This is a genomic window from Pararhodobacter oceanensis (assembly GCF_003076755.1).
GTDB classification, from domain to species: domain Bacteria; phylum Pseudomonadota; class Alphaproteobacteria; order Rhodobacterales; family Rhodobacteraceae; genus Pararhodobacter; species Pararhodobacter oceanensis.
Genome location: NZ_QDKM01000001.1, coordinates 633,370 through 689,023, shown reverse-complemented (window position 1 = coordinate 689,023; position 55,654 = coordinate 633,370). Strand labels below are relative to the sequence as shown.

The 55,654-nt window shown below is 64.0% G+C and carries 55 protein-coding genes (2 of these 55 running past the window's edge); 31 read left to right on the top strand and 24 right to left on the bottom strand.

Going from position 1 to position 55,654, the window contains the following annotated elements; genetic code table 11:
* Positions 1-519: the 5' end (the start) of a tRNA guanosine(34) transglycosylase Tgt gene (gene tgt / locus DDE20_RS03050; protein ID WP_116556946.1), read on the bottom strand. The gene continues 612 nt to the left of window position 1, outside the view; only the first 519 of its 1,131 coding nucleotides appear in the window; it begins with the start codon at positions 517-519; the stop codon falls past the left edge of the window.
* A 228-nt stretch (positions 520-747) separates the two neighbouring features.
* Here tgt and DDE20_RS03045 point away from each other — a divergent pair, with 228 nt between their 5' ends.
* Both DDE20_RS03045 and DDE20_RS03040 read left to right on the top strand, forming a co-directional pair.
* A complete protein-coding gene (locus tag DDE20_RS03045; protein ID WP_116556945.1) occupies positions 748-1,116 on the top strand; it encodes an SUF system Fe-S cluster assembly protein in 369 nt (122 codons plus the stop codon).
* A gap of 5 nt (positions 1,117-1,121) precedes the next feature.
* Positions 1,122-1,514, top strand: a complete 393-nt coding sequence (locus DDE20_RS03040; RefSeq protein ID WP_116556944.1) for a HesB/IscA family protein — start codon at positions 1,122-1,124, stop codon at positions 1,512-1,514.
* Between the two features lie 491 nt (positions 1,515-2,005).
* Here the strand turns inward: DDE20_RS03040 and DDE20_RS03035 are convergent, their stop codons facing one another.
* Positions 2,006-3,301 (bottom strand): HlyC/CorC family transporter, encoded by a 1,296-nt coding sequence (locus DDE20_RS03035; RefSeq protein ID WP_116556943.1) that lies wholly within the window; start codon positions 3,299-3,301, stop codon positions 2,006-2,008.
* A gap of 155 nt (positions 3,302-3,456) precedes the next feature.
* Entirely contained in the window at positions 3,457-4,026 is a 570-nt protein-coding gene (gene mepK / locus DDE20_RS03030) for a peptidoglycan L,D-endopeptidase MepK (protein ID WP_116556942.1), read from the bottom strand.
* A gap of 606 nt (positions 4,027-4,632) precedes the next feature.
* Here mepK and DDE20_RS03025 point away from each other — a divergent pair.
* Genes DDE20_RS03025 through DDE20_RS03010 form a run of 4 tightly spaced genes read left to right on the top strand, consistent with a single transcriptional unit; the run spans position 4,633 to position 8,944 of the window.
* The gene (locus tag DDE20_RS03025) at positions 4,633-6,264 is read left to right on the top strand and encodes a L,D-transpeptidase family protein (protein WP_116556941.1); all 1,632 of its coding nucleotides are present in this window, start codon (positions 4,633-4,635) and stop codon (positions 6,262-6,264) included.
* A gap of 49 nt (positions 6,265-6,313) precedes the next feature.
* On the top strand, positions 6,314-7,426 hold the full coding sequence (locus DDE20_RS03020; RefSeq protein WP_116556940.1) for a UDP-3-O-(3-hydroxymyristoyl)glucosamine N-acyltransferase: 1,113 nt from the start codon (positions 6,314-6,316) through the stop codon (positions 7,424-7,426).
* 39 nt (positions 7,427-7,465) lie between these two features.
* Positions 7,466-7,738: an acyl carrier protein gene (locus DDE20_RS03015; RefSeq protein ID WP_116556939.1), complete on the top strand. Its 273-nt coding sequence runs from the start codon at positions 7,466-7,468 to the stop codon at positions 7,736-7,738.
* A 3-nt stretch (positions 7,739-7,741) separates the two neighbouring features.
* Complete coding sequence (locus tag DDE20_RS03010) at positions 7,742-8,944, top strand: beta-ketoacyl-[acyl-carrier-protein] synthase family protein (RefSeq protein ID WP_116556938.1); 1,203 nt, start codon at positions 7,742-7,744, stop codon at positions 8,942-8,944.
* Positions 8,945-8,967: 23 nt separating this feature from the next.
* Here the strand turns inward: DDE20_RS03010 and DDE20_RS03005 are convergent, their stop codons facing one another.
* The 3 genes from DDE20_RS03005 to fabD all read right to left on the bottom strand — a co-directional run bounded on the left by DDE20_RS03005 (position 8,968) and on the right by fabD (position 12,256).
* On the bottom strand, positions 8,968-9,561 hold the full coding sequence (locus DDE20_RS03005; RefSeq protein ID WP_165814403.1) for an invasion associated locus B family protein: 594 nt from the start codon (positions 9,559-9,561) through the stop codon (positions 8,968-8,970).
* A 352-nt stretch (positions 9,562-9,913) separates the two neighbouring features.
* Positions 9,914-11,134 (bottom strand): MFS transporter, encoded by a 1,221-nt coding sequence (locus DDE20_RS03000; protein ID WP_116556936.1) that lies wholly within the window; start codon positions 11,132-11,134, stop codon positions 9,914-9,916.
* Between the two features lie 186 nt (positions 11,135-11,320).
* The gene (gene fabD / locus DDE20_RS02995) at positions 11,321-12,256 is read right to left on the bottom strand and encodes an ACP S-malonyltransferase (protein ID WP_116556935.1); all 936 of its coding nucleotides are present in this window, start codon (positions 12,254-12,256) and stop codon (positions 11,321-11,323) included.
* Between the two features lie 330 nt (positions 12,257-12,586).
* Here fabD and rpsF point away from each other — a divergent pair, with 330 nt between their 5' ends.
* From rpsF to DDE20_RS02940, 12 genes are all read left to right on the top strand, one after another.
* The gene (gene rpsF, locus DDE20_RS02990; RefSeq protein WP_116557239.1) at positions 12,587-12,943 is read left to right on the top strand and encodes a 30S ribosomal protein S6; all 357 of its coding nucleotides are present in this window, start codon (positions 12,587-12,589) and stop codon (positions 12,941-12,943) included.
* A gap of 36 nt (positions 12,944-12,979) precedes the next feature.
* Positions 12,980-13,207, top strand: a complete 228-nt coding sequence (gene rpsR / locus DDE20_RS02985; protein ID WP_116556934.1) for a 30S ribosomal protein S18 — start codon at positions 12,980-12,982, stop codon at positions 13,205-13,207.
* A 10-nt stretch (positions 13,208-13,217) separates the two neighbouring features.
* Entirely contained in the window at positions 13,218-13,799 is a 582-nt protein-coding gene (rplI, locus tag DDE20_RS02980) for a 50S ribosomal protein L9 (protein WP_116556933.1), read from the top strand.
* Between the two features lie 153 nt (positions 13,800-13,952).
* On the top strand, positions 13,953-14,402 hold the full coding sequence (locus tag DDE20_RS02975) for an ArsR/SmtB family transcription factor (RefSeq protein ID WP_420812350.1): 450 nt from the start codon (positions 13,953-13,955) through the stop codon (positions 14,400-14,402).
* 175 nt (positions 14,403-14,577) lie between these two features.
* Positions 14,578-15,423, top strand: a complete 846-nt coding sequence (locus DDE20_RS02970; protein ID WP_116556932.1) for an ABC transporter substrate-binding protein — start codon at positions 14,578-14,580, stop codon at positions 15,421-15,423.
* Positions 15,424-15,488: 65 nt separating this feature from the next.
* A complete protein-coding gene (locus tag DDE20_RS19110) occupies positions 15,489-16,274 on the top strand; it encodes an amino acid ABC transporter permease (protein WP_240607818.1) in 786 nt (261 codons plus the stop codon).
* A complete protein-coding gene (locus DDE20_RS19105; RefSeq protein WP_205961606.1) occupies positions 16,275-17,012 on the top strand; it encodes an amino acid ABC transporter ATP-binding protein in 738 nt (245 codons plus the stop codon).
* A gap of 56 nt (positions 17,013-17,068) precedes the next feature.
* Complete coding sequence (locus DDE20_RS02960) at positions 17,069-18,376, top strand: flavin-containing monooxygenase (protein WP_116556931.1); 1,308 nt, start codon at positions 17,069-17,071, stop codon at positions 18,374-18,376.
* On the top strand, positions 18,363-19,259 hold the full coding sequence (locus DDE20_RS02955; RefSeq protein ID WP_116557237.1) for a bile acid:sodium symporter family protein: 897 nt from the start codon (positions 18,363-18,365) through the stop codon (positions 19,257-19,259). Before DDE20_RS02960 ends, DDE20_RS02955 begins: the two co-directional genes overlap by 14 nt.
* Positions 19,256-20,176, top strand: coding sequence for an SDR family oxidoreductase (locus DDE20_RS02950; RefSeq protein ID WP_116556930.1), 921 nt, complete (start codon positions 19,256-19,258; stop codon positions 20,174-20,176). The genes DDE20_RS02955 and DDE20_RS02950 overlap by 4 nt, the downstream gene beginning before the upstream one ends.
* Positions 20,173-20,964, top strand: a complete 792-nt coding sequence (locus DDE20_RS02945; RefSeq protein WP_116556929.1) for an SDR family NAD(P)-dependent oxidoreductase — start codon at positions 20,173-20,175, stop codon at positions 20,962-20,964. Before DDE20_RS02950 ends, DDE20_RS02945 begins: the two co-directional genes overlap by 4 nt.
* A 31-nt stretch (positions 20,965-20,995) precedes the next feature.
* Complete coding sequence (locus DDE20_RS02940; protein WP_116556928.1) at positions 20,996-21,670, top strand: hypothetical protein; 675 nt, start codon at positions 20,996-20,998, stop codon at positions 21,668-21,670.
* A 46-nt stretch (positions 21,671-21,716) separates the two neighbouring features.
* On the opposite strand, the gene plsY is transcribed toward DDE20_RS02940, so the two are convergent.
* The 6 genes from plsY to gorA form a co-directional block, all read right to left on the bottom strand.
* The gene (gene plsY / locus DDE20_RS02935; protein ID WP_116556927.1) at positions 21,717-22,328 is read right to left on the bottom strand and encodes a glycerol-3-phosphate 1-O-acyltransferase PlsY; all 612 of its coding nucleotides are present in this window, start codon (positions 22,326-22,328) and stop codon (positions 21,717-21,719) included.
* Positions 22,325-23,605, bottom strand: coding sequence for a dihydroorotase (pyrC, locus tag DDE20_RS02930; protein WP_116556926.1), 1,281 nt, complete (start codon positions 23,603-23,605; stop codon positions 22,325-22,327). The genes plsY and pyrC overlap by 4 nt, the downstream gene beginning before the upstream one ends.
* 101 nt (positions 23,606-23,706) lie before the next feature.
* Positions 23,707-24,162: a hypothetical protein gene (locus DDE20_RS02925; RefSeq protein WP_116556925.1), complete on the bottom strand. Its 456-nt coding sequence runs from the start codon at positions 24,160-24,162 to the stop codon at positions 23,707-23,709.
* Between the two features lie 96 nt (positions 24,163-24,258).
* Positions 24,259-25,293, bottom strand: a complete 1,035-nt coding sequence (hflC, locus tag DDE20_RS02920) for a protease modulator HflC (RefSeq protein WP_116556924.1) — start codon at positions 25,291-25,293, stop codon at positions 24,259-24,261.
* On the bottom strand, positions 25,293-26,456 hold the full coding sequence (hflK, locus tag DDE20_RS02915; RefSeq protein WP_116556923.1) for an FtsH protease activity modulator HflK: 1,164 nt from the start codon (positions 26,454-26,456) through the stop codon (positions 25,293-25,295). The genes hflC and hflK overlap by 1 nt, the downstream gene beginning before the upstream one ends.
* Positions 26,457-26,574: 118 nt before the next feature.
* Complete coding sequence (gene gorA / locus DDE20_RS02910; RefSeq protein WP_116556922.1) at positions 26,575-27,951, bottom strand: glutathione-disulfide reductase; 1,377 nt, start codon at positions 27,949-27,951, stop codon at positions 26,575-26,577.
* 194 nt (positions 27,952-28,145) lie between these two features.
* Here gorA and DDE20_RS02905 point away from each other — a divergent pair, with 194 nt between their 5' ends.
* Positions 28,146-28,535, top strand: coding sequence for a VOC family protein (locus DDE20_RS02905; RefSeq protein WP_240607817.1), 390 nt, complete (start codon positions 28,146-28,148; stop codon positions 28,533-28,535).
* A 133-nt stretch (positions 28,536-28,668) separates the two neighbouring features.
* On the opposite strand, the gene rpiA is transcribed toward DDE20_RS02905, so the two are convergent.
* On the bottom strand, positions 28,669-29,451 hold the full coding sequence (gene rpiA, locus DDE20_RS02900) for a ribose-5-phosphate isomerase RpiA (RefSeq protein WP_116556920.1): 783 nt from the start codon (positions 29,449-29,451) through the stop codon (positions 28,669-28,671).
* An 871-nt stretch (positions 29,452-30,322) separates the two neighbouring features.
* Here rpiA and DDE20_RS02895 point away from each other — a divergent pair.
* Both DDE20_RS02895 and DDE20_RS02890 read left to right on the top strand, forming a co-directional pair.
* On the top strand, positions 30,323-31,696 hold the full coding sequence (locus DDE20_RS02895; RefSeq protein WP_116556919.1) for an L-serine ammonia-lyase: 1,374 nt from the start codon (positions 30,323-30,325) through the stop codon (positions 31,694-31,696).
* Positions 31,697-31,841: 145 nt separating this feature from the next.
* Entirely contained in the window at positions 31,842-32,759 is a 918-nt protein-coding gene (locus DDE20_RS02890; RefSeq protein ID WP_116557236.1) for a DMT family transporter, read from the top strand.
* On the opposite strand, the gene DDE20_RS02885 is transcribed toward DDE20_RS02890, so the two are convergent.
* A complete protein-coding gene (locus DDE20_RS02885) occupies positions 32,707-33,399 on the bottom strand; it encodes a thiamine diphosphokinase (protein WP_116556918.1) in 693 nt (230 codons plus the stop codon). The genes DDE20_RS02890 and DDE20_RS02885 overlap by 53 nt on opposite strands.
* Positions 33,400-33,537: 138 nt before the next feature.
* Between DDE20_RS02885 and DDE20_RS19100 the strand changes: the two genes are divergently transcribed.
* Positions 33,538-36,639 carry a hypothetical protein gene (locus DDE20_RS19100; protein ID WP_205961605.1) on the top strand — a complete coding sequence of 1,034 codons (3,102 nt, stop codon included), beginning with the start codon at positions 33,538-33,540 and terminating at the stop codon, positions 36,637-36,639.
* A gap of 70 nt (positions 36,640-36,709) precedes the next feature.
* Here the strand turns inward: DDE20_RS19100 and DDE20_RS02875 are convergent, their stop codons facing one another.
* Entirely contained in the window at positions 36,710-37,066 is a 357-nt protein-coding gene (locus tag DDE20_RS02875) for an iron chaperone (protein ID WP_116556917.1), read from the bottom strand.
* A gap of 166 nt (positions 37,067-37,232) precedes the next feature.
* On the opposite strand from DDE20_RS02875, the gene DDE20_RS02870 reads away from it, so the two are divergent.
* Complete coding sequence (locus DDE20_RS02870; protein WP_116556916.1) at positions 37,233-37,535, top strand: DnaJ family domain-containing protein; 303 nt, start codon at positions 37,233-37,235, stop codon at positions 37,533-37,535.
* Positions 37,536-38,033: 498 nt separating this feature from the next.
* Here DDE20_RS02870 and DDE20_RS02865 read toward each other — a convergent pair whose 3' ends face one another.
* Entirely contained in the window at positions 38,034-38,261 is a 228-nt protein-coding gene (locus tag DDE20_RS02865) for a DUF2842 domain-containing protein (RefSeq protein ID WP_116556915.1), read from the bottom strand.
* Between the two features lie 6 nt (positions 38,262-38,267).
* Entirely contained in the window at positions 38,268-39,563 is a 1,296-nt protein-coding gene (locus tag DDE20_RS02860; protein ID WP_116556914.1) for an adenylosuccinate synthase, read from the bottom strand.
* A gap of 199 nt (positions 39,564-39,762) precedes the next feature.
* Here DDE20_RS02860 and DDE20_RS02855 point away from each other — a divergent pair, with 199 nt between their 5' ends.
* The 3 genes from DDE20_RS02855 (at position 39,763) to DDE20_RS02845 (ending at position 42,600) form a co-directional block, all read left to right on the top strand.
* The gene (locus tag DDE20_RS02855; protein ID WP_116556913.1) at positions 39,763-40,161 is read left to right on the top strand and encodes a DUF6524 family protein; all 399 of its coding nucleotides are present in this window, start codon (positions 39,763-39,765) and stop codon (positions 40,159-40,161) included.
* Between the two features lie 279 nt (positions 40,162-40,440).
* Positions 40,441-40,797: a preprotein translocase subunit SecG gene (gene secG, locus DDE20_RS02850; protein WP_116556912.1), complete on the top strand. Its 357-nt coding sequence runs from the start codon at positions 40,441-40,443 to the stop codon at positions 40,795-40,797.
* A gap of 156 nt (positions 40,798-40,953) precedes the next feature.
* Positions 40,954-42,600, top strand: coding sequence for a CTP synthase (locus DDE20_RS02845; protein WP_116556911.1), 1,647 nt, complete (start codon positions 40,954-40,956; stop codon positions 42,598-42,600).
* Between the two features lie 367 nt (positions 42,601-42,967).
* Here the strand turns inward: DDE20_RS02845 and DDE20_RS19315 are convergent, their stop codons facing one another.
* From DDE20_RS19315 to DDE20_RS02830, 4 genes are all read right to left on the bottom strand, one after another.
* A complete protein-coding gene (locus tag DDE20_RS19315) occupies positions 42,968-43,099 on the bottom strand; it encodes a hypothetical protein (RefSeq protein ID WP_276308517.1) in 132 nt (43 codons plus the stop codon).
* A gap of 534 nt (positions 43,100-43,633) precedes the next feature.
* Positions 43,634-45,232: a peptide chain release factor 3 gene (locus DDE20_RS02840; protein WP_205961604.1), complete on the bottom strand. Its 1,599-nt coding sequence runs from the start codon at positions 45,230-45,232 to the stop codon at positions 43,634-43,636.
* Between the two features lie 241 nt (positions 45,233-45,473).
* Entirely contained in the window at positions 45,474-45,689 is a 216-nt protein-coding gene (locus DDE20_RS02835) for a hypothetical protein (protein ID WP_116556910.1), read from the bottom strand.
* Positions 45,690-45,970: 281 nt separating this feature from the next.
* The gene (locus DDE20_RS02830; RefSeq protein WP_116556909.1) at positions 45,971-46,855 is read right to left on the bottom strand and encodes a sensor domain-containing diguanylate cyclase; all 885 of its coding nucleotides are present in this window, start codon (positions 46,853-46,855) and stop codon (positions 45,971-45,973) included.
* Between the two features lie 309 nt (positions 46,856-47,164).
* Here DDE20_RS02830 and DDE20_RS02825 point away from each other — a divergent pair, with 309 nt between their 5' ends.
* Positions 47,165-48,757 (top strand): DEAD/DEAH box helicase, encoded by a 1,593-nt coding sequence (locus DDE20_RS02825; RefSeq protein ID WP_116556908.1) that lies wholly within the window; start codon positions 47,165-47,167, stop codon positions 48,755-48,757.
* 243 nt (positions 48,758-49,000) lie between these two features.
* Here the strand turns inward: DDE20_RS02825 and DDE20_RS02820 are convergent, their stop codons facing one another.
* From DDE20_RS02820 to DDE20_RS02810, 3 genes are all read right to left on the bottom strand, one after another.
* Positions 49,001-50,371, bottom strand: coding sequence for a glutamate--cysteine ligase (locus DDE20_RS02820; protein WP_116556907.1), 1,371 nt, complete (start codon positions 50,369-50,371; stop codon positions 49,001-49,003).
* A 133-nt stretch (positions 50,372-50,504) separates the two neighbouring features.
* A complete protein-coding gene (locus DDE20_RS02815) occupies positions 50,505-51,020 on the bottom strand; it encodes a hypothetical protein (protein WP_116556906.1) in 516 nt (171 codons plus the stop codon).
* 28 nt (positions 51,021-51,048) lie between these two features.
* On the bottom strand, positions 51,049-51,792 hold the full coding sequence (locus DDE20_RS02810; RefSeq protein WP_116556905.1) for a 16S rRNA (uracil(1498)-N(3))-methyltransferase: 744 nt from the start codon (positions 51,790-51,792) through the stop codon (positions 51,049-51,051).
* 12 nt (positions 51,793-51,804) lie between these two features.
* On the opposite strand from DDE20_RS02810, the gene ubiA reads away from it, so the two are divergent.
* The 4 genes from ubiA to DDE20_RS19095 form a co-directional block, all read left to right on the top strand.
* Entirely contained in the window at positions 51,805-52,911 is a 1,107-nt protein-coding gene (gene ubiA / locus DDE20_RS02805) for a 4-hydroxybenzoate octaprenyltransferase (protein ID WP_240607816.1), read from the top strand.
* A 104-nt stretch (positions 52,912-53,015) separates the two neighbouring features.
* A complete protein-coding gene (locus tag DDE20_RS02800; RefSeq protein ID WP_116556903.1) occupies positions 53,016-55,031 on the top strand; it encodes an OmpA family protein in 2,016 nt (671 codons plus the stop codon).
* A gap of 67 nt (positions 55,032-55,098) precedes the next feature.
* A complete protein-coding gene (locus tag DDE20_RS02795; RefSeq protein ID WP_116556902.1) occupies positions 55,099-55,428 on the top strand; it encodes a hypothetical protein in 330 nt (109 codons plus the stop codon).
* Between the two features lie 150 nt (positions 55,429-55,578).
* A protein-coding gene (locus tag DDE20_RS19095; RefSeq protein WP_205961603.1) for a hypothetical protein crosses the window boundary here: on the top strand, positions 55,579-55,654 show its start. Its footprint extends 734 nt past the window's final position; 76 of the gene's 810 nt are visible here — the first part of the coding sequence; it begins with the start codon at positions 55,579-55,581; its stop codon lies off the right edge, out of view.

The window sequence follows — 55,654 nt, the reverse complement described above, 5'->3', positions numbered from 1 at the left end:
CGAACGGCGTGCCCAACGCATCGACAGCTGCATGCTCTTTGCCACCGTGGCGTCATCGGCGGGCAGGGCGGGGCATTCGTCAAAACACATCACGATATCCGAGCCCAACAGCCGCTGGATCTCCATCGAGCGCTCGGGCGTGACCATATGTTTCGAGCCGTCGATATGGCTGGAGAATTTCACGCCCTCTTCGGTGAGCTTTCGCAATGAGGCCAGCGACATCACCTGAAAGCCGCCGGAATCGGTGAGGATCGGGCGCTCCCAATTCATGAACTTATGGAGGCCACCCAGCGCATGGATACGCTCGGCAGTGGGGCGCAGCATCAGGTGATAGGTATTGCCCAGCAGGATATCGGCGCCGGTGGCGCGCACGCTTTCGGGCATCATCGCCTTGACCGTGGCGGCGGTGCCGACCGGCATGAAGGCTGGTGTCCGCACCTCGCCGCGCGGGGTCTGGATCACGCCGCTGCGCGCCGCACCATCGGTGGAATGGAGTTCAAAGGAAAATCGCTGGCTCATGCCGTCCCCGCTTGGTGTTCACGTCCCTTTAGCCCGCCGCCTCACCCCTTGCCAACCCATCGCAGCGACGCATGGAGGACGGTTTCGCCCAACACAGGCGCGGCTCTCCTGCCTGCGGGGCAGATTGACGCATCAGGCCGCGCAACTCCGATTTCCCGACCCCGCCCCTTTACGGCTTGCCCTCAAAATCCTATATCTTCACTCAGGTATAGAAACACCGAGGATAGAATGAACGCCTCTCAAGATCATAACCCCGCCGAGGGCACGCCCCTGATCGCCCCGTCGAGCACCGATCATCCGCTGTATGAAAGCCTCGTCGAGGCCTGCCGCTCTGTCTATGACCCCGAGATTCCGGTGAATATTTACGATCTCGGGCTGATCTATACGATTGCCATCACGCCGGAAAATTCGGTGCATGTGACGATGACATTGACCGCGCCGGGCTGTCCGGTGGCGGGCGAAATGCCGGGCTGGATCGCCGATGCGATGAACTCGGTGCCCGGCGTCAAAGAGGTCGATGTCGATATGACCTTCGACCCGCAATGGGGCATGGACATGATGTCCGACGAAGCCCGTCTAGAACTTGGATTCATGTAAAGACTATGTTCGGAATTCCCGGAAAATCTCCGATCACCCTGACCGATGCCGCCGAGCGCCATATCGCGCGGTTGATGGAGAAACAGGGTAAATTGGGACTGCGGATCGGCGTCAAGAAAGGCGGCTGCGCGGGCATGGAATATACCATGGATTTCGCCGATGAAATCGAGCCGCATGAAGAGGTGATCGAACAGGGCGACGCGCGGGTGATTGTTGCCCCGATGGCGCAGATGTTCCTGTTCGGCACCGAGATCGATCATCAGACCGGCCTGCTGGAATCCGGTTTCCAGTTCCGCAATCCGAATGTCTCGGATGCCTGCGGCTGCGGGGAATCGATCAAATTTGATGACGTGGATGAGTTGAAAGCCCGGTTCGAGGCGGCAAAAGCAGCGGAGTGATCCGCGGCGGACGCGACACTAATTCACGCATCGTTCATTGCAGACAATGAGGGGCTGCGCCCAACCCTGGGCGGGCGCGCGGACCTTCTCCACAAAGCTCTGCACTCCAAAGCATTCATGACGCCCAAGCAGCTCTCGACATCGCCAATGCGCCCTCCCATGGGGAGGGTCGGGCGCGGCCCGGCGTGACCGCCGTGCCAGACGGTTGATTTGCAGAGCCACGTGAAAGCGATTGCTCGGCACGCTCGTGATGAACCAAAACAAAAGGGACGCGCCTGACCCTGGGTGGGCGCCTTACCCATCTCCACAACGCGGCGCGCTTACAAGCATAAATGTCGGGTGAGCGATGAGTGGCATCGCCAATGCGCCCTCCCGGGGGGAGGGTCGGGCGCGGCCCGGGTTTCACCCGGGCCTGACAGTGGATTTGAGCGTTGTCTATTAAGGGCTGGCAAGGGTAGCGCACGAACGCTCGGCTCCTAGATCGGACGCCCCTACATCGGACGGATACGCAGCCGGGTCAGGCGGTTTTCCGAGCGTTCCACCACGGTGAACCGGCAGGCGTGGAACTGGAACACCTGCCCGATCTCGGGGATCATCTGCGCCTCATGGATCACCAGACCGGCGACGGTATTGGCCTCGTCATCGGGCAGCGACCAATCCATTGCGCGGTTCAAGTCGCGGATGGTCATCGCCCCGTCCAGCTCAATCGCGCCGCCGTCCAGCATGGTGATCGGGTTTTCCGTCGGCAGGTCATGCTCATCAACAATCTCGCCGACGATTTCCTCAAGGATATCCTCCAGCGTGATCAGCCCCAAGAGCGCGCCATATTCGTCAATCACCAGTGCGAAATGGCGGCGTTGCTGCAGGAACTGCCGCATCTGCTCGTCCATCGGGGTGGTCTCGGGGACGAAATAGGCGTCGCGCGCCACTTTCGAGATATCGATGGTCTCGACCGCCGAGAAATCGCCACCGGCTTCGGTGACCACACGGTGAACCTCGCGCATCAGGTCGCGCGAATGGATCACCCCGACGATATTCTCGGGCTCGTCCTTCCACGCCGGCAGCCGCGAAAACGGCGCATTGACGCTTTGCGCGATGATCTCGGCGGGCGGGGCGTCGATATTCACCGTCTCAATTTGGGAGCGGTGCAACATCACCTCTTCGACCATCCGGTGCCCCAGATCGAGCGCGCCCAGCAAACGGTCGCGGTCTTCCTTATCGACCGTGCCTTCGGAGTGGCCGAGCGCCAGCGCGCCGGCGATTTCCTCGTGATAGGACAGGATGGCGCTGTCGGGATCGGTGCGCACCCCGACCAGCAACAGCAAGCCGCGCACCAGCATCCGCACCGCCGCCACCACCGGCGCGAACATCAGCACCACCAGTTTGATCGGCGTCGCCACCCGCGAAGCGGCGGTTTCGGGGTTGGTGATGGCGTAGGTTTTCGGCAGCACCTCGGCAAAGATCAGCACCAAAAGCGTCATGATCAATGTCGCCAGCGCGACGCCGGAATCGCCGAAAATGCGGGTGAACAGCGCCGTCGCCAGCGAGGCGGCAAGGATATTGACCAGATTGTTGCCCAAGAGCACCGAGCCGATCAACCGCTCGCTGTCATTGGTCAGCGCCAGCGCCCGCTGCGCGCCCTTCGAGCCTTTGTCGGCCTGTGCCCGCAATTTGGCGCGTGACGAGGCGGTGAGCGCGGTTTCACTGCCGGAGAAAAAGGCGGAAAGCACCAGCAAGCCGATGATTCCCGCACAGGTGAGCCAAAAAGCGCTATCAAGCGACTGCATGTCGGTCCTTCCATGGGTTCTGCGCAAGATATGGCGTGGCGGGCCATCGGCGCAAGGGGGCGCGGGCGGGCGATCCGGTCTAAGGCATTGAAAAAAGACAAACCCCGCAGCCATCGGGCATGCGGGGTTTCATCAGACCGGCGGATAAGAGGGGCTTAGCCGCCCCAGCTGCGCACCGGACCGCAGTCCATATGGGTAAAGTTCGAGCGCGAATACCGGCCGACGCCACCGGCGTTACAGGCCTGTGCGGCGCGCGCAATCTGGTTCACCGAACGCGACCGCAACCGCAGATCGGCAGCCTGGCCGACCATATGGCGCGAGTTGCGCGCAACACCGGATGAGCGGCGGCGCAGCATCGCGTTGGTCTCCGGCGAGCGGTAGCCCGAGAGCAGCATATAGGGCTCATCAACCTCGAGAAGGTTATGCGAGGCGGCCATAATGTCGATGGTGCGGGTGTCGATACGGTGAACGCGGTCGTTGCGCCAGTCGCGGAAGAAGTGGTTCACGGCTTCCAGCGCTTCCGGGATATACTCGCCTTCGATCCAGTAAATCATATCCAGCGATTCGCCGGTGCGGCCCGAGTGCATGCGGATGCGGCGGATATCGCCGGCGCCACGGTTAAAGGCAAAGGCCTGTGACATTGTCGGTGCCGCAATCAAGGTGGTGGCGGCAAACACGCCCAATAGTCCGCGCCGAGTGAACCCGGTGTTTTCCGAAGAGGTCATTTCTGATCCTGTCCCATTCCCAAAGTCTAGTCGTGCCATTTTGGCGTTGCTTCATGAGGCGGCCACTCCGACAATTGACCCCAAAACGGGCCTAGGCCGAAGCGACACAGCGTCAAGAAGATTTTTATCTTCTGATGCCTTGATGCCACATTCAGCCGCCCAGCCCAAGTGGGGAGTCGGGCCGAGCGCCCCTCCGGCGCCAAGATAGGCGATAAATTGCTGAAAAATGCTTAATGTAAACCAAGATGCTTTGTTTTCAGGCATTTATCCCGACATACTCTGCAACTATGCGGCGAATCACCCTGCCACTGCTGCCGCTCTGTCACCTGTTTGGCGGTGTGATCGCGGTTCATACAGCCCTTGCGTGCATCAAGGCGTGCGATATTCGCCGCCCTCACGCAGAATCAATGGAACCAATTGAGTCGCGCGATTGTTACTCGACGTGAACGGCGCGAGACGGTCATGGTGTTGTTGTATTATAATGACCATTATTGAACCATCCCGCTCGCGTGCGCGACTCACCTGACAGCGCAGACCCTTGCAGCCTATTTGCCACCGGCACATGCGAACCGGAGGATGGACCAGATCTTTTACCGGAGGACGACAATGACCCTGACCAGCCCCACAGGCCCGAAACGCAGCAAGACGCAATTCAGAACACATGCGGCGATTGTGAGTTTGGCATTGGGGGTCTCGGTCACGCTGCCTGCGGTGGTCGCGATGATCGCGCCGACACCGGTGATCGCGCAAGAGTTTCCCGCCTTCCGGCAAGCGCTGGCCGAAGGCGTCGGCGAAAGCCGCGCGCTGTCCAGTTTTTACCGCGAGATCGGCTATACCGAGGTCTGGACCGGCGCCGAACATGCCGCGCGCCGCTCGGCTCTGGTCTCGGCCCTCAGCCGCGCCGAAGAACACGGGCTGCCCTCGGCACGCTATGACCTGCAGGGGCTTCTGGCCGCCTTTAACGCCGTGCAAACCGAGCGGGATCGCGGCTTTGTCGAGGCCCGCGCCTCGCTGACCTTCCTGCAATACGCCCGCGATATCTCCAGCGGCGTGCTTGAGCCCAGTGCAGTGATCTCGGATATCGTGCGCGATCTGCCGCGTCCCGATCCCGCGGTGTTGATGCGCGAGTTTACCGCCGCCGAACCGGTCAGCTTTATCCGCAACCTCGCCCCCTCGGCGCCCGAATACGCCCGCCTGTTCCACGCCAAGCGCGAACTTGAGGACACGATTGCCAATGGCGGCTGGGGGCCGACCGTGCAGGCCGGTAGCCTGCAGCCGGGCCAGCATGGCTCCGCCGTGGTCGCGCTGCGCAACCGGCTGATCGCGATGGGCTATATGCCCCGCGTCGCCACCGCCCGTTATGACGGGATGATGCAACGCGCGGTGCAGGAGTTTCAGGTCGCCCATGGCATCGACCCGGACGGTGTCGCCGGGTCCGCCACGATCCGCGAAATCAATGTCGCCCCCGAAGAGCGGGTGCGCAATATCGTCGTCGCGCTCGAGCGTGAGCGCTGGCTCAACATCCCCCGCGGCGACCGTCATGTCTGGGTCAATCTGACCGATTTCTCCGCCCGTGTGGTCGATTTTGATCAGGTGACCTTCCAGACCCGCTCGGTGGTCGGATCGCGCGCCAACCAGACGCCGGAATTCTCCGATGTGATGGAATATCTCGAGATTAACCCCGATTGGACCCTGCCGCGCTCGATTGTTGCCGAATATTGGGGCGCCCTGTCCAGTGGCGGCGCGCGGCATCTGAATATGATCGACGGGCAGGGCAATGTTGTGCCCCGCGAATATGTTGATTTCGCCCGCTATTCGCCGACCTCGCTGCCGTTCAACGTGCGCCAGCCTCCGGGGCCGGGCAATCCGCTGGGCGAGGTGAAATTCATGTTCCCCAACGCTCATGCGATCTATCTGCATGACACGCCGTCGCGGTCGCTGTTTGGCCATTCGGTGCGCGCCTATTCGCATGGCTGCATCCGCCTGCAAGACCCGCGCGACTTCGCCTATACGCTGCTCGGCATGCAAGAGGTCGATCCCGAGGCCTATTACCAGCGCGTCCTGCGCTCGCGCCAGCAAACCCGTGTCAGCCTGTTGACGCCGGTGCCGGTGCATCTGGTCTACCGCACCGCCTTTACCTCGGTGACCGGCCGGATGAACTACCGCGCCGATATCTACCGCCGCGACTCCCGGCTTTATGACGCGCTGCTACGTGCCGGGGTGGAAGTGGGCGCCTGAGCAGGCTACACCGAGCAGATGCACCCGCGTCTGTTCGGAGGACTACCAGATGGCCCATAGCGTGTCGGAAATTGCTGCAGCGCTCGGCGCCCGTTTCGAGGGGCGCGGTGATATCCGCGTCACCGCCAGTGCCGAGCCCGCGGTCGCCGGACCCGAGCATCTGGCGCTGGCGATGAGCCCGCAATATGGCGAGGGCGTGCCGCAGGGGCAGGCCCGCGCGGCGGTGCTCTGGGAGGGGGCGGATTGGCAGGCGCTCGGCCTTGAAGCGGCGATTTTTGCCACCCGTCCACGATTGACCCTCGCAGTGCTCTCGCGGCTGTTTGATCCCGGCCCCGGATTGACCGAGGGGCGCCATGCCAGTGCGGTTATCGACCCCAGCGCGCAGATCGGCGCCGATGCCGTGATCGGTGCCTTTTGTGTCATCGGCGCGGGCGCGGTGATCGGGGCTGGCGCGCGGCTGGCGGATCATGTCACCATCGGCGAGGATGCGGTGATCGGGGCGGATGCGCTGATCCTCTCGGGGGTGCGCATCGGCGCGCGGGTAAAGATCGGCGACCGGTTCATCGCCCAGCCCAATGCGGTGATCGGCGGCGACGGGTTCTCCTTTGTCACCGAATCCACCTCGCGCGTGGAACTGGCGCGCTCGGCGCTTGGGGATCCCGGCGAGACCGAGCCGCAACCCTGGCTGCGCATCCATTCACTGGGCGCGGTGAGTATCGGCGATGATGTCGAGGTCGGCGCCAATACCACCATCGACCGCGGCACCGTGCGCGACACCCGGATCGGCAATGGCACGAAACTGGATAATCTGGTGATGGTGGGCCATAATGTGGTGATCGGCGACGACTGCCTGCTCTGTGGTCAGGTCGGGATCGCCGGCTCGACGCGGATCGGCAACCGTGTGGTGATGGGCGGCCAGTCGGGGGCCAATGACAACACCAGCATCGGCGATGATGCGGTGATCGGCGGCAGCGCGCTGGTGATCTCGAATGTCGCCGCCGGTCGCGCGATGATGGGCTCGCCGGCGGTGCGGATGGAACAGCATGTCGAGATCTACAAAGCCCAACGCCGCCTGCCGCGGATGGCGAAGAAACTCGCCGAGCTGCAAAAACAAGTGCAGGAGTTGATCGAGAAGATCGACGCCAGCGACACAAAGCCCTAGCGTCATCCGCAGCCGTTGCAACCAAAGGACGCCCCAGACGTGACAGCCACACCCGAGACCCGCGCGCGGATTACCCAGATCCTTGCCGCACAAGCGCTGCGCGACCCGCAAGAGCTGACGCCGCAGACCACGCTGGACGCGCTCGGCATCGACAGTCTGGGCATGGCCGAGATCCTCTTTGCCATCGAGGAAGGCTTTGACATCACCGTGCCGTTCAACGCCAACACCCCCGAGGCCGCCGGTCTCGATCTGGAAAGCGTCGGCGGCATCTGCGACGGTGTGCAGCGTCTGATCGACGCCAAACAGGGCTGAGCGATGCGCCGCGTTGCGATCACCGGAGCGGGCAGTGTCAATGCGCTGGCCGCCGATGTGCCCGGCACCATGTCGGCGCTGGCCGCGGGGCAGGTGGGCATCGGCCCGCTCGACGTGCCCGAGGTCGAACGGCTGAGCATCCGCATCGGCGCGCAGATCCACGACTGGGACGCCGAAGCACGCTTTAGCCGCCAAGAAATCGCGCTTTACGACCGCGCCACGCAATTCGCCGTCGAGGCAGGGGCGCAGGCCTGCGCTGCCGCGGGGCTCGCGTTGACCGAGGCCGAGACCCTGCGCGCCGGGGTGATCCTCGGCACCGGCGGCGGCGGCTATACCACCATCGACGAGAGTTACCGCGCGGTCTATCCCGGTGGCCGCAACCGCGTGCATCCCTTCACCATTCCGCGGCTGATGCATAGCGCCGCCGCCGCGCATCTGGCCATGCGCCACGGGCTCAAAGGCCCGTCCTTCACCGTCTCCACCGCTTGCGCCAGTTCCAATCACGCGATGGGGCTGGCCTTCCAGATGGTGCGCAGCGGCGCGGCCGAGGTGATCCTGACCGGTGGCGCCGAGGCCACGCTCTGTTTTGGCGGGATCAAGGCATGGGAGGGGCTGCGCGTCATGTCCCCCGACGGCTGCCGCCCGTTCTGCGCCACGCGCAACGGGCTGGTGCAAGGCGAGGGCGCAGCGGTGTTTGTCTTCGAGGATTATGACCGCGCCCGCGCCCGCGGCGCCGAGATCATCGCCGAAGTGGCAGGGTTTTCAATGACTTCCGATGCCGGTGATATCGTCGCGCCGGATCTTGACGGCGCCCGCCGCGCGATTTCCGGCGCGCTCGACGACGCGCGGCTCAGCCCCGACGATATCCAGTATATCAACGCCCATGGCACCGCGACCGCCGCCAATGACCGCACCGAGGTCGAGGCCCTGCGGCAGGTCTTCGGCGATAGATTGCCGCCGGTCTCCTCGACGAAATCCATGCACGGCCATTTGATCGGCGCCACCGGCGCGGTCGAGGCCTTGGCCTGTATCATGGCCCTGCGCGACGGGATTATCGCCCCCACCATGGGCTATCGGCAGGCCGACGCCGCCTGCGCGATTGACTGTGTGCCCAATGAAGCGCGCCGCGCCCAAGTGGGTGCGGCGCTGTCGAATGCATTTGCTTTTGGCGGGATGAACGCCTGTCTGGCCTTCCGCCGCGCCTGATCCAAAGGGTTTCCCCTCTCGGATCAGTTCTCGCGCTGCCGCACCGCGGCTTCGGACATCCGCGTTTGCAGCGCCTCATAGCCAGCGGTGAACCCGCTCAGCGATACCGAAATCTCGATCGGCTGGTCGATCGCCACGAAGGGCGCGATGGTGACGGTCGCGGTGGCCCCGGCTTTCATCGCATCGACCTCCTCGGCGGTCATGCCCATGCGGACCACACAGCCGACCACGGTGCAGACGCGGAACGGTTCGATCCGCATCTCTTCGGCATTGCCGATGCGCCAGCCCATGCCGGTCGGCAAAAAAGTCTCCAATGGCGTGGTCGCGGTGATGCCTGCGGCGAATTCCGACCCGAAGGGCAGCGCCGAGACGCTGATCTCGGCAATCGGCGTCTCCGATTCGTCGAGCAGCAGTTGATAGAGCTCGCAGGCCTCGGTTCCGGCCTCGTCAACGATGCTGCAGACCACCTCCCAATCATTATGCGTCGAGACAGAATAGGGCTGTCCGGGCTGCGGCGCTTGCGTCGCGGCATCGGCTTCGGCCTCCTGCGCGAGGGCAGGCATGGCGCTCAACGCGAGGCAAAACACGGCGGAGGGCAGGGCGGAACGAAAGGTCATGACACGCATCCTTGGGTGAGTGAAGGTTGGCTATCAGCTAGCACGAAGCAGCCCGCAAGTCAGGCGGAAAAACGCCGCCAGCACAGGGTGCCTGCGTGGGGTGGGCAAAAACGCGCCCCGCTGCAAGCCGCTGATCCGATTGGCAAGAATTGGAAAAGGGCCCCGTAACAGGACCCTTTTCTACGTCTTTTCTCCCTGTCGGACTGGCCGACTTATTGATCGGGACGCTAGCACAACTGACCGACGGGTCAACCCAAATATTTGGGAAATTGATCCGCCGTGTTGCGCGGCTTGCAGCACTCTGGATTACGCCTCTCGCGTCATCCGCAGGGTTTGTTCAGGAAAAAACGAATTAAACCGCCTCCCGTGGCCGCAACCACAGCCAGATCAAGGCGCCACCAGCCAGCGCCAGAAACGGCAGCATCGCCAGATTGACCATCTGCCAGCCGGTTTGCACATCCGAGCCCGAGCAATTCATCAATTGCCCCGAGGCCAAAGAGGCCACGGTGACGCCGCCAAAGACAATCGCGTCATTGATCCCCTGAATGCGCCCGCGCTCGGCCGCCGAATGCGAACGCGCCAGCATCGTGGTGCCGCCGATAAAGCCGAAGTTCCAGCCGATCCCCAGCAAAATCAACGCGATAAAGAAATGTTCGATCTCGACGCCCGACATCGCCACCGCCCCCGCCGCGCCCAGAATCAACAGCCCCGCGGCGACGATCTTCTCGACGCCAAAGCGCGCGATCAGATGGCCGGTAAAGAACGAGGGCGCGAACATTGCCAGCACATGCGCCGAGACCACATCCGCGGCATTGCCGGTGCTGAACCCGCAGCCAACCACTGCCAGCGGCGTCGCGGTCATCATCAGGTTCATCAGCGCATAGGCCACCGTCGCGCAGATGATCGCCACGATGATCACCGGCTCGCGCAGCAATTGCCCGCGCGTGCGGCCGACCAGCGGCGCGTCTTTCGGGGTCACCGGCGGGCGCGGAATATCCAGCGCGAAAAACAGCGTCATCCCGACCAGATTGAGCGCGATCACCGCCAGATAGGTGCCGAGAAACGGGAAAATCATCGCCTCGGCGGTCACTTTCACCAATTGCGGCCCGATCACCGCCGAAACCAGCCCCCCCGCCATCACATAGCTGATCGCCTTGGGTTTGAAATCATCGCTGGCGGTATCGGTGGCGGCAAACCGGTAGAACCCCTGCGCCGACATATAGGTGCCGGTGAACAGCGAGCCGATCAGGAACAGCGCGAATGACCCTTGATAGAGCCCCAGCGCGCCAATCGTCGCCCCCAAGGCACCGGCAAAGGCGCCCAGAAAGAAACCGGCGCGGCGTCCGAAGCGCTGCATGAACGCCGCCATCGGCGTCGCCGACAGCATCGAACCCAGCACCGCCATCGAGATCGGCAGCGTCGCCCAGCAGATATTCGAGGCCAGCGATTGCCCCGCCAGACCCGCGGCGGTGAAGATCATCGGCATCTGCGCGCCCAACAGCGCTTGGGCGGCGACGAGAACCCACACATTGCGCTTGGCGCGCCGGTGGTCGGTGATGGATGCGCTAGTCATGCTTGCGACCTAGCCCGAGAGGGGCATGAAGAAAAGAAGAATCGTTCACCTGAGTAACAACTGCGACGCTCCGCCCCAGCCAGTCTTAGAACGACACAGGCGGCAGAGCCTCCCCCGCCGCCCACTTTATGCCTTAAATATCCCGGGGGGCGCGCCACGCGCGCGGGGGCAGCGCCCCCTCCACCATCAGCCCTTCAACGCCGCGATATCCGCCGGTGTGCCCACCGGCTTGCAGGTGACCGCGCGGTCGATCCGCTTGATCATCCCCGCCAGCGCCTTGCCCGCGCCGATCTCCCAAGCCTCGGTCACCCCCTGCGCCGCCATCCAAATGACCGATTCGCGCCAGCGCACCGAGCCGGTCACCTGTTCGACCAGCAGCGCGCGGATCACATCGGGGTCGCTGACCGCCTCGGCGCGCACATTGGCGACCAAAGGAACAGCAGGCGCCTTGATCACCACATCCGCCAGCGCTGCCGCCATCGCCTCGGCGGCGGGCTGCATCAACGCGCAATGGAACGGCGCCGAGACCGGCAGCAGCAGCGCCCGTTTCGCGCCGCGTTCCTTGGCCAACTCACAGGCCCGCTCGACCGCCGCTTTATGGCCCGAGACCACCACCTGCGCCGGATCATTGTCATTCGCCGCCTGACAGACTTCGCCCCCGTTCGAAGAGGCTTCCGCTGCAACCTCGGACGCCGCCGCGAAATCCAGCCCCAATAGCGCCGCCATCGCGCCGACACCCACCGGCACCGCCTCTTGCATGGCGCGGCCACGGATGCGCAACAGCCGCGCGGTATCGGCGACACTGAGCGCACCGGCCGCAGCCAGCGCCGAATATTCGCCCAGGGAATGCCCCGCCACAAAACCCGCATCGGTCACCGCGAACCCCTCGGCCTCCAGCGCCCGCATCGCCGCCAAGGAGGTTGCCATCAGCGCCGGTTGCGCATTGGCGGTCAGGGTCAGATCGGCGATATCCCCCTCCCAGATCAGCGAGGAGAGCGATTCGCCCAAGGCCTCGTCAACCTCGTCGAACACCGCTTTGGCGGCAGGATAGGCTTCGGCCAGATCGCGGCCCATGCCGATGGTCTGGGCGCCCTGGCCCGGAAATACGAATGCGCGGCTCATGTGAAACTCCAGTCATGAGAAGATGAATGCGGATGATTTTACCAGGGATTCTAGTGGGGTTTTGCGCCGACCGGAACCCGTCTCGACAGCGTTCCTTTGAGCGCAACGGCGAAACCCCCGCCAATCCGCGCCAATTCCCCGCGCACCCCCGCAAATACAGCGCGTTTTCACCCCGCAACCGCCCCGCCTGACCCTTGCGCCGCGCGCATATCTCGGTATAAGGCCCCATCCCGCTGTATCCCTCGATACCGGCGCAGACTCTCGTGGGCGGGCACAGCGGGGCAATTCGCCCGTCTTTTGAAATGCGCCTATAACATGATTGGAGACAACATGCCTCTCTATGAGCATGTCATGATCGCGCGGCAGGACCTGTCCAACGCGCAGGCCGAAGGCCTCATGGACCATTTCACCGCAGTGATCTCGGACAACGGCGGCACCATCGTCGCCACCGAATACTGGGGCGTGAAAACCATGGCCTATAAGATCAACAAGAACCGCAAGGGCCATTACATGTATATCCGCACCGACGCCCCGTCGGCGGCTGTGCTGGAAATGGAACGCCTGACCCGTCTGCATGACGACGTGATGCGGGTTCTGACGATCAAGGTTGACGCCCACGACGAAGGTCCGTCGGTGCAGATGCAAAAGCGTGACGACCGCGAACGCGGCGACCGCCCGCGCCGCTAATCCGCCGCTGATCAGCCTTCCAAGGAGTTACGCCACATGGCTACGAAACCATTTTTCCGCCGTCGCAAGGTCTGCCCGTTCTCGGGGGATAACGCGCCGAAGATCGACTACAAAGACACCCGTCTGTTGCAGCGTTACATTTCCGAGCGTGGCAAGATCGTGCCCGCCCGTATCACCGCCGTTTCGGCGAAAAAGCAGCGTGAACTGTCGCGTGCGATCAAGCGCGCCCGCTTCCTCGCCCTGCTGCCCTACGCCGTGAAATAAGGAGAACGACATGCAAGTTATCCTTCTTGAGCGCGTTGCCAAGCTGGGCCAGATGGGTGATGTGGTCAAAGTCCGTCACGGATTTGCCCGCAACTACCTGCTGCCTCAGGGCAAAGCCCTGCGCGCCACCGAGGCCAACCAGGCGGTGTTTGACGCCCAGAAAGCCCAACTCGAAGCGCGCAACCTCGAGACCCGCAACGAAGCTGCGGCTCTGGCCGAAAAGCTCGACGGCACCAGCTATGTGGTGATCCGCTCGGCCTCGGACACCGGTTCGCTCTACGGCTCGGTCACCCCGCGTGACATCTCCGATGCCGTCAGCGCCGAAGGTTTCAGCGTCGACCGGGGCCAGATCGTTCTGGCCGCACCGATCAAAACGCTGGGCCTCTACGACACCACCGTTGTTCTGCACCCCGAAGTGACCGCCACGATCTCGGTCAACGTCGCGCGTTCGGCCGAAGAGGCAGAGCTGCAGGCATCGGGCAAATCGATCCAGGATCTCGCTGCCGAGGCTGAAGCCGAAGCGGAATTCGAGATTCAGGAACTGTTTGACGACATCGGCAGCGCCGCTGACGAAGACGACGCAGACGAGTAATCGCTCGATATCACGCACTGTTACAGTGTCGCGGGGCGCGTATCCAATGGGTGCGCGCCCCGTTTTCCATGCTCCAGCCTTGTCGTAGGGCGGGGCATAGCCTATCTAGGAATTGATACATTCCTTTCCCTGCATCTATCATCGGGAGCCGCCATGGCGATCACAGCCCAAACCGCCGCAATACCTGACGCCGACCTCGAGGCGCCAGCCGCGACCCTGACCGACGCGCCCGCGGGCGCGGCGAATGCGGGATTGTCCGAGCCGGACACGCAGGCGATGGAGCAAATGGTGACACAGGCGCAGGCGGCGGCGGCGTTTCTCAAGGCTTTGGCGCATGAGGGGCGGCTGTTGATCCTCTGTCATCTCTCCACCGGCGAGAAATCGGTGACCGAATTGGAAAACCTGCTCGGCTCACGGCAAGCGGCGGTCAGCCAGCAACTGGCGCGGCTGCGGCTTGAGGGGCTGGTCTCTTGCCGCCGCGAGGGCAAGGCGATCTATTATTCCCTCGGCGATCCCCGCGCCGCGCAGACCATCGGGTTGATGTATGAGATGTTCTGCGGTCCCTCCGTCGAACCCTCCACCGAGGCCGACTCCCCGACCTAAACCACCACCCGCGCAGCATTTCCCCGCCCTCCGGCCGTAATTTCGCATGTGAATGTCACGTCAAGCGGGTATTCGCGCCGCAGGGGCTTGCCAGAACGCGCGCTTGGCGCAAAGTTTGACCTGTTGATCAATCGCACCCGGCAAGGGCGCAATAAACAGGGAGGGGGACAGATCCATGTCCGACCGTATCCAGACGATCCGCACACTCGCCGCGGGCGCTGCCATCGCCGCCGCATTCAGCTTTTCCGCCGTCACCGCAGAGGCGCAAGAGACCGGCACGCCTGACGACGCACGGCTCTTTCAATCCGGCATGCTGACCGTCGGCACCGGCGATCCGGTCTATCCGCCGTGGATGATGGATAATTCTCCAGAAAGCGGCGAAGGCTTTGAAAACGCGCTGATCTATGCGCTGGCCGAAGAAATGGGCTTTGCCGCCGATCAGGTGCAATGGGCGCGGCTGACATTCGAGCAAACCATCGCACCGGGTGACAAACCCTTCGATTTCGCGATCCAGCAAATCTCGGTCACGCCTGAACGCGCCGAGGTCGTCGGCTTCAGTCAGGTCTATTATCAGGCCGCCAAAGCGGTGATCGCGCTGCCCGGCTCGCCGGTGGAAACCGCCACCAGCTTTGCCGACCTGCGCGAGGCGCGCTGGGGCGCGGCCATCGGCACCACCGATATGACCTATCTGGAAAACATTGTCGGCATCGAGAATGTCGCGGTCTATGACGACCAGATCGGCGTCTTTCAGGCGATGCGCGCGGGCCAGATCGACGCCACCGCCGCCGCCGTGCCGACCGCGCTTTTCGCCACCGCGGTGCAAATCGAGGAAGCCTCGATTGTCGCCATCCTCCCCGCCGATGAGAATGACGCGGGCCACGGCCTCTTGTTCGAACACGGCAGCCCGTTGATCCCATGGGTCGATGCGGCGCTGACCCGCCTGATCGAGGCCGGCACCGTGCAACAGCTTGTCGACACATGGCTGGTCGCCGACCCTGATCTGCCCGTCATCACGGAATGATCCCCGACACGCCCAAAACACCCCCGCCGCCCCCCCGGCGGCGGGGCTTTGACTGGCGCACCGCCATGGTGCCCGGCCTGATCAGCGCGGGCTCCATCGTGGTGATGTTCGGCGCATTGGCATGGCTGGTCGCCACCAACCCGAACTGGCCGCGCATCCAGGCGCAGTTTTTCAATCTTGATCACATGATCGCCGCCGCGCCCAAGGTCGCGACCGGGTTTTTGATCAATATGCAGGTCTGGCTGATCGCGGTCGTGGCCATCGGTGTCTGGGCGCTGCTGCTCGCGGTGATTCGCTCTCTGCGCGGCCCGTGGTTCGCGCCCTTCCGGCTGATGGTGGTGCTCTATATCGACCTGTTTCGCGGCCTGCCGGTGCTCTTGCTGGTGATCCTCTTCGGCTTTGGCATCCCCGCCCTGCGCATCCCCGGATTGCCCAATTCCGGCCTGTTCTGGGGCGGTTTCGCCATGGTGCTCAGCTACTCGGCCTATGTCTGCGAGATTTACCGCTCGGGCATCGATGCCGTCCACGAGGGGCAGCGCGCCGCCGCCCATGCGCTCGGGCTCAATGAATGGCAGGTGATGATCCATGCGATCCTGCCGCAAGCGATCCGCAACGTCTTGCCATCCTTGATGAATATCATCGTCGCCCTGCAAAAGGACGTGGCACTCCTGTCGGTGATCGGGGTGCGCGACGCCGTGCGCGAGGCGCAGATCTACACCGCCGGCACCTTCAATTATTCCTCGCTGGTGGTCGCCGCCCTGCTGTTTTTGCTGGCTACGATCCCGATGGCGCGACTGGCCGACTGGATCACCCGCCGCGACCGCGAGCGGCGCTTGCAGGTGACTGAATAGATGATCGAGATTGACGGATTAACCAAATATTTCGGCGATAATCTGGTGCTCGACCGCGTCGATCTACAGGTCGCGCGGCATGAGGTCGTCTGCCTGATCGGCGCCTCGGGCAGCGGCAAATCCACCCTGCTGCGCTGCGTCAACCGGCTGGTCGAGCCTGACTGGGGCGAGATCCGCCTCGACGGTGTGCCGGTCAGCGACGCCAGCTTTGGCAAGACCGGCCTCCAGCGCCGCATCGGCATCGTGTTTCAGGCCTACAACCTGTTTCCGCATATGAATGTGCTCGACAATATCACCCTCGCGCCGCGCAAGGTGCATGGCCAAAGCCGCGTTGAGGCCAACGAGCAGGCGATGGAAATCCTCGCGCTATTCGGCATGGAGCGCTTCGCCAAAGCCTACCCTGAGCAACTTTCGGGCGGCCAGCAACAGCGCGTGGCGGTGGTCCGCGCGCTCGCCGGTGAGCCTGATGTGCTGCTGCTAGACGAGATCACCGCCGCCCTCGATCCCGAGCTGGTCGGCGATGTGATGGCGGTGATCCGTGGCCTCAAGGACCGCGGCATGACCATGGTGATCGTCACCCATGAGATGGGGTTCGCCCGCGATCTCGCCGACCGCGTGTGTTTTCTCGACGCCGGTCGCATCGCCGAACACGCGCCGCCCAAAGACCTGTTCGGCGCACCCGAACACCCGCGCACCCGCCAGTTCCTGCAACGCCTGCTCGACGGGGGGCGGCTATGAGGCAGCGGGCAGGATAGGGCGCGACAGATAAGCCATGAAATACGAGGGAGGAACGTATGAGTGACAGGCCTTTTGCCCTGATCGGTGCCGGACCGATGGGTTTGGCGATGGCAAAAACCCTGACCGAACAAGGCATTGCCTTCGAGGGGTTCGAGCTGCATTCCGATGTTGGCGGGCTCTGGGATATCTCGGCGCCGCGCTCGACGATGTATGACAGCGCGCATCTGATTTCCTCGCGCACGACCACCGAATTCGCCGATTTCCCGATGCCCGAGGGCACGCCGGACTACCCCGCGCATCACGTGTTGCGCGATTATTTCCGCGATTTCGCCGAGCATTTCGACCTGCGCCGCCACTATCGCTTCAATGCCGAAGTGACCCACTGTGCGCCCATCGGCGATCATTGGCAGGTCGAGTGGTGCGACGGGGAGGGCACGCATTCGGGGCATTACGCCGGAGTGATCATCGCCAATGGCACCCTCTCCGAGCCCAATATGCCCAGCTTCAAAGGCCAGTTCGACGTCGAGCTGATCCACTCCGCCGCCTACCGCAGCACCGACCAGTTGCGCGGCAAGCGGGTCTTGGTGATCGGCGGCGGCAACTCTGGCTGCGACATCGCGGTGGACGCGGTGCATCACGCGCAAAGCACCAGTCTGTCGATGCGCCGCGGCGTGCATTTCGTGCCCAAATACGTGTTCGGCAAGCCCGCCGATACCGTCGGCGGCGCGATCAAACTGCCGATGTGGCTCAAGCGGCGGGTCGACGGGTTGATCCTGCGCTGGTTTGTCGGCGACGCCCAGCGGCTGGGTTTTCCCGAGCCCGATCACCAGCTTTACGAATCGCATCCGGTGGTCAATTCCATGGTGATCTTCCACGCCGGTCACGGCGACATCGACCTGCGCCCCGACATCGCGCGGTTTGACGGCAAAACCGTGCATTTCACCGATGGCACATCGGCGGACTACGATCTGGTCATCGCCGCCACCGGTTATCTGCTCGATTACCCGTTCATCGACCGCGAGTTGCTCAACTGGCAGGGCCCCGCGCCGCATCTGTTTCTCAATTGCCTGCACCCCGAGCGCGACGATCTCTTTGTTATGGGCATGGTCGAGGCCGCCGGTCTGGGCTGGCAGGGCCGTCATGAGCAGGCCGAACTGGTCGCGCGCTATATCCGCGGGCTGCGTGAGGGTTCCCCCGCCGCCGCCGCGATCCAGTCCGAAAAATCCAAGGGTTTCAGCCGCTTGACCGGTGGCATGGACTATGTCGATCTGCCGCGGATGGCCTATTACGTTGACCGCGCGACCTACCGTCGGGCGGTGACGACCCGTATCAAAGCGCTGGGAGGTGGCGATGACCGGAATTGATGAGGCGATGCTGAACTTCTCGCCGGCATCCTTGATGCTGCTTAACGCAATCCTCGCGGTGGTGATGTTTTCCATCGCGCTCGACCTGCGCATGGCGCAATTCCGCGCCCTGATCAAAGCCCCGCGCCCGCTACTGGCCGGATTTTTCGCGCAATTCCTCGCCTTGCCCGCGGTGACCTTCGGCCTCGTGCTGCTGTTTCAACCCCGCGCCTCCATCGCGCTGGGATTGATCCTTGTCGCCGCCTGTCCGGGCGGGAATATCTCGAACTACCTGAGCCACCGCGCGGGCGGCAACACCGCGCTTTCGGTCAGCATGACCGCGATTGCCACGGTCGCGGCGATCATCCTGACGCCGCTGAATATCGCGCTCTGGGGCGGGCTTTATGCGCCGACCCGCGCGATCCTTGTCGCGACCCAGATCGACCCCGTGCAAGTGGCGATCACCGTGATCTTCATGCTGGTGCTGCCGCTCGCCTTGGGCATGATGGTGAACGCCCGCCTGCCGGATCTGGCCACGCGCATCCGGCGTCCGGCGCAACTGCTGTCGATGGTGATTTTCATCGGCTTTATCATCGCGGCACTGGCGTCGAACTGGCAATACTTCCTTGATCTTGCAGGCAAAGTGGCGGGATTGGTCGCAGTGCATAACGCCGTGGCATTGGGGCTCGGCTTTACCATCGCGACGCTGGCGGGGCTCAGCCCGCGCGACCGGCGTTCGATCACCATCGAGACCGGCATCCAGAATTCCGGCCTCGGCTTGATCCTGATCTTCGCCTTCTTCGGTGGCCTTGGTGGCATGGCGGTGGTCGCCGCCTTTTGGGGCATGTGGCACGCGATTACCGGTCTGGTGCTGGCGCTCCTCTGGGCGAGGCGGCTACTATGACCCGCATCCTGATCACCGGCGCGGGCGGCAATGTCGGGCGCGCCTTGCTGGCGGGGCTGGGCGCGCATGAGGTGCTCGCCACCGATCTACAGCCCATCGCGGAGGCCAATTTCCAGCGGCTTGATGTGACCGGAGATGATGCCGACCGCGTGATCGGTGCGTTCCGGCCCGAGGTGGTGATCCATCTGGCCTCGATTGTGACGCCGCCCAAAGGCTCCACCCGCGCGTTTGAATGGCGCGTCGATGTGCAGGGCAGCCGCAAAGTCTTGCGGGCCTGTGTAGCGCATGGCGTGCGGCGCCTGATCGTGACCTCCTCGGGCGCGGCCTATGGCTATCATGCGGATAATCCGGTCCCTCTCGTTGAAAGCGATCCGCTGCGCGGTAACGTTGAATTCCCCTATGCCGATCACAAGCGGCAGGTCGAAGAGATGCTGGCAGAGGCCAGACAGGCGCACCCCGCATTAGAGCAGGTAATCTTGCGGGTCGGCACCGTGTTGGGCGCGGGCATCGAGAATCAGATTACCGCACTCTTTCATAAGAAAAGGTTACTGCGCGTGGCCGGCGCCGACAGTCCATTCGTGTTCATCTGGAGTAAAGATTTGGAGCGTATCTTGATTCGCGCCGCCACTGACGGGCCGGCAGGGATCTATAACGTCGCCGGAGACGGGGCGATGACTATGACGCAATTGGCGCAGGCGATGGGCAAGCCGGTGCTGACACTTCCGGCGTGGCTGCTGCGCGGGGCGCTTGGCGTTGCTCGGCCAATCGGGCTGAGCCGTTACGGCCCCGAGCAGGTCGGCTTTCTGCAATACCGTCCGGTGCTGGACAATACGGCGCTGAAGGAACGCTTCGGCTACGTGCCGGAATTAACCTCGGCGCAGGTCTTCGACCTCTGGCGCAAATGGGCACAGCCATGAGGGGCGCGCGCGACAACGGCGGGAAAACCGCAGTGATCACCGGCGGGGCAGGCGGCCTCGGACTGGCGCTGGCCCTGCAATTGCAGGCACGGGGATGGGTCACGGCGCTCTTGGATCTGCCGGATAAAACCGCCGCTTTAAGTGCCAGCGCGCAGCAAAGCCTGCACCCCTGCGACGTCACCGATCCCGCGCAGGTCGCGGCGGTCTGCGCCGAGATCCGCGCCGCGCGACCGAGCATTGATCTGGCGATCTATTCCGCCGGCATCACCATGATCGCCCCCTTCGCACAGTCCGATCCCGCCGCCCACCGTCGCCTGTTCGAGGTCAATTACTGGGGCGCGGTCCATGTCGCGCAGGCCCTGCTCCACGACCTCCGCGCCGCCTCGGGCACCCATCTGGCGATCACCTCGGTGGCCGGTTTCGCACCGCTGAAACACCGCACCGCCTATGCGGCGTCGAAACACGCGCTGACCGGATTTTTCGGCTCTTTGCGCGGCGAAGAGGCGCCGTTCGGCGTGCGTTGCGCGCTCGCCGCGCCCTCCTTTGTCGCCACCAATCCCGGGGCCGCCTTCGACGCGCAGCATCTCGGACCACCGGGCGCCGCGCGCGACGGCGTCGATGAGATCAGTGCCGAGGCCGCCGCGCTTGTGATCCTCTCGGGGCTCGACAAGCGCCGCGATTTCATCCCCGTCGGGCGTGTGGCGGGCTTGGCGTGGTGGCTCAACCGGCTGGCGCCGCGGCTCTATGAACGCCAGATGTTGAAGTCGATCGGCGGTGATTTGACTTGACGGATGGGCCGCGGCGCTCTTCGATAGCGCCATGCGCATCCTGATCACCCTGTTGATTTTCCTGTCTTTGTCCGCCTGCGGTCGCCCGTTAACCATACATGAGACCGAATTGGCCTCGCGCCTCTTCGGTGACGGGCTCGACAGCACGCAGGTGCGGTTCAGCGCCAGCCGCGTCATCGGGCTGCGCGAACATCAATTCCGCGCCCGCCCGCAAACCACATGCCGCGAGCGTATCGTGCCGCCGCCGACCACCGAGATTCTGACCGGACGCACCGCGGGCGTCACCCTGTGGAACCACATCCGCGTGCGCGATGATCTGATGCAAGAGGATTTTGTTCGCCTGCCCGATGGCACCATGCCCTTGGGGCTGGCGATGTTTTTCGCCCATGAGGTCACCCATGTCTGGCAATGGCAGAACCGCGCGACCACCGGCTATTCGCCCCTGCGCGTCGGGCTCGAGCATCAGCGCGGCGTCGATCCCTATCTGTTCGACGCCGATCACGCGCCGAATTTCAGCGACTACGGCTATGAGCAACAGGCCAGTCTGGTCGAGGAATACGTCTGCTGCGCGGCGCTGGACCCGCAGGGGCGGCGGACCGAGCGGTTGCACGCGCTGCTGTCACAGGTGATGGAACCGCGCGATCTGCCGGATTGGCCGGTGCGCATCCCGTGGCGCGACGCGCAGACCCGCGGGATTTGTAGTTAACGCGGGCTGTTAACCAACATGCACATAGTTAACCGGTTAACGCCGGCTATTTACCAACCCGCGGCTCATTGCCAGCCAGCAAGCGCTTGATATTGCTCGCATGGCGCAGCCAGACCAGCGCCGTGAGCGCCAAAGCCAGAATGATCAGCGATTGCGGGCCGATGATCCAGCACCAGAGCGCCGCCGAAGCCGAAGCGACCAGCGCCGAGGCCGAGGAAATCCGCGTCAGCGCCACTGTCACCAGCCATGTGGCGCAACACAACAACCCGATCGGCCAAGCCAGCGCCAGCAATGTGCCCAAGAAAGTCGCCACGCCCTTGCCGCCTTTGAAACCCAGCCATATCGGATACAGGTGCCCCAAAAACGCAGCAAAACCAGCGAGTTGCGCGGCGTCCTCGCCAGCGATCGTGCGCGCGATCAACACCGCAATCGCGCCCTTGCCCGCATCCAGCAGCAGCGTCGCCGCGGCGGCGGCTTTGTTGCCGGTGCGCAGCACATTGGTCGCGCCGATATTGCCCGAGCCAATCGCGCGCAGGTCGCCCAACCCCAGCAAGCGGGTGATCACCAAGCCGAAAGGCACCGAGCCCAAAAGGTAAGACGCCAGCGCGATCATGGTTAAGACCAGCGGCGCAGTGTCGATCACGGGAAGGAAGGTCATGCGGCCTCGCGTTCATAGACCGGTTGTCCGGCAACATAGGTGGCCAGAACCTTACCCTCCATTCTCGTGCCGTCAAAGGGCGTGTTTTTCGACTTCGAGCGCAGCGCAAACCGGTCGAGGACAAAGGGCGCATCGGGATCAAACAGCACCAGATCGGCAGGCGCGCCCGCGCTCAGCCGCCCGCAAGGCAGGCCCAGCCGCCGCGCCGGATTGAGCGCCATCGCGCGCCACAATTGCGGCAGCGTCAGATAGCCCGAATGATACAGCCGCATCGACGCCGGCAGCAGGGTTTCCAGCCCGACCGCCCCCGCCGCCGCCTCTTCAAACGGCAGGCGTTTGCTTTCCTCGTCTTGCGGCGTGTGCATCGAGCAGATCACGTCGATCAGCCCGTCGGCGACCGCCTGGATCACCGCGATCCGGTCATCCTCGGCGCGCAGGGGCGGGGTCAGTTTGAAAAACGTGCGGTAATCGCCGACGTCGAATTCATTCAGCGTCAGATGGTGAATCGAGACGCCCGCGGTCACATCCAGCCCGTTTTTCTTGGCCCGTTCCAGCGCCGGCAGGCTGCGCGCGCAGGTGATCTGGTCGGCGTGATAGCGCACGCCGGTCATCTCGACCAAGGCCATATCGCGGTCAAATCCCATCCGCTCGGCCATCGGCGACACGCCCGGCAACCCGCGCAGACTGGCGAATTTGCCGGTGGTCACGGCGGCGCCCTTGCTCAATCCGGGGTCTTGCGGGTGGCCGACAACCAGCGCGCCAAGGCTGCGCGCATAGGTCAGGCAACGGCCCAACACTTTGGTGCCCTGCGCGACATTCTCGCCATCGGTAAAGGCCAGCGCACCGGCGTCGAGCAAAAAGCCGATCTCGGCCATTTCCTGCCCCTCGCGGTTGCGGGTCAGCGCGGCCATATGGTGGATGTTCACCGGGCTTTCCGAGGCCGAGCGGCGGCGCAGAAAGTCCAGCGTTTCCGGCATATCCACCGCGGGCGAGGTGTCGGGGCGGGTGATGAATGTGGTGACGCCGCCCGCCGCCGCCGCCTGACCGGCGGTGCGCAGGCTTTCCTTATGACGCGCGCCCGGTTCGCCCACATGCACGCCCCAATCCACCAGCCCCGGCGCCAGACATTTGCCACGGCAATCAATCACTTCGGCCCCCGCGGGAGGGGTCTTTGGGTCGATCTCGGTGATCTGCCCGTCATCTGCGACCAGACTGCCGAGGCGGTCGGTGCCGGCCTCGGGGTCGATCAACCGGGCATTGGTGAAATACAGGGTCATATGCCGCCTCTTTGGTCCCGCTAGCTGTCAGCGGGCTTATAGCGGCTCGTGTGGCCGGGCGCTACCGGCGACGAGGAGCCGTGCGGCAGTCAAAAGGGCGTTCAGCCGCTCGCACGCCGCGCACGCTTGTCGCGGGCGGTCAGGATTTGCGTGATCACGCCCCGAGCATCGCCCAGATGTTTTAACAAATGCTTATCGCCGCTGAGGGTGATCACCTGCACATCGCCAAGCAGGATGCGCGCCGTCTCGATTTCCAAGAGTTGCAGGGCGCGTTGGCCACCGGGCAGGATCAGCCGCCGGTTGGTCAGGGTCCAGCGCAGGGCAAAGGCCTCACTGGCCAGATAGGCGGCGCGCAGAGCGACCGCGAGGATCGCACCCAGCGAGCCGATCGCGGGGTAGGGCGAATCGATCGCCCAGAGCACCGCACCGGCCAGCGCCATCAGCACCAGCGCCATGATCCCGTGATCGCGCCAGTAGCGGGTTTTATCGACGCGAAACACCGCGATTTCAGTCTCACCACTGTCGAGTTGGGCGGATTGGGGGGCGGTGTTGGTCATCGGAGAATTGTCTTTGAAAAGGGGGGCGGGGGCGCGAATTGCTTGGGCATCCCTGAAAAGAACTGCGCCCCCGGCAAACGCGGGGGCGCAGGAGGATCAGTTGCTCTCGGCAGGGGCCGCAAGGCCGGTGCCAGCCGGTGCGGTCGAGGCCGGCGCCCCTGCAGGGGCAGGCTCAGCCGCAGGCGCGGGGTCTGCCTCTGCTTCAGGCGCAGGCGCCTCAGCCGGAACTTCGGCAGCCGCAGAGGTTGCACCTTGGGCACCGGCGCCGAAAGGATCACTCTCACGCAGGAAGCGGAAGTAATCGCTGTCCGGGCTCAGCACCATCGCCGAATTCGCACCCAATGCCCGCTCGTAGGAGGTCATCGAGCGCGAGAAGGCAAAGAACTCGGGATCGCGACCGAAGGCTTCGGCATACACACGGTTCCGCTGGGCGTCCGCTTCACCGCGGATGATCTCGCTGTCGCGGGTCGCCGAGGACACCAGTTCAACCACCGTCCGGTCGGCCAGCGCGCGGATCCGCTGCGCGGCCTCGTTACCACGGGCGATCTCGTCGGCGGCTTCGCGTTCCCGCTCGGCGCGCATCCTTGCATAGGTCGCGGCGAGGTTCTGCTCGGGCAGATCGGTGCGCGTCAGCCGCACGTCGATCACGTCAACGCCCAGCGACAGCGCCTCGCGGCGGGCCACATCGCGGGTCTGGTTCATCAGCCCGGTGCGGTTTTCCGACAGCACCGCACCCGAAGGCACCGACCCCAGAACCTGCCGGATGGCGGCGTTCAGGATGCTCTCGATACGCACCTGCGCAGCGCGGATCCCCTCAACACCGACGGCTTGGCGGAAGCGTTGCACATCCTCGATGCGCCAGCGCGCGAAGGCGTCGACGACCAGACGGCGGTCATCGGCGGGGGTGACCTCAAGCGGTTGCGTCTGCAGGCCCAGGATACGCGCGTCATAGCGCACCACTTCCTGGATGAACGGGATGCGGAAATACAGCCCCGGCTCCTCGCGGACCTGTTTGACCTGACCAAATTGCAGCACCAAGACGTTCTCGCGCTCGTCAACGACGAACATCGAGGACAGCACCACGGCCACGGCAATCACGACAACGGGGATCAAAAGCGTTAAGCGTTTCATCAGTTGCTCCCTGCGGTTGAGCGCGTGCCGGACTGGCTGCGCAGGCCGTCAAGCGGCAGATAGGGCACCACGCCCGAGCCACCGGCGCCGGTGACATTGTCGAGGATCGTCAGATCCATACCGCCGAGCACCCGCTCCATGGTTTCCAGATACATCCGCTCGCGCGTGACTTCCGGCGCGTTGCGGTATTCTTCCCAGACCGCGATGAAGCGGCTGGCCTCACCCTCGGCAAGGTTGATCACCTCGGCGCGGTAAGCTTCGGCCTGTTCCTGCACCTGCGCGGCTTCACCACGGGCACCGGCCAACACGCGGTTGGCATAGGCATCGGCCTGACGCTCGAGACGGTCGCGCTCCTGTCGTGCGGCCTGCACTTCGCGGAAGCTGTCGATCACGTCACGCGGCGGGTCGGCGCGGTCAAAGTTCACCCGGATGATGTTGATCCCGGCCTCATAGCTGTTCAGGGTCTCCTGAACCGCAGCCCGCAATTCGGCAGCAATCGTCGCCCGGTCACGGTTGAGAATCGGCGAGAGTTCCGAACGCGCGATAATGTCACGCATGGCGGATTCCGACACCGCGCGCACCGTGTTCGACGGGTCCGCAAGGTTGAACAGATAGTTGTTCGGATCGGTGATGTTCCAGACGATCTGGAACTGGATGTCGACCACGGCTTCATCACGGGTCAGCATCAGGCCCGAGTCCAATCCGGCGCGGCCAGTGCCGACTTCGGTCACCCGCTCGGTCGTCACCTGCACGATTTCCGCCGAGACCACCGGCCAAGGGGCAAAGTTCAGACCCGGATTGCCGACACGGTATTCCTGACCGAACAACAGCTCAACCGAGCGTTCTTCGGGTTTGACCGTGTAGAAGGAGGCATAGGCCCAGAGCGCCGCGATGGCCAACAGGCCAAAGATGATGCCGCGACCGCTGATCCCCGGACCCGAGCCATCGCCCGAGCCGCCATTGCCGCCCTGACCGCCACGTCCGCCCATCAGCACCTTAAGCTGCTGCTGGCCCTTACGCACGAGATCGTCAATTTCGGGGATCTGCGGGCGTTCCGGCCCACCGCCACCGCCACCACCGCCGCCGTTCGGACGGTTGTTGCCACCAGAGCCGCCACGGTTTCCACCGCCGCCGCCCCAGGGGCCTCCTGAATTACCAGACATGGCCACTCCTTGTTCGGGTCTGTCTTACATTAGAGTCCTGTGTTTGAATTGGTCACAAAACCCGCGAGTTCAAGCCGGAAGGCCCAGATCAGGCCCCGCCGGAGTCGTTTTCTTCCGATTATCCGGTCTTTGCAACGCTGCGCGTGGGTTTGCGCAGCAAAACCAGTTCTTCGGACATAGTCGGATGCACCGCCGTGGTGGCGTCGAAATCGTCTTTGGTGGCGCCCATTTTCAGCGCCACACCGGCTAGCTGGATCAATTCGCCCGCCCCCGGTGCTACGATATGGCAGCCTTTGACGCGGCGGGTCTCGGCGCAGACCACCAGTTTCATCAGCGCTTTGCTCTCGGCCTTGATGAACGAGGACTGCATCGGGTTGAAGCTGGCCATATAGATCTCGACCGGCCCCTCGGCGCTGGCTTGCTCTTCGGTCAGGCCAACGGTGCCCGCTTCGGGGCGGGTGAAGACCGCGCTGGCGACCATCGTATGGTCGGGTTTCACCGGCGTGCCGCCAAAGACGGTATCGGCAAAGGCATGACCCTCGCGGATCGCCACCGGCGTCAGCTGGATACGGTCGGTGACATCGCCAACGGCAAAGATCGAGGGGATATTGGTCTGCGAATAGGCATCGACCACCACTTCACCGCCTTTGCCCAGCGTAACACCGGCCTCGGCCAGTCCCAGCCCGTCGGTATTGGCGCGGCGACCGGTGGCAAACAACACGCTGTCATATTCGCGCACGCGGCCTTGGGTGCAGGTGGCGCGGAACCGGCCATCCTCAAGCCGCTCGAGCTTGGTCAGGTCGGTGTTGACCTCAAGGTTCAGCCCTTGGCTCACCAGCGCCGCCGCGACATGCTCTTGCAGATCATCGTCAAAGCCGCGCAGGATTTGCGCGCCGCGATACATCAAAGTGACCTGCGCGCCCAAACCCTGCATGATCCCGGCCATCTCGCAGGCGATGAAGCCGCCGCCGATGACCAGCATCGAGCCGGGCATCTGGTCCATCAGGAAAATCTCGTTCGAGGTCATCGCGCCGGTGTCCGCATAGGCGTCTGGGACAAAGGGCGTGCCGCCGGTGGCAATCAGGATATGGCGGGCAGTGACCTCGCGCCCGTCGGCCAGTCGCACGGTATGCGGATCGGCGACAGTGGCGCGCTGGTGGTAGATGGTGACGCCTGCGGCCTCGGCGTTGCGGGTATAGATGCTTTCCAGCCGGTTCAACTCGGCATCCATCATCGCGCGGAATTTCGACCAGTCAAAGCGGCCCTTCTCGACCTGCCAGCCGTAAGCGGCGGCATCGTCAATCGCGGCGCCATGTCCGGCGGCAAAGACCATCAGTTTTTTCGGCACGCAGCCGCGAATGACGCAGGTGCCGCCCATGCGGAATTCTTCGGCCATCGCCACTTTGGCGCCATGCTCGCCGCTGGCGATCCGCGCCGCGCGCACCCCGCCCGAGCCGCCGCCGATAACAAACAGATCATAGTCGAAAGTGGTCATGGGCCGGTCTCCTTGGGGCGGTCGTCTAGGTCACTCTCCCCGCCAGTCGCCTGGCCGGGTGGTGACGGGATATCGTCTTGGCGCGCGTTATTCCACACTTACCGGTCCGGTTCCAGAGCGCGGAACGCCGCGCCAGCGACGCTTTCGTGATCGTTGCTATAGGCTGCCGCGTGGTAACATGGGATAAGGGCGACATGATGAAGGAGAGAGCGATGGATCTTGGTGCATTTTCACTCAGTCTGGCGGTCAAGGATCTCGCCGCGTCACAGGCGTTTTATGAGGCGCTGGGATTTGACGCGATGGGCGGCGATCCGGCGCAGGGCTGGCTGATCATGAAAGGCCCGACGGCGGTGATCGGATTGTTCCAAGGCATGTTCGAGCGCAATATGCTGACCTTCAATCCGGGTTGGGACGGGAATGCGCAGACTTTGGCCGAATTCACCGATGTGCGCGCGATCCAGTCGGCGCTGCAAGGCGCGGGGCTGGAACTGACCCAGACCACCGATCCCGAGGGCAGCGGGCCGGCGCATATCTCGCTGCTTGATCCTGACGGAAATCCGGTGCTGATTGATCAACACGTCTGAGACCTTCGGGCGCAGTAATGGTGCGTGCAAAGCACACACCCTACGGGGTATCTTGGTTAAGTCCCACTTAATGCGGCAAGCTAACCTATTGAAAAATAGCGATTCACGATCTGTCCCACGTGCGGGACACCGCTCAGACGTCGCTAAAGATATTCTCGGTATCTTCAAACAAAATCCGCTCATGCTCGACCGTCCCGCTGGTAATATCGCGCAGCTCGACCATGCCGTCGGGAAAGCCGATCACCACCGCGTCGCAGATATCAATAAACAGCCCGTTTTCCACCACCCCCGGCACCTGATTGAGCGCCAAGGATAGCTGCCGCGGGTTCCCGATCCGGCCCAGCGACAGATCAAGAATATGGTTGCCCTCATCGGTAATATAAGGGCGGCTCCCATTCATCCTGAGCGACGCCTGCGTGCCCATCACATCCATCGCCGCCAGAAGTTCCTCAATCAACATCCGGCTCGCTTGCCAGCCAAACGGAACCACCTCGACGGGCAGAGGGAAGGCGCCGAGGGCTTTCACTTCCTTCGAAGCATCCGTAATCACCACCATCCGGTCGCTGGCGGTGGCGACGATTTTTTCCATCAGATGCGCCCCGCCCCCACCTTTGATCAGCGCCAGATTGCCGTCGAATTCATCGGTGCCATCGATGGTCATATCCAGCCAGCCGGCGTCCTCGAAAGGGACCACCCGCAGGCCCAATTCGCGGGCGAGATCGGCGGTGCGGGCGGAGGTCGGCACGCAGGTCAGGCGCAGCCCTTCATCGCGCACCTTCTGGGCCAGCGCGCGGACCATCCAGGCGGCGGTGGAACCGGTGCCGAGGCCGAGCTTCATCCCGTCCTCGACAAGATCCACGGCGCGGCGGGCGGCGGCATATTTGGCGCGGTCGACGGGGGTCAGATTGATCGCCATGAGGGGCTCCGGGATTGGGGTCTGGGATTGGTATAGCAGGATCGGGGGCATCTCAAAGGGCGATGGTGGATTTTTTCGGGCTTGGGGTGTGGTCCCGCGCGTGGGACAGGGGGTGAATCGTTGAAAATCAATGGGTTGGTCTGTCGGGTTAGGGTTTGATTAACTGTGGTTACGTATTCGGCAGGCGGCAAAGCGAGGAGGGATGCGCCCGACACTGGGTGGGCGCAACTGCCCTTGCCACGGCGCGGTGTGCTTTAAAGCAGAAGTGGCGGATGCGCGGTGAATGACATCGCCAAGGCGCCCTCCCGGGGGGAGGGTCGGGCGCGGCCCGTGGTGGCCAGGGGCGTGGCGGGTGATTGGAGGTGGCGAGACGCAGAGGGGGCGCCCGACACTGTTTGGGCGCCTGTGCGGGGTTGCGCAGCGCGTGGCGGCCAGAGGCGTGGTGGTGGGGTGGGGTGGGGTGTGCGGATGCGGGGGCGCGCGGGGTTTGGGTGGGGAAGGGGGCTTTGCCCCCTCGCGCTGCGCGCTCACCCCGAGGATATTTTTGGACAGATGACGGGGCGGGGCGTGCGGATGGGGGAGAGGTGCGCGGGCTGTAAGCTGGATGAAAGTGGGTAGCGCTGGGGGTATTGACTGCGAAGCGGGCGGCTTGATCTGCGCGCGGGTGGGGGAGGCGTGTGGGTGGCAGGGTGTGGCATGGTGAGTGGGCGCGCGGGTTGTGCGGTTCGGTGGCGCGGATCAGCGGCGCGGGGTCTGAAACAGGTGGTGTTGGGTCGCCTCTGGGCTGATCTGCGGCGCGGGGCGGGATAGGTAGGGCGGGCGCGCCGTGACGCGGGGCGATCATTGGCGTTGGGCAATAGGTGAGGCTGCGATGTTCCTGTCTGTTTTCGATATGTTCAAGATCGGCATTGGTCCGTCGTCGAGCCACACGATGGGGCCGATGGTGGCGGCGGCGCGGTTTCTGGCGCATCTGCGCAGCCTGCCGTTCCAGCCGCATGGGGTCGGCGCGCGTCTGCATGGGTCGCTGGCCTTCACCGGTGTCGGCCATGCCACGGACCGCGCGGTGATCCTCGGGCTGGCGGGGTTTTTGCCCGAAAGCTATGACGCGGCGCGGGCCGAGGCGGCGCTGGCGGATATCCATACGCGCAAGATCGTCTCGCCACCGGATCTGCCGGAACTGGCGTTTGATCCGAAGGTGGATCTGGTGTTTGACTACGGGCCGGCCTTGGACGGGCATGCCAACGGCATGGTGTTGCTGGCGCGCGATGCGCAGGGCGATATCATCGCGCAGGAGACCTATTTCTCCATCGGCGGCGGGTTTGTCGTCACCGAGGCCGAGCATCAGGCGGGCGAGGCGGGGGTGCAGGGGCCGAATATCCCCTATCCGTTCCAGTCGGCCAACGAGATGATGGAGATGGCGCGCAAATCGGGACTGACGATTGCCGGGATGAAGCGCGCCAATGAGTTGGTGGTACGCGACGGGGTGGCGCTGCGCGAGGGCACCCAGCGGATCTGGGCGGTGATGAATGCCTGTATCGAGCGCGGCTTGACCAGCGACGGGGTGCTGCCCGGTGGGCTGAAGGTGCGGCGGCGGGCGAAGGCGATCCATGAGGCGTTACTGGCCGAACGCGGGCTCAATATCACCGCGCCGCATGTGATCAACGACTGGATGTCGACCTATGCGATGGCGGTCAATGAAGAGAATGCCGCGGGCGGGCAGGTGGTGACCGCGCCGACCAATGGCGCGGCGGGGGTGATCCCTGCCGTCATCCGCTATTACCTCGATCATGTGCCGGGCGCGCGTAGCGACAGGGTCGAGGAGTTCCTGCTGACCGCGGCGGCGATTGGCGGTTTGATCAAACACAACGCGAGTATATCGGGGGCCGAATGCGGCTGTCAGGCCGAGGTCGGCAGTGCCGCGGCGATGGCGGCGGCGGGGCTCTGCGCGGTTCTTGGCGGCACGGTCGAGCAGGTCGAGAATGCCGCCGAGATCGCGCTCGAGCATCATCTGGGGATGACCTGCGATCCGGTCAAAGGGCTGGTGCAAGTGCCCTGTATCGAGCGCAACGGCTTGGGCGCGATCAAAGCGGTGAGCGCGGCGTCTTTGGCGCTGCGGGGCGACGGGCAGCACTTCATGCCGCTCGATAATTGTATCGAGGCGATGCGGCAAACCGGTGCCGATATGAGCGAGAAATACAAGGAGACCGCGCTCGGCGGCTTGGCGGTGAATATCCCGAATTGTTGAGCGATGCGGGGTAGTTGCGGGGAGGGTATTTGGCGGCGGCTTTGGGGGGCAGCTTGTGAAAGCTCTGCCTCGCGGCTAATAGTTTCACAGGTAAAGAAACGAGGTTCCCATGGCCCATCCCGCCAGACGCCCCAGCCAGCCGGTGCTGGTCGCGCGTGAAGACCGCGTGCCCTTGGGCATTGCGATGATGGTGGCGTTTTGCGCCTTGGCGCCGCTGATTGATGTGGCGGCGAAATTTGCCGCGCAATCGGTCAGTGTCGGGCAGGTGACTTTGGCGCGGATGGTGGTGCAGGCGCTTCTGATGGTGCCGGTATTGCTGGTGCTGCGGCGCAATGTGCGTTTGACCCTGCGCCAACTCGGCTGGCTGGCGCTGCGGGCGGCGCTGCTGCTGGGCTCGACCTTTACCTTTGTCAGCGCGCTACAGGTGATGCCGGTGGCCGATGCGCTGGCGATTGCCTTTGTCGAACCCTTCATCATTCTGGCGCTGGGCGCGGTGCTGTTCGGCGATCTGGTCGGGCCACGGCGGATTGCGGCGGCGGTGGTCGGCTTTGTCGGCGCCTTGCTGGTGATCCAGCCGAATTTCGCCGAATTTGGCGCGGTGGCGCTGTTCCCCTTGGGCACGGCGCTGTTTTTCGCGCTCTATATGCTGGTCACGCGGCGGATTGCGCGCGAGGTTGACCCCGAGCCGATGCAATTTCACACCGCCTGGATCGGGGTGCTGTTATTCGCACCGGTTCTGGCGTTGGGCGCGCTGGGTGAGGTCGAAGTGCTGGCACTGAGCAACCCCGAGGGGGTGGTCTGGCTGCAGCTGTTCTGCGTCGGCTTGGCGGCCTCGGTCGCGCATATGGCGATCACCTATGCGCTGCGCTATGCGCCCTCGGCGACGCTGGCACCGCTGCATTATCTGGAGATCGTGACCGCGGTTCTATTTGGCTATCTGTTCTTTGGCGACTGGCCGAACCTGCTGAGCTGGGCGGGGATTATGGTGATCACCGGCTCGGGGCTCTATATCATTGCCCGCGAGCGGCATCTGGCCAGAGCGGCGCGGCAGGCAGTGAGTTAAGCAGGTTTGCCAGCTCGGTCTCGGGGATCAGGAGCAGCATCGCGGGGGCGTCGCAGCGCAGGGTGACTTGCCCGCCCGAGGCGGCGTTCGAGGTGCCGATCTGGCCGAGCGGGGTGAAGGGCAGGCCGTGGGTTGGCCATTCCAGCCCCTGTGAGGTGCAGGCCACGGGGCCGAGCGGGAACAGCGAGACGCGGGTGCCTTGGTGCAGGGTCAGGGTCAGTTCGGGGGGCAGCAGCAGGCAGAGATCCTCGCCGGTGTCGATGATGATCCGGCGGTTTTTGTTGCGCGCCAAAGCGTTCATCGCCGCCAGCGTGTGATCAAGTCGCCCGCCGGAAAACCCCACCGCAAGGATCACCGGCGCGTCGATCGCCGCGAGCGCCTTGTCGAAATCGGTGTTGTCTTGCTGCGGCACTTCCAACAGCCGCGCCTCGCCGAGGGTGGCGCGGCCTGCGTCCGTGAGGCTGTCGAAATCGCCGATCACCAGATCCGGCGTATAGCCCAGAGCCAGCGCCAGATCACCGCCGCCGTCTGCCGCCACCAGATTCGGCGCATGGTCCAGCGCCCGCGCCAGCGTTGCCGCGTCGAGGCTGCCTCCGCCGACCAGCGTGATCCCATCTGTTTTTGCGTAATGCGCTGACATATGGTTTATCTGTCAATTGAGGCAGTGAGTTGCAAGGTTGGCCACAATCCTATCAAACAAATACCTTGCAGTTTTCATACAAGCGCACCCTGAACCTGACAGTGTCGAGCACGAGTAGCATGAGGGGACGTAAACGTTATGGTCGGTCCGAGCAAAATACTGACGGTGTCTTACGGCACTTTTTCCTGCACGTTGGAAGGGTTTGACGAACCGTTCAGCACGATGAAGGCGATCGCGGAGTATTTCCGTGATCTTGCTGCCGAGGACCGTTATTTCGGGGCCGAACCACCGACGCCGGATGCCGAGATGCTGCACCGGATTGCCGAGCGCGAGATCAAGCGCCGGGTGGAAGCGAAGATTCAGGACAACGGGGTGATTCTGCGGCCACAAATCGGGGCCGAAGGAGACGCCGGAGTTGATGCGGCTGCCGGTATGGCGGGTGCTGCGCAGGCGGCGCCCCAAGGTGAGGCGCCCCAAAATCAGGCCCCCCAAAATCAGACAGAGGATCACGCGCAGGAGGTGTCCCCCCAGACTGCGCAAGAGCCTGTGCTGCCGGAACCTGCCGTTGACCCTGCTGCTCAAGCAGCTGACACGCCCGAATCTGTTGCTCAAGATCCGGCTCCCCAAGATACGCCTGCAGATCATGCCGGTGCTTCTGCTGATTCCGCTGACCCTGCCGCGCCGCTGGCGCCGCTGGATGTCGGCGCGCGGGTGCAGGCGGCGATGGCGGCCTCGCCGCTGACCGATAGCGCCGGTGACACGCCGGTGAGCAGCATCGACGGGCCCGAACTTTCGGGGATCACCGCGAAATTGCAGCGTATCCGCGCCGCCGTGGCACAGGTGCGCGCCTTTGACGAGGCCGAGGACGAGGAGATTGCGGCCAGCGATGACCGGCTGTCGGCGGAGGTCTTGAGCCCTGCCGGTAACAGCATCAGCGACACCGATGAGCAGGCCGTAGAGGCGGAGACCGAAGCGGCGGAGGCCGAAGAGACGCGGGCCGAAGAGGCAGAGGCTGAAGCGGCGGAGGCTGCAGCGACTGAAGCGGAGGCCGAGCGTCTGGCGGTGGCTGAGGCGGAACGCGCCGAAGCGGCGCGACAGGCCGCCGAAGATGCGGAGATCGCCGAAGCCGAGCGTCTGGCGGCTGAAGAGGCTGAGCGCGCGGAAGCCGAGCGTCTGGCGGCGGAAGAAGCCGAGCGGGCTGAGGCAGAGCGTCTGGCGGCGGAAGAGGCCGAACGGGCGGAGGCTGAGCGACTGGCGGCTGAGGAGGCTGAGCGGGCTGAGGCGGAGAGGCTGGCGGCTGAGGAAGCTGCGCGGGCCGAGGCGGTGCGACTGGCGGCTGAGGAAGCTGAGCGGGCTGAGGCTGAGCGACTGGCGGCTGAGGAAGCTGCGCGGGCGGAAGCGGAGCGTTTGGCGGCTGAGGAAGCCGAACGGGCGGAGGCTGAGCGTCTGGCGGCTGAAGAGGCCGAGCGGGCTGAGGCGGAGCGTCTGGCTGCTGAGGAAGCTGAGCGCGCGGAAACTGAGCGTCTGGCGGCGGAAGAGGCCGAGCGTGCTGAAGCCGAGCGTTTGGCGGCAGAAGAGGCCGAGCGGGCTGAGGCTGAGCGTCTGGCGGCTGAGGAAGCTGCGCGGGTTGAGGCTGAGCGTCTGGCGGCGGAGGAAGCCGAAAGGGCTGAGGCGGAGCGTTTGGCAGCGGAGCGGGCGGAGGTTGAGGCGCGGATCCGGGCCGAGGCCGAGGCGGCTGCGCCTGAGCCCGCGCCGTTTGCCACGCAGGACCGGCCCAACCGGCGGGTGGTCGTGGTGCGGCCACCGGCGCCACAGCAGGCGACGGCAACCGAGACAGAGACCGATACCGATAGCGACAGCGCGGCTTTGGCGGCGGTCTCGGCAGGGATCGCGGGGGCTGCGGCTCTGGCGGCGACGCGGGCCATGCAGCCGCGGCCGGAAGCGGCAGCGGATCAATCGGGGGCGGATCAGTCTGCAGCGGATCAGACCGCTGCAGATTCGGTGCGCGCGGCGATGGCGGCCTATTCCGAGGATGAATTGGCCGATGAACTGGCCGATGAGGATAGCGAAGCCTCCGATGCGGTGACGGTTCCGCATACGCCAGAGGCCGAGGTGCAGGCTGCCGTGGCGCAGACCGTGACGGCGCATCCGACGCGCGGGGATGTGGCCCGCGATGATGCGGAACAGGATGATGCGGAACAGGATGATACCGCAGAGGATCATGCCGAGTATCGCGCAGAGTATGACGATGAGGCGCCCGCTTATGAGGCTGCGCCAAGCGAGGCCGAGGGCCCTGCCGCGGATGACATGGACCAAGAGCCGGCGCCCATCGACGAGGCCGCTTTGCAGGCCCGTGTCGCGCAGGCGCTGGGCGATACCGGATTGCCCGGTGATGAAGAGGCGGAATTGCTGGCCGAACTCACCGCCGTCGAGCGTGACGCGGAAGTGATGCGCCACGCCGAGCGCCGCCGCCGCGCGATGCTGCGCGACGAGGCGGCGGATGCCTCGGTTGACCGGCTGAATTCGCAGGCTGATTCGGAGCTCTCGACCGCCGAGGCGCAGCGCCGCCAGTCAACGATCTCGCATCTCAAGGCCGCCGTGGTTGCGACCCGCGCCGAAGAGGAGGCCAGCGGTCCGCGCAGCCTGCAAGAGGAAGAGGAACGCGAGATTGCCCGCTACCGCGCCGATCTCGAGCAAAGCGTGCGCCCGCGTGGCAGCGAGGCCGCCGCTGACAATGGCCAGCCGGTGCGTCCGACGCGCCCCAGCGCCCATCGCACCGCGCGCCCGCGCAATGCCCAACCGCCCTTGGTGCTGGTCTCCGAGCAGCGCATCGACCGGCCCGAGGTCGTCGAGATCGTGCGCCCGCGCCGGATCAACACCGGTGCGCTGGCGATGGAGGAACTTTACGACGAGGACGCGCCGGCCCCCGCCGCCGCCGCCGGTCGCGGGTTCGAGGATTTCGCCACGCCGCTGAACCTGACCACGCTGGCCGAGCTGACCGAAGCCGCCGCCGCCTATGTCACCCATATAGACGGTGTCGCCGAATTCACCCGCCCGCAGGTGATGCGGCTGGTCGCCTCGACGGCGCTGCCGATCACCCGCAGCCGCGAGAATATGCTGCGCACCTTCGGGCTGTTGATGCGCGAAGGCACGATCCTGCGCGCGCGCCGCGGCCAGTTCCAACTGGCGAGTGATTCGGAGTTCGGCGAACAGGCGCGGGCGTTCAAACAATCGGCCTGATGTGAATATGGGTTGGGGCCCGCAGAACGGCGCCTCTCGGGGCGCCGTTTTTGCATGGGGGCTGAGGGGGTTAGAGACCCAGCGCCTTGCGGCTCGACAGCGCGAGTTTAGCGACAAGGGCATCCGGGATCGGCTTGGCGGGTGAGAAGGTCACGCCGGTCTTGGTTGCCTTGAGCCCGCTGGCGGCAATCTCATCGGCATGGGCGGCAATCGCGGCATTGGACAGGTAGAGACCGCATTGCTTGCTGAACGCCGCATAGCCCGCGATGACGGTTTTGCCAAAGCCGAAACCGGGCATGTTATAGGCGATGATCTCTTCGGCGTCGGGCAGGGTTCTGGCAAGCTGCGCGCGCAGGTCGGCCAGAAGCGGGCGCAGCGGCTCGGGCGCGGCGGCGATATAGGCGTCGTGGTCCTTGGGCGCTGTCATGCTGCAGTGTCCCGTATTGGGCGGGCCTGTGCAAGCCTCGGGGCTTCGGCCTCGGCGCGGTTTCGCGCGGTGGAGGGTATGCCGCGTTGCAATTCAACGGCGGGTTTCCTAGCTAGAGGGGGACGGTGTTGGCCGTGCGATTTGTGGCAAGCAAGGGGATGTGGAGATGTTCGAATCGATCCTTGATAGGGCGTTCAAGCACGCGCAGAGCAATGGCGATCTGGATGATCTGCCGGGGGCCGGCAAGCCGATCGAGAGCAGCCGTCTGAACACCGATCCCTTCGCCCATACCTTCGCCGAGAGCGGCGCGATGACGCCCTTTGGCGCGATGCGGGCGAAGATCGCCGAGGCGCAGGCGCGGCTGGCGGCGGCGACCGACCCCGACGAGCGGCGGGCGATCCAGACCGAGATTTCCGCCCTGCAAACCCGGATGGCGATCGAGATGGAAACCTGGAAACGGTATAGTTAAGGCGCTGGGCTGGCGGCGGGTGTGCGGTGCGTTGAACCGGTAGCGTCGGTATAGGGGAACACCTCTGATCAGCCGTCTGGCACGGGGTCACCCCGGGCCGCGCCCGACCCTCCCCCCGGGAGGGCGCCTTGGCGATGTTTTTCGCTGCGCAACCGCCATGAATGCTTTCGGGTGCCATGCTTCGTTCATGGCTTTGGAACGCCCACCCAGGGTCGGGCGCGGCCCTTTGTGCTTTGCATTAAGCTCACTTCTATAACAGTCATCTCCAGGTTGGGTGGCCACAACCGATCACCTGTCTGGCACGGGGCACCCCGGGTCGGGCGCGGCCCTTCGTGTGATGTTTGTGGTCACCACGCTAGAAGTAGGGGGCGCTGCCCCCTCGGCCTGTGGCCTCACCCCCGGGATATTTATGGACAGATGAGGGGGCGGGGCGTGGGGGGGCGTTGGAGGTGTAATCTGCGATGAAAAACGGCGCCTGAGGTGGCGCCGTTTGGGGGGTTACTCCTCAACCTCTGCTTCGGGGTCGGGTTTGCCGACGCCGCGGATCAGGGGTTTGAGGGGGAAGATCCACACGATGCCCAGCACCACATAGAGCAGCAGTTCCACCAGCACATGCATGCGCGGCAGCCAGCCGACCAGCGTCACCGCAGCGACGATATAGAGCGGCATGCCGACGCAGAGCGCGAGCAGGGTCCAGCGTTTGCGGGCTTTATGCGACAGGGCCATGCGCGCTTAATCCTCGAAGGGATCGGTGACGAGGATGGTGTCGTCACGCTCGGGGCTGGTCGAGAGCATCGCCACGGGGCATTGAATCAATTCCTCGATCCGGCGCACATATTTCACCGCATTGGCCGGCAGTTCGTTCCACGAGCGCGCGCCTTCGGTCGATTCCGACCAGCCGGGCATTTCCTCATAGATCGGCGTGCAGCGCGCCTGAAGATCGGCGGCAATCGGCAGATAGTCGAGACGCTCGCCGTCCAGCTCATAGCCGGTGCAGATTTTCAGCGTCTCGAAACCGTCGAGCACATCAAGTTTGGTCAAGGAGATGCCGTTGACCCCCGAGGTGGCGCAGGTCTGGCGCACCAGCACCGCGTCGAACCAGCCGCAGCGGCGCTGGCGACCGGTGACGGTGCCGAATTCGCGGCCACGCTCGCCCAGACGCTGGCCATCGGCGTCAGCCAGTTCGGTCGGGAAGGGGCCTTCGCCGACGCGGGTGGTATAGGCTTTGACGATGCCAAGCACGAAATCAATCGCCCCGGGGCCAACACCGACACCGGTGGCGGCCTGACCGGCGATCACATTCGAGGAGGTCACGAAAGGATAGGTGCCAAAGTCGATATCCAGCAAAGCGCCCTGCGCGCCTTCAAACAGGATACGCTTACCGGCGCGGCGCTTTTCGTTCATCACCTTCCACACCGGACCGGCGTATTCGAGGATCTGCGGCGCGATCTCCAAAAGCGCGGCGACCAGCGCGTCGCGGTCCACGGGGGCAATGCCGAGCCCCTTGCGCAAGGGGTCATGGTGCTGCAGCGCGCGGTCAACGCGGGCTTCGAGCGTGGCCTTATCGGCGAGATCGGCGACGCGAATGGCGCGGCGGCCGACTTTATCTTCATAGCAGGGGCCAATGCCGCGACCGGTGGTGCCGATCTTGGTGCCCTTGCTGGCGGCTTCTTCACGGGCGCGGTCCAACTCACCGTGGATCGGCAGGATCAGCGGCGTGTTCTCGGCGATCATCAGCGTCTCGGGGGTGATGGTGACACCCTGCTGGCGGATGGCGGTGATTTCTTTGATCAAATGCCAAGGATCAAGCACGACACCATTGCCGATCACCGACAATTTGCCGCCGCGCACCACGCCCGAGGGCAGCGCGTTCAGTTTGAACACCTCGCCGTCGATGACCAGCGTATGGCCCGCGTTATGACCGCCCTGAAACCGCGCGATGACATCCGCGCGCTCCGAGAGCCAGTCGACAATCTTGCCCTTGCCTTCGTCGCCCCATTGAGCGCCCACGACAACCACATTGGCCATATTGCTAGATCCTGCATTGGTTCAAACCATGCGCTCTATAGCGGTCTCTGCGCGGCTGTGAAACTCCTCTTTTGGCTGCAGTTTGACGCAGGGGCCGGTGAAAGGAGGCTGCAAAGGCGGAAAGAGGCGCGCGATTGTGTGCTGGACAGGCGGGGTCTGGCTTGGTTTGAAGGGATATAGAGTTGGTAAGGAGTGCCCGATGTCCTTTGTGATCCGCTGGCTGATCGCCTTTGTCCTTTTGGCCGCCACTTGGAACCCGAGTGAATGGAACTACAGCCGCTGGGCGCTGGAGAACTACGAAAGCCAGATGCCGCTGACACTTCTGGGCGGATTGGTGCTCTTGGTGGTCTATATCATCTATCTGCGCGCGACCTTGCGTTCGATCGGGCCGATTGGCATGGCGCTGGTGATCGCGGTGTTTGCGGCGCTGATCTGGGTGCTGGTCGATTGGGGCTGGCTGGAGAGCGGCAATTCCGAGGTCAACCAATGGCTGGGGATATTGCTGGCGTCTTTGGTGCTGGGGATCGGGCTGTCGTGGTCGATCTTGCGGCGGCGAATCAGCGGGCAGGTGGATATTGACGATGTCGATGAGGGCTAAGCGGGGCATTTAGGGCGGCGCGGCTTGGCGTTTGAGGGTGCGCCTGCTGGATTCGCTTGCCACGCGGGGGCTTGGACCTGAGCCGGGGGCAGGTGCGCGCACCCGCTGCATGCGGCCAAGTTTAGCGCCGCATAAACCCGTGTTTGCGGGGGAAAACCGCGCCTGCGGGCTGATCGCGGGCAAAACGAGCGTAAATCGCGGGCAAATCCCCTGACCCAAGGGCTTGCACCCCTGAACGCCACCGCATAGATAGTCCCGAACCGTTTCAAAGGCCGTCCCATGCAGAATGTTGTCCTCGTTATTCACCTTCTATTGGCGCTCTCGCTGATTGGCGTGGTGCTGTTGCAGCGCTCCGAGGGTGGCGGCTTGGGCATTGGTGGCGGTATGGGCCCGCAGGCAGGGCGTCCGCCGCTGACCGGATTGGCCAAATTGACCTGGGGTTTTGCGATTGCGTTCATCTGCACCTCGATTGCCCTGACGGTGATCGGCGCCTCGATGAGCTCGGAATCCTCGGTTCTCGACCGGCTGGGCACTGCGCCCGCCACCTCGGACACGGCGACGCCCAGCGTGCCGCTGCCCGATGTGCAGCTGCCGCCCGCTGGCGACAGCCCGCTGCTGCCACCGCGGCAGGACTGATTTAACATTGAAAAGTCGGGGTCCGATATTTGACGATATTGGCCCCGTGAACGCAGAGCATGTTGCGTCCGTATTGCGGAACCTGCGGGATTGAGCTATAGCTCGCATCCCGTGAACCGCTGTATGTGACAGCGACAAACACGGGGGTTTTCCGGCATGGCGCGCTACGTATTTATCACCGGCGGGGTGGTCTCGAGCTTGGGCAAGGGGCTGGCTTCGGCGGCGCTGGGCGCATTGTTGCAGGCCCGCGGCTTTACCGTGCGGCTGCGCAAGCTGGACCCCTATCTGAACGTCGATCCCGGCACGATGTCGCCGTTTGAACATGGCGAGGTGTTTGTCACCGATGACGGCGCCGAGACTGACCTTGATCTGGGCCATTACGAGCGTTTCACCGGCGTGCCGGCACGGAAAACGGATTCGATTTCCTCGGGGCGGATCTATACCAATGTGTTGGAAAAAGAGCGGCGCGGCGATTATCTGGGCAAAACGATTCAGGTGATCCCGCATGTCACCAATGAAATCAAGGACTTCCTGCGCACCGGCGAAGACGAGGTCGATTTCATGCTCTGCGAGATCGGCGGCACCGTTGGCGATATCGAGGCGCTGCCCTTCTTTGAAGCGATCCGCCAGTTCATCCAGGAGCAGCCGCGCGGGGAATGCATCCTGATGCATCTGACGCTGCTGCCCTATCTGACCGCCTCGGGTGAATTAAAGACCAAGCCGACGCAGCATTCGGTCAAGGAATTGCAATCCATCGGTCTGGCGCCGGATGTTCTGGTCTGCCGCTCGGAGCAGCAGATCCCCGAGAAGGAACGCGAGAAAATCGCGCTGTTTTGCAATGTGCGCCGCGATGCCGTCATTCCCGCCTATGACCTCAAGACGATCTACGGCGCGCCTCTGGCCTATCATCAGGCGGGGCTGGATCAGGCGGTGCTCGATGCTTTCGGGATCAACCCCGCGCCGCGGCCCAATCTGACCCGCTGGGAGGATGTGATGGACCGTCTGACCCACGCCAATGAGGGCGAGGTGCGGATTGCGATCATCGGCAAATACACCCAGCTTGAGGACGCCTATAAGTCCATCGCCGAGGCGCTGACCCATGGCGGCATGGCGAATCGGGTGAAGGTCAAGATCGAGTGGCTGGACTCCGAGGTGTTCGAGACCGAGGATCCCTCGCCGATGCTGGAAGGGCTGCATGCGATCCTCGTGCCCGGCGGCTTTGGCGAACGCGGCACCGAGGGTAAGATCCGCGCCGCACAATGGGCACGCGAAAAGAAAATCCCCTATCTGGGGATTTGTCTGGGCATGCAGATGGCGGTGATCGAGGCGGCGCGCAATCTGGCCGGGATCGCCGATGCGGGCTCCGAGGAATTCGACCATGAAGCGGGCGGCAGGCGGTTTACGCCGATTGTCTATCACCTCAAGGAATGGGTGCAGGGCAACCATCTGGTCGAGCGCAAGGTTGGCGACGACAAGGGTGGTACCATGCGTCTGGGCGCCTATGACGCGGTGCTGAGCGAGGGCTCGAAGGTCGCCGAGGTCTACGGCACCACCCGCATTGAAGAGCGCCACCGCCACCGCTATGAGGTCGATCTGACTTACCGCGAAGCGCTGGAGGAAAAGGGGCTGTTATTCTCGGGGATGTCACCCGATGGCAAGCTGCCCGAGATCGTCGAGCATCAGGGCCACCCGTGGTTCATCGGCGTGCAGTTCCACCCCGAGCTGAAATCCAAACCCTTCGCCCCGCATCCTTTGTTCGCCAGCTTTGTGAAGGCGGCGGTTGAGGTGAGTAGGTTGGTTTGAAACGGGTTTTCCCGCGATTTTAATGGCTTAGCGCTTGATGACGGCGATGGGTGCGAGGGACGCGCCCGAGCCTGGGTGGGCGCGTGCAGCGTTGCCACAATGCGTTGTGCTCAAAAGCAGTGATGTCGCATGAGCGACGACCACCATCGCCGATGCGCCCTCCCGGGGGGGAGGATCGGGCGCGGCCCGGCGTGTCCGCCGGGCGAGGGGGTTGGTTGGGGTAAGGGGGCTTTGCCCCCTCGGCCTGCGGCCTCACCCCCAGGATATTTTTGGACAGATGAGGGGGCGGCGCGGGTTGTGGGGCGGTTGGGTGATAGGCGCGGATGGGCGATGGCTTAGGGTGCGCGTTGTGGGCGCACCCTAGGGGTCATTTGACCTTTTTGCCGCCGATGGTGGTCTCCTTACCGGCGTTGAAATTCGCCGTGGCCAGCACCTTGGGCGCCGCCTTATTCGGCTTTTTGGCTTCTTTATTGCTGCGCTTACTGTCGCCTTTACCCATTGTCGTCTCCATTGCTGAACCTCCGCTGGGCGGGTGCCCATCGGTCCGTTGCTCGGTTGTTCGGTTGCTGGGGGAAAGTCAGGGGAGCCGGGCGTGTCGCGCTCGGGCGATGGCTTTCGACAAGCAGCAGGGGTTTTGGCCGGAGTGTCTCCGGTGCGATGCCTGCCGGATAGAGTTGCGGCGAAATCCGGTGCTTTGCAAGGGGAATGATGCGCTTGGTGCAAGCGGGTATAGGGACGCGCCAGAGCCCGGGTGGGCGCGACTGACTTTCCCGCGAGGCGCCGCACTCAAAAGCAGGCATGACATTTCCTATGCACCCGACATCGCCAGTGCGCCCTCCCGGGGGGAGGGTCGCGCGCGGCCCGGCGGTAGAGCCGGGCGAAGGGGGTATGTCATGAGATTTGGTCGGTGCAGCGGCCTGCGGGTCGAGTGATGCCGTCCCAGCCACCGCTGTTAAGGTGCGCGCGAAACACACACCCTACGGGGTGGAAATCCGGGCGCGATGTAGGGTGTGTGCTGGGCACGCACCGTGCCTCAGACCATCATTTCCTTGGTCGCGGTCAGCGTGACACCGTCGTTGTCACGCTCGATCCGGTCGATGTCCCATTGCAGGCGGGTGAGGAACACCAGATCGCCGTCGTGGTCGGTGGCGATATGCTGTTTGTTGGTGTTAACCACCTTGTCCACCGCGGTTTTATCGCCCGCCAACCAGCGTGCCGAGGTGAACTGCGAGGGCTCGAAGCGCACCGGCAGCCCGTATTCCTGCTCGATTCGCGAGGCCAGAACCTCGAATTGCAGCGCGCCGACCACGCCGACGATGAACCCCGAGCCAATGGCCGGTTTGAACACTTTCGCGGCGCCCTCTTCGGCGAATTGCATCAGCGCTTTTTCCAGATGTTTTGACTTCAGCGGGTCATTGGCGCGGCAGGTCTGCAGAAGTTCCGGCGCGAAGGAGGGGATGCCGGAGAAGCGGATCGCCTCGCCTTCGGTCAGCGTGTCGCCGATGCGCAATTGCCCGTGGTTGGGAATGCCGATGATATCGCCGGCCCAGGCCTCTTCGGTCAATTCGCGGTCCGAGGCGAGAAACAGCACCGGATTGCTCACCGACATCGGCTTGCCAGCGCGCACATGCAGCAATTTCATCCCGCGTTTGAAATGTCCCGAGGCAAGGCGCAAAAACGCCACCCGGTCGCGGTGCTTGGGGTCCATATTGGCCTGCACTTTGAACACGAAGCCGGTGACTTTTTTCTCGGCTGGATCAATCTGGCGGGCGTCGGTCTTGAGCGGCTGCGGCTGCGGGCCGTAATCGGCCATCCCGCGCATCAATTCCTGCACCCCGAAAGAGTTGATCGCCGAGCCGAACCAGATCGGCGAGAGCGTGCCCTCGGAGATCGCCTGCTGGTCAAATTTGGGCAGCAATTCGCGGGCCATCTCGATATCTTCGCGCAGCTTCTCAAGCATCGCGGCGGGGATATGATCGGCGAGTTTCGGATCATCGAGCCCGTTCAGCCGGACGCTTTCGCCGACGATATTGCGGTCGGCGCGGCTCATCAATTCGAGCCGGTCGTGGATCATGTCGTAACAGCCCAGAAAGTCGCGCCCATGACCGATGGGCCAGGAGGCAGGGGTCACGTCAATGGCGAGGTTTTCCTGAATTTCGTCAATGATATCAAATGTATCGCGGGCTTCGCGGTCCATTTTGTTACAGAATGTCAGGATCGGCAGGTCGCGCATCCGGCAGACTTCGAACAGCTTTTGGGTCTGGCTTTCCACACCTTTGGCGCCGTCAATCACCATGATTGCGGCGTCAACCGCGGTCAGCGTGCGGTAGGTGTCTTCTGAGAAATCCGAGTGGCCGGGCGTGTCCACCAGATTGAAGCGGTAGCTGTCGAAATCGAACGACATCGCCGAGGCGGAAACCGAAATCCCGCGGTCCTTCTCCATCTGCATGAAGTCCGAGCGCGTGCGCCGCGCCTCGCCCTTGGCGCGCACCTGTCCGGCCATCTGGATCGCCCCGCCAAACAGCAGGAACTTCTCGGTGAGCGTGGTTTTACCCGCGTCCGGATGCGCGATGATCGCGAAGGTCCGGCGGCGGGCGATTTCGGGCGGAAGGGTGGGGCGATTGTCCAGCATTTTGCGCCTCTAGCCCAGATGCGGCGCCCTGTCCACTGCGGCGTGGGGTTGCCGGCGGGTCTGGCGGCGGTTTGGGGCAAAAAAGAACCGGCACCCGAGGATGCCGGTTTATAGTCTGGGAGGGATGGTGAAAAACCGGAACTTGCTACGCAACAGGGACAGGAACGTGGGGAAAAGGATTTTGGGGAAATAATTTGATCAAAAGGGCTTGCGGGGTGAATTTCTGGTTAGTGGATCACGGTCAATAGGTGGCGAGGACGAGCTGCGCCCGGGCGCCATCTTGCTGCGCCATCAGCGTGGCGGGGCGGGCAGGCGGCGGGGCCATCATGCGCAGGGAAATCACACAGACCGACTGCGGATCGCTGCAACTGGCGACGGCGGGCATCGTCGCCGAGGCCATCGAGCCGTTGAGCAGGAACATGGCGGTCGCAGCGAGGGCAAGGGCGGTCCGGGGCATTGCAGTGTCCTTTCGTTGCTTGGCTGGATGGCGTCGCTTGGCAGGGGGGCGGGCGAAACATGGGGCTTATCAGGCAGCGTGTTGGCGTTATGTAGATAAGACGCGCGAACCCGCTGTTTGGTTCAATTCTTTTTGCAAGAAAAGTTGAAGAGAGTTGTTAAGGTATTGAAAAGTAGCCGTTAAATACGTGAAGTTTTCTGATGCCCGGCAGGCAAAACGCCGCCCGGATGGGGCGGCGTCATGGTCGAATGGGGTTTGGTGCGGGGGCTGCCCGGTCGCGGTTAGTTGACCATTGCCACGCGCGGGGAGGCGGCGGCCTCGGTGTTGACGCGGTCGCGGCCATTGTCTTTGGCGGCGTAAAGCTGGGCGTCGGCGCGCTCGGACCAGTCGTCGGCGTCGAGCACCGCATTGGTCGCCTCGGCGACACCAAAGCTGGCGGTGATCTTGATTTGCGGATGGCCGGGGATACTGGCGCGGGCGATGGCTTTGCGCACCCGCTCGGCGATCACCGTGGCGGCAGCGGCATCGGCATTGGCGATCAATATGGCGAATTCCTCGCCACCGACGCGGCCAAAGCTGTCCTCGACGCGCAACTCGCGCTGCACGGTGCGGGCGACGGTTTTCAGCACCGCGTCGCCGGCGGCGTGGCCCCAGGTGTCATTAACCATCTTGAAGTGATCGAGATCGAAGAGCACCAGCGTTGCCTTGGTCTGCGAGCGGCTGCGCGCGGCAAAGCTCTTGCGCAGCGTGTCGAGAAAGGCGCGGCGGGTCATCGTGCCGGTCAGCACATCGCGGCTGGCCTCGGCCCAAAGCTCCATCTGGTCGACGACCAGCTTGGCGAAGCCTTCGAGCAATTCGCAGTCCCGGTCGCTGAATTTCCGCTCTTCGGTGTCAAGCGCGCGCAGGGAGCCGACGACTTCGTTGTTGTTAATCAAGGGAATTTCCAGAAACGAGCGGTAGACCCCGTTTTCCGCATTGGCCGGCGCGCCGTGCAGCGCGACCGAGACGGCGGGAACATTGAGGACGGTTTTGATCAGCTGCGCGACGGCGTCGAATTGGGCCGGAGCGGGCAGAGCGTTGTGAACAGGGGTGTGCAACATATACGGAGCCTCGGCCGCGCTGGCGGCGTCAAAGTCATGGGCATTGATGGTTACGCGGGCGTTCATGGTTAACAGTCCTTCGCGGAGTTCGCTCGATATAGGCTTGTATGCGGCCCGATTGCGTCGGGTATTTGAACGAGATGAGGCGAAAGAATGGTTAATTAAGGATTAACCAAGGCGCGGGGGTCGATTTCGACACATTTCCGCCGTAATCCGACTGAATTTGCACGCTTTCATTGACCCTGCAGCGCAATTGCGTTAGGGCGCCCCATCGGCTCTGGACTCTTGGTTCGGGCCAATTCGAAAGATGACGGGGCGCGAAGATTGTCGTCCCATGGTGGAATTGCGGCCCGATGCCGCAACATACGGACGCACATGACAAAATTTTCAGACCTCTCACTGGACCCCAAGGTCCTTAAGGCCGTCGAAGAAGCCGGCTATGAAACCCCGACACCGATCCAGCAGCAGGCGATTCCCGAAGCCCTGACCGGACGCGATGTTTTGGGGATTGCCCAGACCGGCACCGGCAAGACCGCCTCGTTCACCCTGCCCTTGATCACGCGTCTGGCGCGTGGACGGGCCCGCGCCCGGATGCCGCGCAGCCTTGTGCTGGCCCCGACCCGCGAATTGGCCGCGCAGGTGGCGGAGAATTTCGACACCTATGCGAAATATACCAAGCTGACCAAAGCGCTGCTGATCGGCGGCGTGTCTTTTGGCGAGCAAGACAAGCTGATCGACCGCGGTGTCGATGTGCTGATCGCCACGCCGGGCCGTCTGCTGGACCATTTCGAGCGCGGCAAGCTGTTGTTAACCGGCGTCGAAGTGATGATCGTCGATGAGGCCGACCGGATGCTGGACATGGGGTTCATCCCCGATATCGAACGGATTTTCCAACTGACGCCCTTCACCCGCCAGACGCTGTTTTTCAGCGCCACGATGGCGCCCGAGATCGAGCGGATCACCAATATGTTCCTCTCGAATCCGGTGCGTGTGGAAGTGGCGCGGCAGGCGACGACGGCCGAGACCATCACCCAGGCGCTCTATGAGGTGAAGCCGAGCCGCAAGGACCGTGTGTTCAGCGAGAAGCGTGCGGTGTTGCGCAAGCTGATCGAGGATGAGGGCGAGGCCTGCACCAATGCGATCATCTTCTGCAACCGCAAGATTGACGTGGATACGGTGGCGAAGTCGCTGAAAAAGCACAAGTTTGATGCCTCGCCGATCCACGGTGATCTGGATCAATCGGTGCGCACGCGGACGCTGGACGGGTTCCGCGATGGTTCGGTGCGCTTGCTGGTGGCCTCGGATGTGGCGGCGCGGGGGCTGGATATTCCGGCGGTGAGCCATGTGTTCAACTTTGATGTGCCGAGCCATGCCGAGGATTATGTGCACCGGATTGGCCGCACCGGACGTGCCGGGCGGTTGGGCAAGGCGTTCACCATTTCGACGCCCTCGGACGAGAAATATATCGCCGCGATCGAGCATCTGTTGCAGCGTGAATTGCCGCGCGGGGATCTGGCGGCGATCGGGATGGCGTCTGCGGCTGCTGCTGATGGGGCTGATTCGGCTGCGGCGGCTGATGCGGGTGCCGGGGAAACCACGGGCAAGCGGGTGCGGGTGCGCAAGCCGCGCTCGGATGACGGCAAGCCGCGCCGTGGTCGCAAGAAAGAGGCCGAGGTCGAAGCTGCGGCTCCGGTGGCTGAGGTTGAGGCAGAGGCTGTGGCTGAGGCGCCGAAGGGCGAGGGGCGCGCTAATGAGGGGCGCCAGAATGATGGGCGTTCGAATGATAGCCGTAAATCCGAGGGCCGCAGGTCGGAGCGCCGCGAGAAGCGGGACGATAAGCCGGAGCAAGCGCGCGATGACAAGCAGCGCGGGCGGGGCCGTGGCCGTGGCCGCGACGAGCCGGTGGTGGGGATGGGCGATCATGTGCCCGAGTTCCTGCGCCGCGAATTCCGCGCCAAGGCAGGTTAAGGAAAGGGCGCCCTCGGGCGCCTTTTTTAATGGGTGAGAGCGCAGCGCCAGACCGCGGGGTGGCGACCTAAGGGCGGAACGGGGCGCTTTATGGTGCGGACCACATCCAACGGATGAACGGCGCGCATACATCACCAAATCGCCAGCCCGGGGGGCGGTCTGGCGATGCGCGGCGGCTTCGCCTTGAGTCCGCGCAGGCAGTTGGAGACGGAAGCAAAAGGGCGCCCGCAGGCGCCCGTTTTCTCAATAGCTGTATTCGTCGTAGACCCGCGAGATATCGCCGTTCCAATCGCCGTGGTAATGCTCGAGCAATTCATCAGCCGGGGTTTGGCCGGTCTCGATACTGTCGCGCAGGGCGTTGAGGAAATGGGTCTCGTCAGGCACCAAACCGCCCGAGCCGGGGCGGGCGCGGGCGCGCAGACCGGCGTCGGCGATGTTGAGCACCTCATTGGCCAGCTCGCGCATATAGATGCCGTTGGTGCGGGCGGCGAGACCGTCGACGCTGGCGGCGACGCGCATCTCGTCGCGGGTTTCCAGATCCCAATCCTTGGCCAGATCCCAAGCGGCATCAAGCGCGCTTTGATCATAGAGCAGACCAACCCAGAGGCCGGGCAGGGCACAAAGACGGCGCCATTGGCCGCCATCGGCGCCACGCATCTCGATGAACTGTTTCAGCCGCGCTTCGGGGAAAATCGTGGTCAGATGATCGGCCCAATCGCTGAGCGTGGGGATTTCACCGGGCAGGGCGGGGAGTTTGCCCTGCAAGAAATCGCGGAACGACTGGCCCAAAGCGTCGATATATTTGCCGTCGCGGTAGACGAAATACATCGGCACATCGAGCGCGTAATCGACATATTGCTCAAACCCGAAGCCCTGATCAAAGACAAACGGCAGGGTGCCGGTGCGCGCCGGATCAAGGTCGCGCCAGACGCGTGAGCGCCAGGATTTATGGCCGTTAACCTTATTCTCGAAGAAGGGCGAATTGGCAAACAGCGCGGTGGCGACGGGCTGCAGCGCCAGTGCCACGCGCAGTTTTTTCACCATATCCGCCTCGGAGCCGAAATCGAGGTTCACCTGCACCGTGCAGGTGCGGCGCATCATCTGCCGCCCGTGGGTGCCGACCTTTTGCATATAGCCGTCCATCAGCTTGTAGCGGCCTTTGGGCATCAAGGGCATGTCGTCATGCGACCAGATCGGCGCTGCACCCAGCCCGATAAACCCGACGCCGACCTCATCGGCGATGGATTTCACCTCGCGCAGATGTTCGTTCACCTCGTCGCAGGTCTGGTGGATGGTCTCCAGAGGTGCGCCGGAGAGTTCTAGCTGCCCGCCCGGCTCAAGGCTGACATTGGCGCCGTCGCGGGTCAGGCCGATCAGCTTGCCGGCCTCGAGCACCGGATCCCAGTTGTAGCGGTCGCGCAGACCCTCCAGCACCGCCAGAATCGAACGCTCGCCCTCATAGGGCAGCGGGACTTGGGTGTCCTTGCAATAGCCGAATTTCTCGTGCTCGGTGCCGATCCGCCAGTCCTCGACGGGTTTCGAGCCGATCGACAGATATTCAACCAGTTGATCGCGATTCTCGATCGGGCCGCCGCCGGATTGGGGAATAGACATGGGGTGAGGCTCCGATCGTTTATCTAGGTCAATGTCACAGGTGTCGTTCTGCTGCGGTCAAGTCAAGAGGCAGCGGTCAACTCAACAGGTCGGGGTCAACTCAACAGGTTGGGGTCAACTCAACAGGTTGGGGTCAACTCAACAGGTTGGGGGTTCCGCGACGCCAGATGATCCGCGCGCGCGGCGTGTCCTCTTGGGCGACTACCCGCAAGAGATGCTCCATATCAAGGCCGGGCAGGCGGGCAAAGACGTCAAACAGCGCCTCGGCGCCCTTGGCGGCGCGGGGGATGACGAGGATCTCGCCGCCCTCGGCCTCGATCAGCCAATAGCCGCCATCGGCGCTCAGGCTCAACGCGCAGATCGCGTCAATCGCGCAATAGCCGCCGCCGCGCGGGCCGTAAAAGCGGATTTCGCCCTCGATGATCTGCACCACGCCCGGACCTTGGCCGCGGGCGGTGAAACGGGCGCGTTGGACCGCGCTCCATAGAAGCGCCGCGCCGAGGGCGGCGATGGCCCAGCCGATCCATTGCAACACGCCAAAACTGCGCCAGCCCCAATAGAGGCCGAGGGTGACGACGCCGAGCGCAAGCAGGGTTTCCGACCAGCGGCGCAGATGGGCGCGGGCTTCGGGGCGGATGAAATCTAGCATCGGGCACCTGTGGGTTGAGCGCCTTGCCTCATTGCCAATCCCCGTGCTGCGCTTGCCAGAGGGTGAGCGCGGAGACCGCGGCGGTATCGGCGCGCAGGATGCGCGGGCCGAGGCTGAGACGGCGCACGAATGGGAGGGCGGCGATTTGGGCGCGTTCGGCGTCGGAAAACCCGCCTTCGGGGCCGATGAGCACTGCGGCGGGGGCGGGAGCGGGCTCGATGGCGGGGCGTCCGGCGAGGCTTTCGTCGGCCCACCAGAGCGCGCGGTCTTGCGGCCATGTGGCGAGGAGTTTGGCGAGCGGGGTCAGATCGGCAACTTCGGGCACATAGGTGCCGCCCGATTGCTCGGCGGCTTCCACGGCATGGGCCTGCAGGCGGTCGCGACGGATGCGTTCGGCGTTGGTGAAACGGGTTTGCACCGGCAGGATGCGCGCGGCGCCGAGTTCAACGGCTTTCTCGACGATGAAATCGGTGCGGGTTTTCTTGATCGGCGCGAAGAGCAGCCAGAGGTCGGGGGGCATCATCTGCGGCGCGGTCTGTGCCGCACAGGTCAGGGTGCCGCCGCGTTTGCCCAATTGGGTGATCTCGGCGCTCCATTCGCCGTTCACCCCGTCAAACAGCGCCACCATGTCACCCGCGCCCAGCCGCATGACATTGCCCAGATAATGCGCCTGCGATTGCGACACGGCAATTGGTTGCCCTTGGGCAAGCGCCTGTTCTACATAGAGGCGCACCTTGGGGCGGCTTGGACCTTGAGGAGATTTTGTTGGCATGGATGCGACTTTATGACCGGGACGAAGCAAACACCAGATGCCGAAAGCGGCGCGGAGGCGCAAGCGTCTGTCGGGGCGTCTATGGGCGAAGAGGGCGAAGGCTCGAGTTTGCAGGCAGAGACCGGCGCGGATCAGGCGCAGGTCGAGGGTCAGGCCGACGCGGCGCAAGCTGAGGCGGATACCGCGATTGCCGACCGGGTCGAGGGCAGTTGGGTCGATACCAAAGCCCCCGATGACATGAAGCCCTATCTGCGGCTGTCGCGGATTGACCGACCGATTGGCACCTGGCTGTTGTTGCTGCCCTGCTGGTGGGGGGCGCTCTTGGGGGCGCTGGCGACGCCGGGGTCGAGCGGTTTGACCACGATCTGGATCATGCTGGTCTGCGGTGCGGGCGCGGTGTTGATGCGCGGCGCGGGCTGCACATGGAATGACATTTCCGACCGCGATATCGACGGCAAGGTCGAGCGCACCCGCAACCGCCCGCTGGTGGCGGGGCAGGTGACGGTGCGCGAGGCGCTGATCTGGATGGGGTTCCAGATGTTTGCCTCCTTCCTGTTGTTGCTAACCCTGAACGGCGCGGCGATTGCCTTGGGCTTTCTGGCGCTGGTGCCGGTGGCGATTTACCCGTTTGCCAAGCGGTTCACATGGTGGCCGCAGGTGTTTTTAGGGCTGGCGTTCAACTGGGGCGCCTTGCTGGCCTGGACCGCGCAGACCGGCAGTCTGGGGATGCCGGCGGTGATCCTTTATATTGCGGGGATCTGCTGGACGCTGTTTTACGACACGATCTATGCGCATCAGGACGCCGAGGATGACGCGCTGATCGGGGTGAAATCCACCGCGCGGCTGTTTGGCGAGAACACCGAGTATTGGCTGCGCGGGTTTCTGGTGGCCTCGGTGGTGCTGATGTCGCTGGCGATCATCTATGCGCTGACGCCGCTGGCAGATCCGCTGAAACTCTCGCTGAGCCTTGCCGGAGCCTGGGCTTTTGGCGCGCATCTCAACTGGCAGTTGGGCTTGCTGAAAATCGACAATAGCGCGGTCTGCCTGCGGCTGTTTCGCTCGAACCGTGATGCCGGTCTGATCGTTGTGCTGATTTTCGCCGCTGCGCTTCTGGTGTGATTGCATCGCGCGGCGCATGGGTCTAGGTCAAAGGCTGATCGCGCCGCGCCTGAGACCGCGCGAGACTGTGAAACCGCCTTGGATGGGCCCCGCTTGGATGGGCAATGACTAACAAACCCTTGATCGCTTCTATCGCCGCCTTTGTGCTGGCCGTCGCCCTTGCGTTGATTGTCGCGCTGTTGCTGGCGGCGGGGCTGGAGCGGCGCTCGGCACAGGCGCTGGCGCAGGCTTTTGACGCGGCGGACCTGCCATGGGTCGAGGTCGAGGTCGACGGGCTGCAAGCGGCGCTCAGCGGCACCGCGCCGACCGAATCGGACCGTATCCGCGCGCTGCGGGTGGCGGGCACGGTGGTCGATGCGGCGCGGGTCTCGGACAGTATCGAGGTGCCGGTCAGCAATGCGGTGGTGACGCCGGTGTTCCGCATCGAGATGATGCGCGACCGCAGCGATATCTCGGTGATCGGGCTGGTGCCGGGCGCAGAAGGCGAAATGCCGATTGTCGAGGAACTTCAAGCCGCTGTGCCGGATTCCGAGATCGCCGACATGCTGCAATCCGCCGATCACGCGGTGCCTGCGGGCTGGGAGCGGGCGGTGGATTTCGCGGTTAACGGGCTGGCGTTATTTGACATTGGCCGGATCTCGGTGAGCGCCGGACGGATCGAGGTCGAGGCGTTGGTCGAGAGCGCCGAGGCGGGCGAGCGGCTGGCAACACGGCTGCGCGGCATGGCGCCGCGCGGGCAGGTGCTGACGCTGGATCTGACGCCGCCGCGCCCGGTCGCGACGCCGTTTCTGTTGCGCGTGGATCTGTCGGGCGGGCGCTGGCAGTTGCGCGCCTGTTCCGCCGATACCGAAGAGGCGCAGGCGCAGATCCGCAATGCGCTGCAGGCGGCGGGGATGACCCGCGCGGCCACCTGTCCTTTGGCGCTGGGCACGCCTTCGCCGCGCTGGGGCGAGGCGGTGGCGGCAACGATTGCCGCGCTGGCCAACTTGGGTGAGGGCAATCTGACGATCTCGGATGGCGATGTGGCGCTGATCGTGCCGCATTCGGTGGCCGCGAACCTGTTTGACCGCGCCGTGGGCCGGTTGGAAACCGCGCTGCCCGATGCCTTTGTGTTAAGCGCGCGGCGGCTGGACCCGCCGGCCGAGGATAGCACCCGCGATGACGGGCGCGCCGAGGTCACGCTGGTGCTGGAGGAAGACGGGCAGATCGCGCTGGCCGGACGCTTGCCGAACACCCGTATCCGCGAGGCGGTGCGGTCATTCGCGCAGGCACGTTTCGGGGCGCAATCGGTGGATATGGCGATCCGCGTCGCCGAGGACCTGCCGCAGGGCTGGTCGGTGCGGGTATTAACCGCGATCGAGGCGGTGGCGGAATTGCACCATGGGTCGGCTCTGGTGTTGGCCGACCGGATCGAGGTCAGCGGCGTCTCGGGCAATCCCGATGTCGAGACACAGGTCACGCAGGTGATTGTCGAGGGGCTGGGCGCGGACACTGAATTTACCATTAACGTCGAATATAGCGAGGCGCTTGATCCGGTGGCGCAGGCGCCGACGCCGGAGAATTGCGAGGCGCGGGTGCAGGCGATCCTGAGCGAGTCGAAAATCACCTTTGATCCGGGCTCGATCAGCATCAACGCCGCCTCGGGGCGGGTGCTGGATGCGATTGCTGAGGAGTTGCGCGAATGCGGCGAACTGCCCTTTGAAGTTGCCGGCCATACCGACAGTCAGGGCCGCGCGCAGACCAACCAGCGGCTGAGCCAGTCGCGCGCCGAGGCGGTGGTCAATGCGCTGATGACGCGGCGGGTGCTGGTGGCCTCGTTCGTGGCGCGGGGCTATGGCGCGGAATTCCCGATTGCCGACAATGGCACCGCCGCGGGCCGTGAGGAAAACCGGCGCATTGAATTTACCCTGATCCGCCCCGAGGCCGAGCCCGAGCCGCTGGATCCGGCGCTGGAGGCGGAACTGGAGTTCGAGGTCTCGGAAGCCGGTGACGACACCACGCGCCCGCGCCCCCGCCCCGAGGGGCTGGAGGTGCCGGAAGAGGCGGAGACTGGCGAGGCGGGGGCCGACGAGGCGGCGGAGGCCGAAACGTCAGGTGATGACGCTGCCGAAAGTGAATGATAGACCTGCCGCGACTGGCGCTGCGCCAGAGCGAGATATTAACTATGTTTGAGCCCGGAGCGCCCGCATGAACCGCACAGAATTCGTCGTTGTCACCGTGATCGTGCTGACTGCGGCCTTTGCGCTGGGCTGGTTCGTCAACTGGCTGGTGCACCGGTTTACCCGCGTCACCCAGGCCGATCTGGGCGAGTTGGAGCGGATGGCGCAGGCGCTGCATGAGGCCGAGGAAACCCGCGATCAGGCGATTGCCTATATCCACCAGCGCGAGGAAGAGGTCACCCGCGAGACCGCGCAATTGCAGGCGGAACTGGCGGCGGCGATGGACGGGCTGCGCGATGCGCGGCATGAGAACCAGATCCTCAGCAGCGAGATTGACGGGCTGCGCGCGCAGGGCTGAGCGGCGTTCGGCGGTGGTGTTTAGCGGCGGTGTTTGGTTGCGGGGGCGCTGACGAAGCGCTGGCGCGATAACACAACGCCGCGAGCAGGTCTTGCCCTTGACCGGGCGCAGGGGCACTCTGCGTCAAACCACCAGCATTAGGGATTTCCGATGACACTTCGGGCTTTTGTGCGGGCCTGTGCCTCGCCTGCAGTGATCGCGCTTTGCGCCAGTTTGGCCGCCGCTA

Bases quoted from the DNA above. Each gene is read 5' to 3' on its own strand.
- DDE20_RS19110 (WP_240607818.1), top strand. From the start codon at position 15,489: ATGGTGCCCGGCCTGATCAGCGCGGGCTCCATCGTGGTGATGTTCGGC.
- DDE20_RS03040 (WP_116556944.1), top strand. From the start codon at position 1,122: ATGTTCGGAATTCCCGGAAAATCTCCGATCACCCTGACCGATGCCGCC.
- DDE20_RS02885 (WP_116556918.1), bottom strand. From the start codon at position 33,399: ATGTCAGCGCATTACGCAAAAACAGATGGGATCACGCTGGTCGGCGGA.
- DDE20_RS02810 (WP_116556905.1), bottom strand. From the start codon at position 51,792: ATGCCAACAAAATCTCCTCAAGGTCCAAGCCGCCCCAAGGTGCGCCTC.
- DDE20_RS03025 (WP_116556941.1), top strand. From the start codon at position 4,633: ATGACCCTGACCAGCCCCACAGGCCCGAAACGCAGCAAGACGCAATTC.
- DDE20_RS02940 (WP_116556928.1), top strand. From the start codon at position 20,996: ATGCGCATCCTGATCACCCTGTTGATTTTCCTGTCTTTGTCCGCCTGC.
- fabD (WP_116556935.1), bottom strand. From the start codon at position 12,256: ATGAGCCGCGCATTCGTATTTCCGGGCCAGGGCGCCCAGACCATCGGC.
- DDE20_RS02815 (WP_116556906.1), bottom strand. From the start codon at position 51,020: ATGCTAGATTTCATCCGCCCCGAAGCCCGCGCCCATCTGCGCCGCTGG.
- DDE20_RS02955 (WP_116557237.1), top strand. From the start codon at position 18,363: ATGACCGGAATTGATGAGGCGATGCTGAACTTCTCGCCGGCATCCTTG.
- DDE20_RS02820 (WP_116556907.1), bottom strand. From the start codon at position 50,371: ATGTCTATTCCCCAATCCGGCGGCGGCCCGATCGAGAATCGCGATCAA.
- DDE20_RS02835 (WP_116556910.1), bottom strand. From the start codon at position 45,689: ATGCCCCGGACCGCCCTTGCCCTCGCTGCGACCGCCATGTTCCTGCTC.
- DDE20_RS02825 (WP_116556908.1), top strand. From the start codon at position 47,165: ATGACAAAATTTTCAGACCTCTCACTGGACCCCAAGGTCCTTAAGGCC.
- DDE20_RS02855 (WP_116556913.1), top strand. From the start codon at position 39,763: ATGTCCTTTGTGATCCGCTGGCTGATCGCCTTTGTCCTTTTGGCCGCC.
- rpiA (WP_116556920.1), bottom strand. From the start codon at position 29,451: ATGGCGATCAATCTGACCCCCGTCGACCGCGCCAAATATGCCGCCGCC.
- DDE20_RS02950 (WP_116556930.1), top strand. From the start codon at position 19,256: ATGACCCGCATCCTGATCACCGGCGCGGGCGGCAATGTCGGGCGCGCC.
- gorA (WP_116556922.1), bottom strand. From the start codon at position 27,951: ATGACCACTTTCGACTATGATCTGTTTGTTATCGGCGGCGGCTCGGGC.
- DDE20_RS02970 (WP_116556932.1), top strand. From the start codon at position 14,578: ATGTCCGACCGTATCCAGACGATCCGCACACTCGCCGCGGGCGCTGCC.
- DDE20_RS02860 (WP_116556914.1), bottom strand. From the start codon at position 39,563: ATGGCCAATGTGGTTGTCGTGGGCGCTCAATGGGGCGACGAAGGCAAG.
- DDE20_RS19315 (WP_276308517.1), bottom strand. From the start codon at position 43,099: ATGGGTAAAGGCGACAGTAAGCGCAGCAATAAAGAAGCCAAAAAGCCG.
- DDE20_RS02945 (WP_116556929.1), top strand. From the start codon at position 20,173: ATGAGGGGCGCGCGCGACAACGGCGGGAAAACCGCAGTGATCACCGGC.
- pyrC (WP_116556926.1), bottom strand. From the start codon at position 23,605: ATGACCCTGTATTTCACCAATGCCCGGTTGATCGACCCCGAGGCCGGC.
- DDE20_RS03005 (WP_165814403.1), bottom strand. From the start codon at position 9,561: ATGACCTTTCGTTCCGCCCTGCCCTCCGCCGTGTTTTGCCTCGCGTTG.
- DDE20_RS02830 (WP_116556909.1), bottom strand. From the start codon at position 46,855: ATGAACGCCCGCGTAACCATCAATGCCCATGACTTTGACGCCGCCAGC.
- mepK (WP_116556942.1), bottom strand. From the start codon at position 4,026: ATGACCTCTTCGGAAAACACCGGGTTCACTCGGCGCGGACTATTGGGC.
- DDE20_RS02795 (WP_116556902.1), top strand. From the start codon at position 55,099: ATGAACCGCACAGAATTCGTCGTTGTCACCGTGATCGTGCTGACTGCG.
- DDE20_RS02870 (WP_116556916.1), top strand. From the start codon at position 37,233: ATGTTCGAATCGATCCTTGATAGGGCGTTCAAGCACGCGCAGAGCAAT.
- DDE20_RS19100 (WP_205961605.1), top strand. From the start codon at position 33,538: ATGGTCGGTCCGAGCAAAATACTGACGGTGTCTTACGGCACTTTTTCC.
- DDE20_RS03035 (WP_116556943.1), bottom strand. From the start codon at position 3,301: ATGCAGTCGCTTGATAGCGCTTTTTGGCTCACCTGTGCGGGAATCATC.
- DDE20_RS03020 (WP_116556940.1), top strand. From the start codon at position 6,314: ATGGCCCATAGCGTGTCGGAAATTGCTGCAGCGCTCGGCGCCCGTTTC.
- DDE20_RS02865 (WP_116556915.1), bottom strand. From the start codon at position 38,261: ATGGCCCTGTCGCATAAAGCCCGCAAACGCTGGACCCTGCTCGCGCTC.
- DDE20_RS02800 (WP_116556903.1), top strand. From the start codon at position 53,016: ATGACTAACAAACCCTTGATCGCTTCTATCGCCGCCTTTGTGCTGGCC.
- secG (WP_116556912.1), top strand. From the start codon at position 40,441: ATGCAGAATGTTGTCCTCGTTATTCACCTTCTATTGGCGCTCTCGCTG.
- DDE20_RS03000 (WP_116556936.1), bottom strand. From the start codon at position 11,134: ATGACTAGCGCATCCATCACCGACCACCGGCGCGCCAAGCGCAATGTG.
- DDE20_RS02960 (WP_116556931.1), top strand. From the start codon at position 17,069: ATGAGTGACAGGCCTTTTGCCCTGATCGGTGCCGGACCGATGGGTTTG.
- hflC (WP_116556924.1), bottom strand. From the start codon at position 25,293: ATGAAACGCTTAACGCTTTTGATCCCCGTTGTCGTGATTGCCGTGGCC.
- DDE20_RS03045 (WP_116556945.1), top strand. From the start codon at position 748: ATGAACGCCTCTCAAGATCATAACCCCGCCGAGGGCACGCCCCTGATC.
- DDE20_RS02875 (WP_116556917.1), bottom strand. From the start codon at position 37,066: ATGACAGCGCCCAAGGACCACGACGCCTATATCGCCGCCGCGCCCGAG.
- rpsR (WP_116556934.1), top strand. From the start codon at position 12,980: ATGGCTACGAAACCATTTTTCCGCCGTCGCAAGGTCTGCCCGTTCTCG.
- DDE20_RS19105 (WP_205961606.1), top strand. From the start codon at position 16,275: ATGATCGAGATTGACGGATTAACCAAATATTTCGGCGATAATCTGGTG.
- rpsF (WP_116557239.1), top strand. From the start codon at position 12,587: ATGCCTCTCTATGAGCATGTCATGATCGCGCGGCAGGACCTGTCCAAC.
- hflK (WP_116556923.1), bottom strand. From the start codon at position 26,456: ATGTCTGGTAATTCAGGAGGCCCCTGGGGCGGCGGCGGTGGAAACCGT.
- plsY (WP_116556927.1), bottom strand. From the start codon at position 22,328: ATGACCTTCCTTCCCGTGATCGACACTGCGCCGCTGGTCTTAACCATG.
- ubiA (WP_240607816.1), top strand. From the start codon at position 51,805: ATGACCGGGACGAAGCAAACACCAGATGCCGAAAGCGGCGCGGAGGCG.
- rplI (WP_116556933.1), top strand. From the start codon at position 13,218: ATGCAAGTTATCCTTCTTGAGCGCGTTGCCAAGCTGGGCCAGATGGGT.
- DDE20_RS02905 (WP_240607817.1), top strand. From the start codon at position 28,146: ATGATGAAGGAGAGAGCGATGGATCTTGGTGCATTTTCACTCAGTCTG.
- DDE20_RS02975 (WP_420812350.1), top strand. From the start codon at position 13,953: ATGGCGATCACAGCCCAAACCGCCGCAATACCTGACGCCGACCTCGAG.
- DDE20_RS02840 (WP_205961604.1), bottom strand. From the start codon at position 45,232: ATGCTGGACAATCGCCCCACCCTTCCGCCCGAAATCGCCCGCCGCCGG.
- DDE20_RS02845 (WP_116556911.1), top strand. From the start codon at position 40,954: ATGGCGCGCTACGTATTTATCACCGGCGGGGTGGTCTCGAGCTTGGGC.
- DDE20_RS02895 (WP_116556919.1), top strand. From the start codon at position 30,323: ATGTTCCTGTCTGTTTTCGATATGTTCAAGATCGGCATTGGTCCGTCG.
- DDE20_RS03010 (WP_116556938.1), top strand. From the start codon at position 7,742: ATGCGCCGCGTTGCGATCACCGGAGCGGGCAGTGTCAATGCGCTGGCC.
- DDE20_RS02925 (WP_116556925.1), bottom strand. From the start codon at position 24,162: ATGACCAACACCGCCCCCCAATCCGCCCAACTCGACAGTGGTGAGACT.